Below are 57,671 nucleotides of genomic sequence, written 5' to 3' on the forward strand. Positions count from 1 at the left end.
ATTAAACCAGCTCCTAATGCTATAGCGCTCATAGCAAATCCAATTGGATTAGCTTTCAAAGCAGTGTTAAATCCTATTAATCCTATTCTTGCAAAATCAAATGCTTTTTTTAATTTCAGTTTAGCTATAGCTAATGCCTTTGTGAACCAGATGTATCCCTTTGTTATACCAGTTGCTATTGTAAGCGTGTTAGAAACTGCGCCAACAATAATATTTACACCCGCACATGCAATACGAAGACCAATTAACCCAATAACTGCCATTGCAACCATTTTTACCAGTTCAGGATTTTCTTGAATAAAATGACCAAATTCAACCACTAGCGGCTGTAATTCATTTAAAAGCTCTGTAAATGCAGGTAATAAGGCATCATTTATCGATAAACTAATATTAGTTAACGCATTGTTAAAAAGCTGTAATTTATTAGCCGTTGTATTTGAACTCGAATCATATTTTTTTTGCATCGAACCAGCATATTGTGCTGCATCACCAACTCGGTTAAAGTTAGTTTTTAACAAGTCCATATTGCTAAGTAATGGAGATATAGATTCAACACTTTCCTTACCGAATAACATAGTTAGCGCTGTTGCGCGTTTATCTGCTGACATATTTCCCAAAGATTCAAGCACCTTCATAATCGTTCCTTCGGCATCTTTTTGCATGCCTTTGGCTATTCGTGTTGATGTGAATCCCAATCGTTGTAATACTTTTTGTTGTTCTGCTGTAGCTGCCTTACCTGATGTTAACGTCAGCATAAAGTTTTTAAGGCCAGTTGCTGCCTGTTCTGTATTTGTACCTGTTGCAATAATGGTTGAACTTAATGCCGCTAATTTATCAGCACCAACACCAGATTGTGCTGCAAGAGTACCAATTCGTGAAACAACTTCAGAAATATCTTTTGCGTTTACATTTTGTGTATTGCTTAATAGATTGATTTTATCTGATAAGCTAACTACCTCTTTTTGTGTCAATTTTAAAGACGTTCGCCATGTAGCCATTGTACTACCAGCTTCCTCAGCAGATGTCTCAAACGCGATCCCCATTTTTATGGCATCTTGAGCAAACTGTATTAATTCATCCCTTAGAATATTTGCACGACTTCCCTGTGCAACAATAGAAGCAATATCTTTAGACGCAATTGGTAAACGTAATGACATTTCGCGAATATCTTGCCCCATTTCTTTAAATTGTTCTGGCGTATCAAAGTTAATAACTTCTCTAATATTTTCCATTTTTTCTTCAAATGCCATGGCATCCATCATTCCTTTGACAAACATCGAAGAAAAAGGAAGATCAGTAACAGCATTCTTTAAAGTAAGTTTCCCAAAATCTGATTTACTTAAGTTTTCGCGAAATTCTTTGAATTTATTATTCATTTTATTTAAATTTGGTGACAGTTTATCAACACCTATCACTAATTTTTTTGAGTCAAAGTCTGCCATTATGATTTCCTACTGCTTTCTATGCGGTTTGCTTGTTCGACTAATTCAAATACTTCCGATAGTGAACGTTCTTCTAAGATGTGAAATGGTGACAATTGCCAGTACTTGGCTATATCAAAACAAAGGTTTACAAGATATTCGATTGTGATTATTCCGGTGTCACTTCTCCCTCCACGGTAGTCACTTCCTTCGCCTTTGGGCCTAAGAACATCATGATTTCACCGGTAATCATTAAAAAATCGTAAGGTGTAAGTTGTTCGACGGAGCTGGGTGTAACGTTACCTAGTGTAACGATATACTCAGCAATTTTTTTAGGATCCCCAATCATATTACTATCAAATGGAAAGCCTAATTTTTTAATATCCTTAACAGTTGGTTCGTTAAGTTCAAGTACATGTAATTCGTTGCCATGAGCCATAATAGGCTGTGATAATTTGATTTCTTTCATTATTGATAAAATCCTTCTTGACCATGAAATTCCAATTCTGCTGTACCTTCTTCTGCGTTGTGATTTACTTCACCTTCAATCCATGCGTTTGACAGTACATAAACTTTTCCGTTGGCTAGTTCTGCTGTAACTGTCATTGAATCACTTGAAACTAACATGTCTATAGGAAAATCACCTGGCACTTTAAATGTTCCTTTAATGTAGGGAGCACGAAATGTTTCTTTATAATGAACACTATTATCTAACCCTAAAATACTTTCTTTAACGTTAGTATTCATTGGGACTTCTATGCCGCCGGTTAATGACAATTGAAAAGAATCAACTTTGATGTAAGTTGTTCCTGAAATACGTCGTTGTGTCATTATTTTTTCTCCTCTGGATATTGCAATCTAAACTGTGCTAACACAGCAAAAACACGTAATTGATTAACGAGATCGGGTGGAAATAATACATCCAATCGGTTAGGATCATTGATATTTCGCTCAACAATTAAGTTCTTCTTAAACACATCAAAATTTTCAACTAATCCCATTAATTCTAGTTGACGATAAGTTGCGTTAATTTCAGCTTTAGCAACTGCCGGTGTAATAATTGCCTGCCCAGTACCAAATCGAGTACCATCGTTTGCTAGTTTATGTCGTGGATATTTCGATGTAATCACACTGCGTAATTTACGTAACACATATGCAAGCGTATGCAATGTTTCACTATCGAGATAGCTATTATCAGCAATACCATAACTGTTACGTTGATATGTAGTGATATCTCGTTGAATTAATAAATTACCACTTGAAACATATGCCGTAGCAATACCGTGACTTAGCAATGATTGTTGCTCAGTTAGTGTAAACTGATTACTATCAGAAGCTGGTAATGCACCATTTAACATTCCAGATTGAGTTGGACGTGCAGGATCATTACGAATAAAAACAGCATTACGAGCAGTGCGCATTGCAATTAATTCATCAAGTCCTGTTTGAACCCTTGATTCATAGCCTGCAACGGTAATATGTTGATAATTCAATTTATCACCAAATTCGACTAATTCTGTCAAATTACCTTTTTTAGCGGTATAAGCATGTCCATACAATTGGCGCGCATAGCTCCAACGTCCTGTAGTGTCATCCATCTCATGATTAAATGTAGCTAAAGACGATAGGTCATTAAATGGGAATGCTATAAAATCAAGTAATTTGTCACCCATAGCTGCAATAACGGGGGTTAAATTAGGGGTACCTGTTCCTCCGCTCATTTGATTGATAACAATATTTAAACCATAAGGAGTATCTTCTCCTCCGACTGTACCATAATAGTTAAAACATAGAGGAATATCATTGCCACTCAACCCTTTATTTTTAGCTGTTAGCGTAATTGTGCTATTATTTAAGACTGCGGTGACAGGTAAATCAAGGTGAGTATTAATCGCATTATGCAATCCATTTGCTACGGTTTCTGCACTATCAGAGACGGTTACTTGTGATTGAATTTTACTATTACCGATATAGAGACTTAATGTTCCTGTTTCTTCTGCAGTACCTGATATTTGAATAGTACCAGTCGCATTCGATCCAGCTGTAGGTTCATCTACCGCGATAACAAAAAGCTCGCCAAAATTATCAATATTACGATAGGATTCTACCATTCTTGATAATTGACTGCCTCGCCCTGCAAGTTTTTTAGCCTGATCTGCAGATGGCATAATAATTAACTTATTACGTTCAATGCTACTATCAGCTAACGGATAAGCAATAATTAGTGAAGCACCGTTATCTTGAATAGTATTGGCCGCAGATGAATCTACTTCCGCATAAAATAAAGGAACCTTTATATTGCTAGGAAAATTGTTAAAACTAATTGTCATTTTTAGCTACCTTTTTTTCTTGTTTCACTTTGATGTTTGTAACTTCTTCAACATCATTATTTGTCAATCGTCTAGCCCAGTACTGGTTATACTCAACATTACGACCGTCTACTGGTAAATAATCCCCATTATTGGGGTCATATACCTGTTTATTATTGACTGGTTTAATTATCATTATTATCCTCATAGATATTGTTATTTAAAAAACTTATTGTTACTCCTGAGTCTTGTTCATTAGCTGTGCCCGAAATGGTATCAAAATTGCCGATATTTAACGGGTTATATAATGGAGGTTTGGTAATACCGGGATTATTTGGATCAAATTGCCAATCAGGAATGGGGATTGGATTATCAGCAACTTTTAAATCAAAATATTGCCGAGTATCTTCAAATCCAATTTCACGCACCGAACTGAAATTAAATTGATAACAAATTCTATCTTTATCTAAATCGAGTAATTTCCCACCATCATATTGAATTGGATAATGAGATGGAGTTAGTTCAAGACCAAGTAAAACTTGCCAAAGATCAACTTTGATATTCTCAACAAGATCATATACTTCTTGTTTCCCTTGCTCTCCTATCAACTTTAATACAACAATAACTCCAAAACCCTCTATTACATTTTGCCAATAATCTGTTTTTGACTTATTGTTCTGCGCTTTATCATCTAGTGGAACAACGTAAGCAGCTGGTAGTTCTGAAAATGTCGTATCTTTAATAGATGAGAATTTAGCAATCCAACTAACTCGCCCTTCAAAACTTAGGCAAAAATGGCGTAATGTATGGACGACATGAGATAATTTCATTGTTTAACCTACATAATTTAAGGTGTTTTTAAAATGCTTTTATTTGCTATATGGTGATTGTTTATTTAATTCTTCAATCATAAAGTTTGCACTTGAAGTACCATTGGCAAAATCGCACCAGCCTTTACCACATTACTATTTAGCCTTATGAGACAACAAACTTGAGCCACCGATAATTCAACAATAACTTATCAGCTAACATCTCCACATCGTTTCTTTAATTATTTGTTAGTTTGATCCAATGGGCATTTTTGAAGTTAGATCCACGTATATACTTACTTTTTTGAGCTAATAGAAGATAGTTATATAAATTAGCTGAGTAAGTTTTAATTTTATCGCCGTAATACTCAAGTAAAGCGCTATTTATTCATCAGTAACTTGTTTAATAGCCCTTTTATCTGCATTACACTTCTCAATGACATTTAATAAATGCTCGTTATATCGGAGGCTATCACCAAAAGTCATGGGATTAGGTGGTAAATTTGGTAAACAGTCACTTAATAGATTGGCTGGTATAGGTCGATTCACGTATACCTTTCGCTCGGTTGAACAAGCTTGCAGAAACAGACATAGGCACAAACTGCTTAGCACAATCATTATCTTTGAGTTGCTCATTAATTTGCTCCTGCCGTTTCAGTGATTGATTTTCTAGTTCACGTTTTGATAATTCGTTATCTGCGATGATTTGGTTGTTTCTAGATATGGTTTGCTCTAGCTGGTTAATTTGATTAGTTAGCTCAGCATTAGCGTTTTTTAATCGTTTTTTCTCTTCAAAATTGTTATAACAGAAATAAATAGCAAAAGTGATAATGATTAATGATATGCTCAATATCTTTTCATTATTCATAGTAAACCGCTCCTATAAATAGTTTTACCACCTTGCTTAACGGCTGTTAATACTATTTGCCTGTTATTGTTAGGACTAAATCCTATGTGTACCCATTGATTATGCTCTTGGATAAGTTTGTCGAATTGAACACCAGCATCAATCAATCTTTGACATATTTCTTTAGGGGTACCATATGATGAACGAAAATCAACTGCTAAACCCTTAGTATGAGCGCTTGTTGATACTCCTCCTACTCTTGCATTTAATGCAGGACAGCGATATCCAGAGGTGATAATAATGGGTTTATCTAATGCTTTTCTAACAAGTTCTAGCTTTATGGCTGTTAACTGCACATTTGGCATCAAATTTTGGGGTACTGAATTATCAATTTTTAAACGACTAGCAGTTAATGAGCGTGTAAATTCTTCTAGCGTGAAATGTTCAGTTAATTTCATTAATCATCTCCTTTGGCTTTTCTTATTAATTGTTCTTCTAATGCCTTGATTAACGCTGCACCTGACCATCCAGCTAAGCCAGCTATACCTCCTGCTAACTCAAAGTCCCAATTAAAATAACTTGCGGCTAATACAACAAGCGTTCCAGCAAATATCGATATAAATATTTGCGCAAACAGCACCCCAATATTAAATTTATTTCCATTTAGGAACTGATAGCAATAACTTGATAGAGAACCAAGCAAAGTAACAAAAAATAAATACACAACAACAGTCCAATTGACGTTGTTAGGGTCTTTTATCGGCATATTTAAATCTTCTTATTAATTATGAGTGGCAGCATACTAGCTGAATGTGAGTTATGGGTGAGTCTAGCATTGCTATCGATTCAGTGATGAGCAAATAGTCAAAATATTGATATAAAAAAAATAGTAAACAAAAATAAATTGAAATAGCTACAACAGAAATAAAATCACATTGAGTATTTCATCAAATGAGGTTGGCAAAAAAAAGAATTAAGCTAGTAGCTAGCGTGTTGATTATTATTTTTCTAGAAAAAACAGAATAATATAGATATAAAAAAACCCAACTAATTAGCTGGGTTTAACTATATGCGTTCTAAACCGCATTTTTACCTTATTATATATGCGCATTTGCGCAAAGTCAAGCGGTTAAGCAACTTTTTTAAAATATTGATAAATATTTCCTCTTATAAACATCTCGGCTTGATTCAATAAATTAATGATATCGTGTGGACGCTTCCCAATTGCTTTTGCCTGCGAGTTACACGAAACACCTCGCAGATAATATGCGGTCAATACAATCCATTGAGAATAATTGTCATTTTTTAAAATCAGTACCGCATTATCAACAATTTCAGCTTCATCTTCTGTTAAATATTGGCGATAATCAACATCTGTTGGTGCTCCCAAAAAAACAGTCGATTTTGAAGGATATTCAGTTCCAATTCTTTTCAATATACGCGTATTTTTCCAGGCAGTTAAAATATCTTTAGTTTCTCTCATTACTCTCTCCCTACTTTGCCAATCTTCGTTCACTTTTGCCGTTGTTTTGTAATTCATTTCAGTATTAATCCCTTCGATTTGCTTACTTTGTTCAGAATATTTCTTTTATTGACTTGCTTTACAGATTTATATTTATTTTTTGCTACATTTGTTGTTAATCCTAATACACAACCTATTACTATTTTGTTGAACATCTAATAGAGTCGCTATTAACAAAGGCTAATTAGCTTTAATACAAGTTCTGTTTTTTTTTAACATCTCTTTAATGTTAGCGATATGCTCCATACTCTTTGCAGAAACCTGATCATCTTTAAACTCAAGCATTGCGATCGTGTTTTCTGGTTTTGGCAAATAGCAATTAGCTTTTTCTGGTGTTAATAAACCAATGAAAACAGCACGATTAATTGCATCATCACGTTTTGTTTTATCGCTACCAAGTGATACAAACACCTCTACATTTTTGCCATTCATCATTGATGAGTTAACTAAACGTCCATAAGCTTCGATAAAAGTTCTTCTTGCTCCAATTTTGTCGCCATTACGATAAACAAGTTCAGCTTGTGCCCATGCCTTTGCTATTTCCTTAGTCCAAACCAAAGTATTAGTTTCATCACTAGCAAGTATTGCTATTGCCCATGCCTCATCGGGTGATAAATGGTTATTAGGACCACCCATTAAATTAATTAAATCAGCAGGCTTCGGCATAAATTCACTTTTACGCACCCATACATTGGCTGCTCTGCGCAATGAATCAATTGGGTATTGACTAAGTGTTGACCAATAAATATTGATTTTAGTTGTACTCGCTTGCTGTCCGTAGAGTTCAAGAAGTCCACCAATAATTGCTAAAAAACCATCTGAGATTTTTGCCATAATCAACTCCTCATACTCTCTAAGACAGCTCGATTACGTTCTGCAAGAGTCATAAATCTTGATTGAGAGTGATTCGATTTTTTATAGTTCCCCGCATTACGTAGCCAATTATTAAATGCAGCGTTCCAATCAATATATTTTTTCCCATTAGCCAAGCAATAATCTTTAAACTTAATAAATTCAGTATCCAAATTGACATTTTCATTTAGTGCTATGTTTCGATGATGATCGTTGGGTTTAAAATCATTAGGCAACTCTTGTTTTTGGGGTTGAGGTTTATCCGCAATAATATTTGTAGTATTCTCTGTAATAGTCTTTGTTGTAATCTCTTGAAATAACGAACTCGACTTTGTAGTCCCCCCGGAATCTACGATGTCTACTTCGGGGTGATTACTTTCTTCATTTCGCGGTAAATGATTAATAGATTTGGCGAAATTAGCTAAAACTTCATTGACCTTTTTATTGTCAATTTTGTAAAAAGTTTTATGTTCTAATCGCTTTTCAGTAATTATCAAAACGCCCTTATCTTGTAATTTTTTTATAGCAGTTCTTTGTTCGTTGTGAGATAAACCAGTTTCTTCCTCTAGTTCATCGCGCGTTTTATACACCCCTAAATCAGATATAGCTTTATCTTGCCAATAAAATAATTGAGAAAATAAAACAGCTGCATTAACACCACCTAACGGCTTAGCCATTTTTGGATAATAGGCATTTGGTCTTCCTTTCAATTTCAATATTTCAACTATATTCATTGTTTTACCTCAAAAATATTCAGCAAAATTGCTATCATTTTTATAAATAATTTCAGTCACTATTTGGTAATTTATTAAATCGTGGGTACATGCCTTTAATCTAACAATCGGATAAATTTTATGTTTGTGCTGAATTGATTGTTTTATCACTTGCAAGTGTTGTAAGGTTTCGAACGCATTGACTTTAGTTTTTAATGTGTCCATCCCCCCTTTTGTGTAATCTAATAGTGATTTTTTATCTCCCTTAACTTCCTAAAATATGGATAGCTTTTGCAGCAGTCTCAATTATTATTCTTAAACTTAACGATAATATTTATTATCAATAATAACCAAAGTTATTGAATAAATCAATAACTATTGTTATTTGATGAGTGATAACTTGAGTTATATAATTAAAAAATTAACAACCCCGAGAAAAAAGCATGACTACATTTACAGATAGATTAAATTTGGCATTAAAAGAATCTGGGATGTCTCAGCATCAACTAGCCGAAAAAGTAAAAATTAGCCAACCAGCTATTCAAAAATTGCTTTCAGGAAAATCCAGTACATCACGAAAAATATTAGAAATCGCTAACGCATTAAACGTTGATCCTATATGGCTAACAAAAGGTGTTGGTAAAGCCAAAGTAAACAAAAATAAATCTAATGCGACAGTATTAGGATCTATCGAAGATTGGGATAGTAAAACACCGCTAGATGATGATGAGATTGAAGTGCCATTTTATAAGGATGTACGGCTAGCAGCTGGTGATGGTTTCACTGATGATATTGAGGATTATAACGGATATAAATTACGCTTATCCAAATCCACTATGCGGAAATATGGCATTGATAAAGAATGCACTGTATGTCTAACTGTCTATGGAGACAGTATGGAACCTGTATTTAGAGATGGTTCTACAGTAGCAATCGATCAAGCTGATACATATGTTAGAGATGGCAAAATCTATGCAATCAATCACGATGGATTATTAAGAATAAAAATTTTAGAAAAAGTGCCTGGCAATCAAATAAAAATCAAAAGTTATAACATTGGCTATGATGATGAAATAGTGCCTCAAGATGAAATAACTATTTTAGGCCGTGTTTGGTGGCAATCGTCTATATTGGATTGATAATAAAGATATAACAATAACCGCTTCGGCGGTTTTTTCATACCTAAGACTAGCATTAACCTATCAAGATCCCCTCACCCAACAACCTTTGATAACTTTATTTTAAAGTTGATAACTTTTATTATTGACATAATTAATAACCTAAGTTATCATTATCACATCAAAACCAATCAACTTAACAACAAAGTTAAACAAGACTACGAGTTATTTAACTAGTTAACGAGATTCAAGTAGCTAGCTGGGGCATATGAAAGTACAGCGGTTTTGATTTGATAGTCGAACGGCGCGACTTTAAACTATGCGTCGGGACTGTGGCGGTAACTCAATACAGGCGGTATACAATCAAACTAAATGCCTTTCAGTGAGAGATATCTAGTTTGAAAAGAATTAATGGTGGCCACTTCTCCTCAAGTGGTGACCTAATAATTAGGGAACTTATTGTAATTGCCTGCTTAGATTAATAGCGCTTTAGTGTGCATTTAAATTTTAATAAATACCGGTATAAAGGGTTTCAGACTACTGCGTAACTAAATGTAATATGTCGCTACTATCATCATACACTGAATATACAGTAGCGCATAACCAGACAACAAAAGCTATCACTCTCCAATACGTAACTCCACTATTTTTTAATAGATTAAATATACCAATGAGAACCATAATCGAATTTAAAAAATTAATTGAATAAATAAATGAGATTACGCTAATTCTGAACAATGTTGAAACATGATATGTGTCGAGTATAAAAGTAGTTGCAATGTAAATTACAATTAAAATCACACTAAATAAAACACCGAACACCCAAAAAGTTACTGCTAGGCTTAATTCGCCTTTAACTAATCTCTTAAATATATTCATATCTGTTTCTCGTGTATAAATAAAACACACTATACAACCAAATACGTTATTCACAAAATTTTACTAGCGAGTTTATGAATACTGACAGCTCGGAAAGACGGCGCAATGCTAAATCCTATTTGCCCTCCAAGCGAGGTCTTTTGTCGAGGTGATTATGACTGATAAAGATTTTGTGAATATGAAAATCAAAGATAGATTTCATAAGGATTATGAGTTAACAGACAGCGAAATAAAGTTTGCCCTCTTTTGCACATACTTTGTGATTTTAGGTGGATTATTTGGCTTGTTCTACTGGATGCTACAAATTGCTACGAGGTGAGTTATGCAGTTACATAAATTGGTTGAAAATGGTTACGAAAGCGCTTACTGCAATATGTTAGACAATATTGAAATGCAAGATGCCAAGGAAGAATGGATTGAAAGTCGAGCCGAAGAACTAATTAAAAACTTCAGTAATGAAAATGATTGGCAAATCATCGAACTACTCAAAATCAAACTGGAAAGTAAAAGTATTGATGATGATATTTATAACCAATTTATTGTTGACATCTGTTATTCGCAAGCTCGCTTTGAATATAATAATCAATCATATTAAGAAATTTAATAAAGATTAATTATCCCATATAAAAAAGTTAAAGCTCCTAAATATTATGCTAATAATTCTGTCGTTAAGGAATTAAATTTGCAATATTTAAATATTAAATAGGGTTAATAAAAAGCGTAAAAAAATCGAACCAAAATTACTAACCAGGCAAATTCAGAACGACGATTTTATAGATGACAGACTTTCATATTAGATTCTTTTTTATTTTGTTGTATCAATAGGCTTTACGCCTGAACAATCACTTTCTTTTAAGGTAATCATAAACAAATATTTATTCTCCTCGGTGGAGTATAAATATTGAAAAATTGCGCCTTTTTTTAATAATTGTTTTATTTGATCATTAGTACAACCATCATTTTTTATTTGAGAAAACAGAAAATCACGGAATTTATCAAATTCACTTTTATCTATCTCATTAAAATTAATTTTTTCAACAATATATCTATAAGTTAATGTATTGTTTTCAGCATAAGATGTGGTCAACATAGTAAATTGATCTAGGCGAATTGGAGTGCGTTCATTCAGTGACTGAGAAATCTTAAAGAGTTGGCCACTAATAGACCTTTTATTAAATAGATCAAACTGGTTAACAAAAAAATAGCAAACAACTGAAACAATAATACTTAAGATAATGTTTCGAATTTTTTTAATACTCAATTAATACTCGCTTATAAATTCTAATAATTTTGAAAATGATAATATGGATAAACGAATATTATAGAATTATCAATACCGTTTATAACATTCATTTTATGATATTGATTTAATTTAATTAATGCAATTATTAATTATTAAAATTGTTATGACATAAACACTTTAAATAGTGTGATAGAGTATGTAAAGATATTAAGGATTAAACTTAAAACTCTTTGATTATATATAGCTTTAATGGCGTCCCCTACAGGATTCGAACCTGTGACCTACGGCTTAGAAGGCCGTTGCTCTATCCAGCTGAGCTAAGGAGACATCGATTGGATTTAGTGATTAAACGCTGAGTATTATATAAAGCTATTTTGATCCGTCAATGCTTTTTAATTGATTATCAATCTATATAGACAAAATATCGTCAATTTTGACGTTATCAGCAATAAATTCAATACTAATAATCAGAAAAATGAAAAAATATACATTTATTCGATCTCAAAAACCTCGTTCCTCAACTTTTTTTCAGTTATGTCGATAAATGTGTTTAGTAATTTGAGCTGTAGTTAATTGTTTTTGATATATAAATAATTTATTTTGCGCTAGCTATTTGCGCTTTTAGCATCGCTAACCGGCTTTGGCCTTGTTGCATTTTCTTTTCTGGTGATAATTCATTACGCTGATCTTGCCAAGCTAAATCGTCTTGTGGAAGTTCGAGTAAAAAGCGACTTGGTTCAACATAAACTGTTTCACCAAATTGTTTTCTCTGCCGGCTGAATGAAAAGGTTAGCTCTTTTTGAGCTCGAGTTATGCCTACATAAGCAAGTCGTCTCTCTTCTTCAATATTGTCTTCATCAATACTTGTTTGATGAGGTAATACCCCTTCAGACATACCAACTAAATAAACATAAGGAAATTCGAGGCCTTTTGAAGCATGTAATGTCATTAACTGTACTTGATCTAACTCTTCTTCAGTTTCATTTCGCTCTAACATATCACGTAACGTAAATCTTGCTACTGCTTGTTCTAGCGTTAATGCTTCGTCTATTTCATCACCCTGTAACATTTCATTCAGCCAGCTAACTAACTGTTCAACATTACGCATTCGCATCTGCCCGGCTGTTGGTGAGGTAGACGTTTCATAGATCCAACTTTCGTAGTGAATCCCATGTAATAATTCATGAATCGCGGCCATTGGTTCGGAATGTGATTTTTCTATCAGAGAATCAAACCAATGGATAAAAGCATGTAGGGTTTCCATCCTTTTGCCTGATAATAATTCGGTTAGCCCCATATCATGACTTGCATGATATAAGCTTACACCACGTTGATTTGCCCATTCACCCAGTTTTTGGATAGTTGCCGGCCCTATTTCTCGTTTTGGTGTATTAATAATGCGGATAAAAGCATTATCATCATCAGGGTTGGTTAATAGGCGAAGGTATGCCATTAAGTCTTTAATTTCAATGCGAGCAAAGAAAGATGTTCCACCAGAAATTCGGTAAGGTATTCGATACTGCATTAGCATTTTTTCAATTAAGCGAGACTGGTGATTTCCGCGATATAAAATAGCATATTCACCGTATTGGCTATTATTAGCAAAACGATGACCAATTAAGTCATTAACAACTTTTTCCGCTTCGTGTTCTTCATTGTCGGCGGAGATCACTTTTAAATGTTCACCATAACTGAGTTCTGAAAATAATTTTTTTTCAAAGATATGCGGATTGTTTTCAATTAAGATGTTAGCAACTTTTAGAATTCTTCCTGATGATCGGTAATTTTGTTCTAATTTAATCACTTCTAACTTAGGAAAGTCTTGTTTTAGTAAAATTAAATTTTTAGGACGAGCCCCCCGCCATGAGTAAATCGACTGATCATCATCACCAACAACCGTAAATTTAGCTCGGCTACCTACTAATAATTTGATAAATTCATATTGGCTGGTATTAGTATCTTGATATTCATCAATAAGCAGGTAGCGGATACGGTTTTGCCATTTTTCTCTAACTTCTTCATTTGTTTTTAGTAACAATGTAGGTAGTAAGATTAGATCATCGAAATCTAATATACTGCAAGACTTAAGTTGTTTTTCGTAAAGTTGATAGCAGTGAGCAAATAATTTTTCTTTGTTGGTTTGTGCTCTAGCCATTGCTACTGTCGAATCAACGATATCATTCTTCCAATTTGAGATGGTAGAGCGTAATTGGTTGATGAGATCTTTGTCTCCATCGAACCATTGTTGTGTTAGTTCTTTGAGTAGAGCAATTTGGTCGTGGTCGTCAAATAATGAAAAATTAGATTTTATACCAAGGTGTTTATGTTCTCGTCGAACAATATCTAAGCCTAAAGTATGAAAAGTTGAAATTTTCAGACCTCTTGCCTCTTGCTTACTTAGCGATTGAGCAATACGTTCTTTCATTTCTCGTGCGGCTTTATTAGTAAAAGTCACGGCAACGATATGACGAGGTAAATACTCTTTGACTCGAATTAGATAAGCTATTTTATTAATGATTACCCGAGTTTTGCCCGAACCCGCACCAGCCAATACAAGGCATGGCCCCGAAACATATTCCACAGCTTGTTGTTGACTTGGATTTAAACGCACAGAAGAAAAGCCCTAAGTAAAATTGTTCGTTAGTATATACTGATTTATCAATCATGCGCAATCAGACGCATGACCAATTAAGCTAGACAAAATTCTTTATTGAATGAAAGTTAATGCGTGTTCAACAACTTCAATTCCCGCTCCTGGTTTATGCGCATTTTCGCTAAGGTAACGTCGCCACTGTTTTGCACCTTTTCTACCATTAAATATTCCTAAGGTGTGTCGCATAATGTGATTGAGTTGTCCGCCTTGACTAAGTTGTGTTTCAATATATGGATAAAGAGTTTGTATTGCGACAATAGGATCGATAATTGGCGTATCATCTCCAAAAATTTGCTGATCAATCTGAGTTAATAGCAGTGGATTTTGGTAAGCTTCTCGCCCAACCATGACACCATCAACATAGTTTAGATGATGTTTGATTTCTTCAATGGTTTTAATCCCACCATTTATGGCAATAGTTAACTGCGGATAGTCACGCTTTAGCTGGTAAACTCGCTCATAATCAAGTGGTGGTACTTCTCGATTCTCTTTTGGGCTTAGCCCCGAAAGCCATGCTTTGCGAGCATGAACAATAAATGTATCGGTATATGGCATCACTTTTTCAATAAATTCACATAAAAATGAATAACTATCTTGGTTATCAATACCTATGCGTGTTTTTACCGTGACAGGTATATTTACCTCTTTTTGCATGGCATCAATACAATTTGCGACTAAATCAGCTTTTCCCATTAAACAAGCACCAAACATACCATTTTGAACGCGATCTGATGGGCAACCTACATTAAGGTTAATTTCATTATATCCTCGTTCCTCTGCCAACTTGGCGCATTTAGCCAGTGCTATAGGATCACTTCCACCTAATTGTAAACTTACTGGCTGTTCCTGTTCATTAAAAGCGAGATAGTCTCCTTTACCATATAAAATTGCGCCAGTGGTTACCATTTCGGTATAAAGTAATGTTTGTTTAGTTAATATTCGATGAAAATATCGACAATGTTTGTCAGTCCAATCCAGCATTGGAGCTATAGAAAATTTATTTAAGGTTGATTTCATTGATATACCGGTGTTTAAAACTGTCTTTGTTGGTTATATTAAAATATTATTATACTTGGAACAACTTCATCTACATTCTTTAAACCTTCATTGTAATACACTTTAGCCTTAATCAGGCATTGAGCAGCTAATTTTAAGATGTGTGAAGTCTTTTTTAATATCATTCCCAGTGGTACTAATTTCCCATTTAATTGTCTTACTCAAATGCACGTTAGAGCTAGTCTTATCGTTATTTCAGGGGTTTACCTTAGAATGATGTGATTAATATAAAAGTTAACCATGTACAATTCTTAAACAAATTTACTTCGACATAGGTAAAGAACGTGTTATTCTTACTTGCATTTTTTTAAATATAATAATTGGTAGTGATAGGAATGGAAATGTTAACAGATAATACAGATACTATTTTAATTAAATCAACAGAATTGTTAAAAAGCCAATTGAGATTTATTGGGACTATGCAACAAATCTTTGGCGTAGTCAATATTGTTATAGGTGCAATTAGCTGTTTAGGTATAATTACAGCTATTGTTGGTATTCCAGTAATAATCAACGGAGTTAAACTTTTTCAATCCGGTAGTGCATTTAGTCTAGCAGCAGCCCTCGGTAGAGGAGAAGACTTTACTGAAGCTATCAGAAATTTACATGGGTATTGGAAATATGTATTAATTGGAATTATATGTGCAGTTATTCTTTTCTTTATCTACCTTTTAATCATCTTTTCAATCATTGCTTCTATAGCTAATCACTAATAATTTCCACAGTAATAATTGATCGAATTAAATAAATAAAAACCTCGCAGAATGACGAGGTTTTTTTGAAAATTTTATTCCGATTATTACTCTTCAGGGGCTTGTGGCGGACGTGAACTATTCGGTTGATCATCATCAGATTTTATATTAATTGGGTCTGAAATACCCTGTTGGTTCATCTCTTCTAAAGATAAAGAACCTTCTAAAGACGAAGTTTTAATATCAGTAACTATACCCATCTCATTAAAGTAAATAGCATAATTAATTTGGCTTAATTTTCCATGTTGAGGTTGTTGGCGGAAAACATAGTACCAAACATTACCACCAAAGGCTGAAGTTAACATTGGCGAGCCCATAATAAATACGACCTGATCTTTGGATTGACCAACTTGTAATAATTCAATCGCTTCTGGAGAGATATAATTACCTTGATTTATATCAGGTCTATAAACTAAACGGTCAACAAGTGAACAACCAGTTATCGATATACTAGTCACAATTGCAAGCGGAATAAGTTTGAAAAACGACATCTAAATTAATCCATTCAAATATATAATGTCGCTTATTATCGCTGATATTTTGACTAAGCGCTAGATAAAATAAAAAAAACTTTAGGTAATAGGATATAAAATGTTTGCTTATATTGATGATAATTAACAACTGTTAATATTTTACTTTTTATCTCGAATGTTAATGCTCTATAATAAAAAACTATTCTCAACAAATGACAGGTAAAAAATGAAATTAGATACAATTGAGCAAAAAGCAAGTTATGCAATTGGACTTCAAATTGGCCAACAGCTAAAAGAATCTGGCTTACATAATTTAGAGTTAAATGCATTGAAACTTGCTATGGAAGATGTGCTAAGCGGTAATCAACCGGCTTTACCTTTACAAGAATTGCATGATGCCCTTCGTCATGTTCATGAAGAAGCAGCTAAAGAAAAAGCTAAACAAGCTGAAAAAATTGCCCAAGCAGGTAAAGACTTTTTAGCTGAGAATCTAAAAAAAGATGGCATCAAATCGACTGAATCTGGTTTACAATACGAAATTATTAAACAAGGTGATGGTGCATTCCCTAAAGCAACTGACCGTGTTCGAGTCCATTATACTGGGCAGTTAATTGATGGTACGGTATTCGATAGCTCAGTTGAAAGAGGACAGCCAGCTGAATTCCCTGTCAATGGTGTGATTCGCGGTTGGGTTGAAGCATTACAATTAATGCCAGAAGGTTCAAAATGGCGTTTATATATTCCTCAAGAGTTAGCCTATGGTTCGCAAGGGGCTGGCGCTTCAATTCCTCCTTATAGTGCATTAATTTTCGATGTAGAATTATTAAAAGTACTATAAGTTTATATGGGCGCATTCGCGTCCCTATTATCAAGTTCAATCGCAAATCAATTGCTTTATTTGATCTCTCAATATTTCGCAATAAAAAGTGGATATACTAAGAAAGTATTATCTATAATGTAAAACAACGCTTTTTGACTAAAGTGTAAATCATCAATAATAGGCAAAAATGCCCCCTTCAAATCAATCCTCTTAAAAATATGGTTAAAAGTGCCGTCTTATGGCATCCGTTATTACTATTTAGTTTCAACGTAGTCTCAATAAAGCATGAAATGTATATCATTTTGTTTAAGTATATAAGTTGAAAGTTTTCCGCTATAATAATTTGTTATAAATATCTGATAAAAAAGTTAAGGAAAGTTATATGGCTACAAGTATGATTCGTATCGCTATTGCTGGCGCTGGTGGAAAAATGGGGCGACAGCTTATTCAATCTGTGTCACAAATAGAAGGGGTTACATTAGGTGCAGCATTTGAAAGAGAAGGATCATCATTGATCGGTAGCGATGCTGGTGAACTTGCCGGAATTGGGGCCTGTGGAATTAAAGTGACTGATAATCTACTACAGGCAAAAGACCAATTTGATGTATTAATCGATTTTACTCGTCCTGAAGGCACACTGGCTCATTTAGCTTTTTGTACAGACAATAAAAAAATGATGATTATCGGTACAACAGGATTTGATGAAGCAGGCAAAAAAGCGATTGCAACAGCAGCTAAGCAAATTGCTATTGTATTTGCTGCAAATTTCAGCGTTGGCGTGAATTTAGTGCTCAAGTTACTTGAAAAAGCGACTAAAATTATGGGTAGTTATACTGATATCGAAATTATAGAAGCACATCATCGTCACAAAGTTGATGCACCTTCTGGCACCGCACTAGCTATGGGCGAAGCAATTGCTGATACTTTAGGCTGCGATTTAAACGACCGCGCAGTTTATTGCCGAGAAGGACATACCGGTGAAAGACCAAAAGGCGCTATTGGATTTGCAACTATTCGTGCTGGTGATATTGTTGGTGAGCATACGGCTATTTTTGCCGATATTGGCGAAAGAGTCGAAATTAGCCATAAAGCCTCAAGCCGAATGACGTTCGCCAATGGTGCAGTCCGTGCTGCATTATGGCTTGCTGAGCAACCTGAAGGACTTTATGATATGCGCGATGTGCTTAATTTAAACAATCTATAATATTGAGTATGTTAGATGAAATTTGGATGCGACGAGCATTAGAATTAGCAAAACACGCAGAATCACTAGGCGAAATTCCTGTTGGAGCGGTTATTGTTGATGAACATAACCAAATCATTGGTGAAGGTTATAACCAATCAATAATTAATCATAATCCAACTGCTCATGCGGAAATTATGGCAATAGAACAAGCCGGTCAGTATAAAAAGAATTACCGATTAGTAAATACAACTTTATATGTCACCCTTGAACCTTGTATTATGTGTGCGGGGGCAATCATTCATAGTCGCATCAAGCGTGTGGTCTATGGAGCAAGTGATTTTAAAACTGGTGCGGCAGGTTCTTACATTGATATTCTTTCCCGAACAGGAATTAATCATTATGCTCAAATCATTGGTGGCGTATTGGCTGATGAGTGTAGTTCAATGTTAAGCGCTTTTTTTCAGAAGCGCCGCCAACAAAAAAAGCAAAATAAACAATCAATCCTCAAAACAATTGAAGATTAATTTAATATTTAAAAGAAAATTCTTTTAATCATATCTTAATTATTTGATAAAAAATTAATTCTTTTTACCTATGAAAATTGTTAAAATCTGTTCTGATTTTTTAAAAGTACACTGAGCATTATTGATGAAAAAGCACACATTAGAAACGATGATATCGGCTGAAGATATCCAAACACGAGTAAGTAAATTAGGGCAACAAATTAGCCAAGATTATGCTCAAAGTCAAAACGAGCTTATATTAGTTGGTTTGTTAAGAGGTTCGTTTATTTTTATGGCTGATTTAAGCCGTGCTATTACTGTCGGGCATGAAGTTGATTTTATGACGGCTTCGAGTTATGGCAATGCGGTGGTAAGTAATAGAGATGTTAAAATATTAAAAGATTTAGATGAAGATATTCGCGATAAAGATGTGTTAATTGTCGAAGATATTATTGATACAGGTAATACGCTTAGCAAAGTGATGGCAATACTTAAGTTGCGTCATCCGCGTAGTATTGAAATTTGTACATTACTAGACAAACCATCTCGGCGTGAAGTAGCAGTACCTGTTAAATATATTGGATTTTCCATCCCTGATGAGTTTGTGGTTGGTTATGGTATCGATTATGCACAACATTACCGCCACTTACCTTATATTGGACATGTGAAATTACTTGAATCTTAAACATTATCGAGGTGTATGTGTTACGATTTTCTCGCTCATTATGCTTACTTTTAATGGTTACGACAGCATCAACTTATGCAGACATGAAGTTATCCATTAAAGGATTGTCTGGAGAGCTTGAAGAAAATGTTGACGCACGCCTTTCTTTAATTACGCCAGATAAGATTAATAATACGCCAAATTTCAAACGTTATTTTGAGAGTGAAACTCAAAAAGCACTACGTGCTTTAGGTTATTATTCCCCTACTTTTGAATATGATGAAACCGATCCTAAAGTATTATCGGTAAAAATAACTCCTGGACAACCTGTCAGAATAAAACAATTAAATATCAATCTGAATGGTGAAGGGAAACAAGATAAAGATTTTCAAGAATTAATGGCGACACAATTACCTAAAATTGGTGATGTGTTAAACCATGGCTCTTATGAGAATTTCAAGAAAGGATTACAAAGTATATCGTTAAAAAAAGGGTACTTTGACGCAGATATGCCTACTCATCAATTGGCGATAGCTCAATTTGATCATCAAGCTTTTTGGAATATAGACTTTAATACAGGTAAGCGTTACAAATTTAGCAAAGTCAATTTTCCTAATGCAAAAATCCGTCAGGATTATCTTCAAAATATTGTACCGTTTAAAGAAGGTGATGAATACTCTGCTGAAGATTTATCTTTATTAAATCGCCGTCTTAGTTCAACTAACTGGTTTAATTCTGTTGTGGTTACACCAGATTTCCCTCATCTTACAGCAGATAAAGCATTACCCATTGAAGTTGCAACAACACCTAGAAAAAGAAATGCAATGGACTTAGGTTTGGGCTTTTCAACCGATAATGGTGTGCATGGTAAAATTGGTTGGAATAAACCTTGGATTAATAGCCGAGGACAGAGTTTTCAAAGTAGTTTATCCCTCTCATCACCTGAACAAATTATTACGATGAGCTATAAAATCCCTTTGAAAAAAAATCCGATTGAACAATATTACACTATTCAAGGTGGTTATAAAAAAATCGATAATAACGATACTTATTCTCGATCTTATACATTTGGTGTGCTTCGTAATTGGGATAACTTTGAGGGTTGGCAAACAGCATTAGGCTTAAATATGTTGCGGGACAACTTCACTCAAGGTGATGATAGTTACAAAACCAACTTATATTATCCATCAATTAGTATTTCGCGTATTCGTAATGATGGTAAGTTATTGCCTATGTGGGGCGATTCTCAACGTTTTTCAATTGAAGGCGGTGCTGATGCGTTAGGATCTGATATCAATTTAGTGCGTTTTCAAACACAACAAACTTGGATTCGTTCAATAAAACAATCTCATCGATTCATTGCTAGAGGCAATTTCGGCATTATCCAAGCCAGTAATTTTGAGCGAGTTCCGCCCTCTTTCAGATTTTTTGCTGGTGGTGACCGAAGCATCCGCGGGTATAGTTACCAATCCATATCACCTAAAGATAAAAAAGGTAAATTAAAAGGCGCGTCAAAACTGATAACCGGTTCTGCTGAATATCAATACAATGTTACTGGTTCTTGGTGGGGAGCGGCATTTATTGACACTGGTGAAGCGATAGATAAAGTCGATAAAGCTAAGTTTTATACAGGTACAGGCTTAGGTGTTCGATGGGCTTCACCGGTAGGTCCAATTAAGTTCGATTTAGCAACACCTCTAAACAAAAAAGATAAAGGCTCAATACATCTATATATTGGTTTGGGAAGCGAATTATAAAATGGCAAAAAATCCAAATAGAGTAAAAAAAGCTGAAAAAATAAAACGAATCCAAAAGTGGAAAAAACGCAGTATTGTCGTGTTATCCATTTTTGTTTTTCTCATCACCTTTATTATTTTGATGATCTATACCAGTTTAGGAGTAAAACTAACAACTTACGTACTTAATAAGTTTTTACCAGAATTAAAAATTGAACAAATAGATGGCACTTTTCATAATTTACACCTTCAAGGGCTGTCATTGGAACTTCCGGGCATTGATGTTAAAGTAAAAGATGCAAAATTCAAATTGAATGGTTCATGTTTGATTCAAACCAAAATTTGTGTCAAACAGTTTGATGCTGATGGTGTAAGCGTTATTATTGATACTGACAAAATCAATCGTTCACCAGATGAACCTATTCCCGAAAAACGAGAAACAATTAGTACACCACTACCAATTGATCTTAAGCAGACCCATATCACTAATGTCAATGTAAAAGTCAATGATATGCAATTTGGCATGTCAGACTTTACAGGTAAAGCTAGATGGGTGAATGAAAAAATTTATGTTTATCCATCAGTTGCTATGGATTTATCAGCTATCTTTGCCGATACTGATGATAATAAATCAATTACTACTTCAAATGATGATTTACCATTAAATCAAAAAATTAACCAAATATTTAACCAACCTCTAATTACGTCACTACCACAAGTTAATATTCCATTAGATTTTGATGTTACTAGTTTAACCGGTAACAATTGGTTGCTACATATTGGTGGTCAAGATTACCATTTCAACCAGGTTAGTATTAAAACGGATACAATTAATAATCATATTATTGTAAAACAAGTTGAAACTGATGCTATAACACCATATGCCAATGGGCATGCTTTTGTATCAGGGCAGATTACCTTAGGCGATGATTGGCCTATTTTTGCTTTAGTGAAAGTGGATACTGAAAGTAATCATCTTAATGGACAGTTTTCAGGAAAATTATTAGGTCAATTGTCCACTTACACCAATATTAACGGATTGAACCAAATTACTATTGATGGGCAAATTAACTTTATTGAGAAATATTTACCATTAATGGCTAAAATCAATGGTAAACATATTCAATGGCCAATTGAAGGTAAGCCACAATATCAGTTAGATAATTTTAATATCGCATTAGATGGAAATACCGAAAAATATAATATGCTAGCCAAAGGCGATATTAAAGGTGAAGGTTTACCTGGTACCAGTTTCGACGTTGTTGGTAATGGCACAAATCAATCAGCATCCTTTGATCATGCTAATATTAAATTACCTCAAGGTAGCATTAATATTACAGGTTATTTAGATTGGCAAAAAGCTTTAAAATGGGATACTAATATAAAATTAGATGATGTTGATCTTACTAAAGAATTACCTGCCTACCCTATTCGTTTAGCCGGACAATTAAAAACCACAGGGGCATTCGATAAGGACTCATGGCAATTAAATATACCGGATATGCAGTTAAAGGGTAATATAAAACAAGCAAACTTTTCAGCTAATGGTAATTTGTTTGCCGATTCTAACCACTCTATATCAGCCAATAACCTTGAAATGGTTTGGGGTAAAAACCAAATTAACATCAATGGTTCTACAGATAAGGGAAATTTGAATGCGCAACTTAATTTAAGTGCTTTATCATTACTGGCTGATAATCTCAATGGTGCTGTTGTAGGTAATATTAAAATGACAGGAAATAGCGCTTCCCCTGTTATTAATACAAATTTAAATATTAACTCATTAAGTTATGAATCTATTTCGATAGCCAAAGCAAACCTAACTGGCAAAGTTCAATATACCAATCAATTTAGTGGTCAATTGAATCTAGTTGGTCAAAATATCGATATTGCAAGTGAAAGTATCAAAAAAGCTAACATAGAACTTTCAGGTAATGAAGCTCATCACACTTTAACTATCAACCTTGTTGGAAGCCCTATTTCCATGACAACTTCTTTAGCAGGTGAACTTGATAAAGAACATACTATATGGACTGGAAATATACCGCGTAGTTTAATAACATTAGGAGATAAGAGCCGTTGGCAATTAACCAAGCCGATCAGTCTTTCTTATGATATCACTAAAGAAATTCCAACTATTGGCGCTCATTGTTGGCGTGATAATATTTCAAGTATCTGTTTAGATAAATCATTTTCTATTGCGCCAAATAATGAAACATCAATTACATTAAAAGATATTGATCTGGCTAAGTTACCTATTCCAAATGATGGTGAAACTAAAATTGATGGTTTCATAAATGGAAAGGCAAATATTAAATTTGATGACTCAAGCAAAATTCCAAGTATCAAAGCAAATATAACTAGTAATAAAGTTTATGTTAAACAAATGATCACTAATCAAGCTTTGCCGATTCCATTTGATTTCTTCAATATCAATGCAGAATTTAATGAGCAACAAGCTAAGCTAGATTGGCGTTTTAGTTTAAATAAATTAGGAAAGATCACTGGTGATTTATTAATTAAAGATCCTACCGCCAAAAAAGAGTTAAGTGGCCAATTGAATATTGACAATTTGGCATTAGCGATTGTGAATCCGTTATTGAGTAAAGATGAATATGCCAAAGGCGCTATCAATGGTAATATCAAATTCTCTGGCTCATTAATGGACCCAATCTTGAATGGTGGCATCAATTTAAGACATAGTGATATTAAGACTTATCAATTACCAATTGATGTAAAATCCGCTATGGTTGATATTAAATTCAATGGTAAATCATCAACATTAAAAGGTGTATTAGTTACTAAATCTGGAAATATCAATATTAATGGCCAAGCTAGTTGGAATAACTTTGAAAAATGGCAAGCTAATATAACTGTAAATGGTGCCGCTATGGAGGTTACTGTACCGCCAATGATTGTTATGTCTGTCATTCCAGACATTAAGATCGAGGCAACGCAAGATGAACTAACGGTACTTGGTAAAGTTTCAATTCCAAAAGGTAAAATTACGGTTGATTCACTTCCGCCTTCAAGTATTGATGTTTCTCCTGATGAAGTAATGTTGGATAGGAACTATAAACAAATTCAACCACAAAACTTTGGTATGAAAATTAATAGTCATATCGAAATCAATATTGGTGATAACGTCACGGTCGATGCATTTGGATTAAAAGCATCATTAAAAGGGAAATTGATCGCAACACAGACTAATAAAGGGTTAGATTTACATGGTGAAATTCTTATTCCTAATGGTCGATTCCATGCCTATGGACAAGATTTAATTATCCACAAAGGAGTTGTCACTTTTTCAGGACCAACCGATCAAGCTATCTTAGATATAGAAGCAATAAGAAATCCTGACTCAATGGATAATAGCAATATTACAGCAGGAATCCGAGTTAAAGGATCTACAGAAGATCCTAAGATCGAAATATTTTCTGATCCAGCTATGTCACAACAAGAAGCACTTTCTTATTTAATTCGAGGCCAAGGTCTTGATAGCTCCGATCAGAGTGACAACGATATGATGACGGCATTTTTAGTCGGTGTTGGGACAGCAAAAACAGGAAAATTCATCGGTGATATAGGTAATGCTTTTGGAATTAAAAATCTAACTTTAGATACTCAAGGAGCAGGCAATAATTCAAAAGTGGTAGTGAGCGGCTATATTTTACCTAATCTACAATTAAAATACGGTGTAGGTATTTTTGACTCATTAGCAACGTTTACCTTACGATATAGACTTTTACCAAATTTATACGTGGAAGCTGCTTCTGGTCTAGCACAAACTTTAGATCTTATTTATCAATTTGAATTTAATTAATTTCAAACATCTAATTTAGTTTGCCAAAATTGGCAAACTAAATTAAGATTTACTACCAATAAGCATTTCTCGCTTAACCCCAAATCCCTTATGTTTTTTGACATTAAAACCTGCATTGATTAAATTACGTCGAACAAATCCTGCCGCAGTAAAAGTAGCAAAAGAACCTCCTTCATTCGTTAAGTCATAGCACTTTTTAAAAAGCGATTCCGACCACATTTCAGGATTCTTTGCAGGTGAAAAACCATCAAAAAACCAAACATCAATCAAACAATTTTGTTGTTTTAAAAACTTTGGATAGTGAGTGATATCGTCATAGCAAATAACTAAATGAGTATCATCTAAAACAATACTTTGAGACTCGTTTAAAGAATCTCTTAATTGTTTGGCTAGTAAACTCAAAGAATCATTACTGTTGATTATTTTACTATGAACTTTTGACATTTCTTTTTCAGATAAAGGATATTTTTCAACACTAAAAAAATCCAATCTTTTAAGAGGACTATTAGGTTTATTCTCTCTAAATTGTTTGAATATCTGCCAAGCAATTAAAAAACTTAGACCTGTACCAAAACCTGTTTCTGCTATAGTGAAGATTTCGCGCTGATGTTGCAAAAAACGCTCATATAAACTATTTCCTTCAATGAACACATAACGTGTTTCATCGATTGCGCCGTTGGTATTAAAATAGATATCATCAAAATAACGAGAAATTGGGGTTTGATTTTCATCCCAAATGATTGTTGATTCGTGCATAAACATCCTTCAAAGCGATATTTAACAAACTGTATATTCTTATAGATTACGTATATAATACGCCAAGTTAACTTATGAGGTAAATTATGGTTTTTCTTTTTCGCTTAATCATCGTGTTATTTATTGGTATTTTAACTTGTGTACTAGGCGTTATTTTTTGCTTATTCAATCCTCGCAACCCCAAAAATGTGGCTCGATTTGCCCATCTTTTCAGCTTTTTCTTTAAACCAATATTAGGAGTAAAAGTCGATACTCGTAAATACCCAGAAATTGAAAATTTAGGTAGCTGTGTATTTATTGCTAATCACCAAAATAATTATGATATGGTTGTCGCTGCTGATATTGTACAGCCTAAAACAGTTACGGTAGGCAAAAAAAGTCTTGCTTTGATTCCATTCTTTGGTCAACTTTATTACCTTACAGGAAATATTTTGATTGACCGTAACAATAAATCAAAAGCTCGTGATACGATTAATTTGGTCGTTAAAGAAATAAAAAAACGTGGTATATCAATTTGGATGTTTCCTGAAGGAACCCGTAGTAAAGGGCGAGGTTTGTTACCCTTTAAAACAGGCGCATTTAAAGCAGCTATTGCAGCTGGAGTCCCTATTGTGCCAATTTGTGTATCGGATACAAATAACATTAAGCTAAATCGCATCAATAATGGTCATATGATTGTCGAAATGCTCTCGCCTATTGAGACAAAAAATTTACGTAAAGAAGATGCAAGAACTTTGATGGAACAATGTTATCAACAAATGTCAGAAAAAATTGCTCAGATTAATTTAGAAGTAACTAAATTAAATAATAAATATGACTGTTAACGATCGTAATTTTGATGATATTAGCCATAAATTTGCCAAAAATATTTATGGTACAACTAAAGGCAAAATCCGAGAAGCTATTGTTTGGCAAGAACTTGAAAACATATTAGCCAAATATCCTAAACCTATCAACATCCTTGACGCTGGTGGTGGTCAAGGACAAATAGCGTGTAGACTTGCCAAATTAGGACATAATATAACTGTTTGTGATATTTCCAAACAAATGCTGGATTTAGCTAGCCATCAAGCACAACAAGAAAATTTAACCTTAAACTTTATTCATTGTTCAATTCAAAATCTTGATCAGTTTATCGATCAACCTTTTGATCTTGTGATTTGCCATGCTGTATTAGAGTGGGTAGCTGATCCTGTACAGATAATCCAATCTTTAAAAAGACATCTAAAAAAAGAGGGGTATTTATCTTTAATGTTTTATAACTATCATGGACTATTATTTAAAACGGTGACATTAGGTAACTTTGGATATACTCAATCAGGACTTGCTAAACGCAAAAAGAAAACCTTATCGCCTGATTATCCTCGTGATCCAAATCAAGTGTATCAATGGCTAATTGAACAAAGTTTTGAGATTACGAATAAAACAGGAATCCGAGTCTTTCATGACTATTTAACTAATAAGTCAAAAGCAGAAACTCATTTTGATCAGTTATTAGAAATTGAAAAACAATACTGCCAAAGCGAACCTTATATTAACTTAGCTAGATATATTTTAGTTACTGCAAAATTATTAAATTAAGATTTTGAGATAGCGTAGTCCCTTATCAGATGCTTTAAATATAATGGAACAACACAAGCCAAGACCAATAACAGTTTTACCGGTACTTGATGTTAATGAAAAATTCATAGGTATGATTCACATAACTGATATATACCATTAAATCGTATCATTTTTTATCATAAATTCATTAGCAACAAAACTAAGATGTAGAAATGAATACTCGAAAATTTGCCAATAAATCGTTATTATATTATTTTTACTAGTTAAAGGTTGTGATTATGATTGTTGTTACTGGCGGTGCTGGGTTTATTGGAAGTAATATCGTTAAAGGATTAAATGATCTAGGGCACAAAGATATTTTAGTTGTAGATGATTTAACTGATGGTACTAAATTTTCGAATTTAGCTGATTTAGATATTGCTGATTATAAGGATAAAGATGAATTTATAGCAGAAATAATATCTGGCGAAAATCTTGATATTGAAGTTATTTTCCATCAAGGTGCTTGTTCATCCACAACAGAATGGGATGGCAAATTTATGATGGAAAATAATTATAATTATTCCAAGGATTTGCTCCATTATTGTTTAGATTTTGATATTCCTTTTTTATATGCATCCTCAGCTGCCACCTATGGTGGTCGAAGTGATAATTTTATTGAAGAGCGTTCCTATGAAAAACCATTAAATGTTTATGGTTATTCAAAATTCTTATTCGATCAATATATTCGAGAAATCTTGCCACAATCGAACTCACAAATTTGTGGATTTCGTTATTTTAATGTTTATGGTCCACGGGAAAACCATAAAGGTAGCATGGCTAGTGTTGCGTTTCATTTAAATGAACAAATCAATAAAGGGGAAAAACCTAAATTATTTACTGGAAGTGATAATTTTAGACGTGATTTTATTTATGTTGGAGATGTCGTTGAGGTAAACTTATGGTTCTGGAAAAATAATGTTTCAGGCATCTTTAATTGTGGAACTGGACGAGCTGAATCTTTCCAATCAGTAGCTGATGCCGTTTTAAATTATCATCAAAAAGGTGAAATTGATTATATCCCTTTCCCAGATCACCTGAAAGGACGTTACCAAAGCTTTACTCAAGCTGATTTGACTAAATTTAGAAAAACAGGATGTCCAATTGAGTTTAAAACAGTTGCACAAGGTACAACTGAATATATGAAATGGTTAAACGAGCAATAAGAGGAACAACAATGAAAACCCTGATTATTGGTCCATCTTGGGTTGGTGACATGATGATGTCCCAAAGTTTATATCGCACTTTAAAGCATCTAGAGCCAACTATTGAAATTGATGTAATGGCACCTGCTTGGTGCCGTGCTTTATTGAATAAAATGCCTGAAGTCAATCAATCAATTGCTATGCCAATTAATCATGGGGAGTTTGCATTAACTAAACGTTACCAGCTAGGAAAAGAATTACGTCAATACGACCAAGCAATCATTTTACCTAACTCATTTAAATCAGCACTGATTCCTTTCTTTGCTAAAATTCCTAAACGCACTGGCTGGAAGGGTGAGATGCGTTATGGTTTATTAAATGATATGCGCATACTTGATAAAAAAGCTTTTCCATTAATGGTCGAACGTTATGTCGCCCTTGCCTACCCTAAACAAGATATCCATTCAGCAAAAGATATTCCTCAACCAATTTTATGGCCAAAACTGAGTGTTGAAAAGGATGAGGTTGAGCAAGCATTATTAAACTTTAATATTCCTACAGATGTTCCTTTAATTGGATTTTGTCCTGGCGCTGAATTTGGCCCTGCTAAACGTTGGCCTGATTATCACTATGCTGCATTGGCTGATTTGATAGTAAAACAACATGCTAAAATTATTATCTTTGGTTCAGAAAAAGATAAAGCTGTTGGTGAACAGATTATTGCCAAAATGGCGCATGGTGATCAGTGTATTAATCTTGCTGGCCAAACAAAATTAGAACAAGCGATCAACTTGATTGCGGCATGTAAAGCAATTGTCACTAATGATTCAGGCTTAATGCATGTTGCAGCTGCACTTGATAAGCCTTTAGTTGCACTTTATGGACCAAGTAGCCCTGATTTTACTCCCCCATTATCAAATAAAGCAGAAGTCATTAGACTCATTACTGGCTACCACCGAGTTCGTAAAGGTGATAGTGAGCAAGGTTATCATCAAAGTCTAATTGATATAAAACCCGATCATGTTTTTGAAACATTGATGAAACTTATCGTTCGCTGTGAAAAGAGTAATTAATTATGCGTGTATTGGTTGTTAAAACTTCATCAATGGGTGATGTGTTGCATACTTTACCGGCTTTAACCGATGCCGCCAACAATCTACCAAATATTACATTTGATTGGGTAGTTGAAGAAAACTTTTCACAGATTCCAAGTTGGCATTTTGCTGTAGATGAAGTTATCCCAGTTGCAATAAGACGTTGGCGAAAAAACTGGTTTGCTAAAACGGTTCGTGAAGAACGCCACCAATTTATAGAACATTTAAGACGACAACAGTATGATTGCATCATTGATGCTCAAGGTTTAATAAAAAGCGCATTTTTAATTACTCGTAAAGCGCGAGGTATTAAGCATGGCTTAGATCGACAAAGCATCAAAGAACCCATCGCTAGTTGGTTTTATGATGTTAAACATCATGTCCCTAAACAGATGCATGCCATAGAACGTGTTCGGATGCTGTTTGCTAAAAGTCTTAATTATTTGCAACCTGATTCAATCGGTGATTATGCTATTGCTCGTCATTTCTTAACTGCATTACCTGATGATAACCAGAAATATTTAGTATTCCTTCATGCTACTACTCGTGAAGAAAAGCACTGGACAGAAGAAGCATGGCGAGAATTAATTAAATTAATTCAACCAACAGGACTAAGGATTAAACTACCATGGGGCGCTCCTCATGAGCAAGAACGGGCTTTACGCTTAGCACAAGGATTTAATCACGTTGAAGTATTACCAAAGCTTTCTCTTAACGAAATCGCAACGATTATTGCGGGTTCAAAAGCTGTAGTGTCAGTAGATACAGGATTAAGCCATTTAACAGCGGCACTAGATCGTCCTAATATAACTTTATTTGGAAAAACCGATCCAAACCTAATTGGAGGATATGGCAAAAACCAACACAGCATCATTTCAAAAGATAAAACGATGCAATCAATCACATCCAATGAAGTTTATCAAATGTTAACTGCTTTTATTTAAATTGTATTTGAGTTTCAATAAATAGGAAGATAATAATATGAACAAATATCATGAGCTAATTCGTGAAAGATATGCTCAAATTGGCAGTAATGATTTAGGTTATATTGAAGATGCGTTAGGTGCGGTAATGATGGTACTTAATGAAGTAGTCGATAATCAACTAGTACCTCAAGATCTAAGAGAAAAAGCCGCATACGCTGCAGCTAATCTCTTAATAAGTGATTATGATGTTAAATAACGGTCGGAAGATTGATTATAAAACGTGTAGACAGATCATCTGATTCAACATAAATATGACCCTTATGTGTATCGATAATCGATTTTACAATAGCCAAACCAATTCCGGTACCTGAGCTATCTTTGTTATTTCGATGACGCGATTCATCAACTCGATAAAAGCGGTCAAAAAGATGAGGTAAATGACGACTTTCAATCTTTTTACCAGGGTTAGAGATGATAATTTGAATTCGTTTTTGCGTGAGTTGACCCAATTTAATCTTAATTGTTTGATTTTCAGGGGTATAACGAATCGCATTGGAGATGATATTACTTATCGCCCGCCCTAACATCATTTTATCGCCTTGAATATGAGAACAATTACCTTCAAGTTCAAAAGTAATATTTTTCTCATCAGTCAAAGGTTCAAAATATTCACACATTAAACTAATCATCGAATGTAAATCTATATCGATAAGATTAGGTACTAGCTGATGATTATCGGCTTGTGCTAAAAAAAGCATATCCGATATCATCTGAGACATTTTTTCATACTCTTCTAAATTAGAATATAAAATTTCTCGGTACTCTTCTGTAGAGCGCGCATTATTTAAAACAATTTGCGTTTGTGTCGTTAGATTTGTGATTGGTGTTCGCATTTCATGGGCAATATCTGCGGTAAAATTGCGTTGTCGTTCAAAGACATCTTCCATTCGATGAAGCATATTATTAAACGCCTTAACCAAACTCACATATTTTACAGGAACCGAAGCTGTTGAAATACGATAATTTAAGCTTTTCATATTAATTCGTTCAATTTTTTTAATTAAACGATTAATTGGTTTTTGTGTGTAATAAATGGAAATTAACGATCCAATCAATGCTAACACACAAGAAATAGCAATTAGTAAACCTAATCCATTTCTCAATCGATTTATAAATTCAAGCTGTAAATTGCGCGCTACTGCAACTATTGTCGTATATTGACGCCCTTCATCCAGTAGAACTCTGGAAGCACCGATACGATAAGATGATTTATCGATATTCCAAATCGCCGTACTGTTTTCGGTAATCAATCGTTCAAAATCTTCTTGTGATAAAGCAATAGATAAATTAGGACCACGAGTGCGATACACAATTTTTCCTGAATCATCAATGATATAAACAAATAAATGATGATGACCTGTCAAGATGAGTAGTAGATTTTGAAAGAATTCATCTCGATTTTCATCGGGTGAATAATAGGTAAGTTCTCGTTCGATTGAGGTAATAACTGAATTCAATTCCGAAACATTTTGCTGAATTGAAATTTTTTCAAACGTATGTTCAATAAGATAACTGAAACAATAAAGTAGCCCGCAGGTTAGCAGGCATACGATAAGTGGTATACGAAAAGATATGAAGTTACTCTGCTTCATCCAAGACATCTAATTTATATCCCATTCCACGGACTGTATGAATTAATTTAGGTTCAAAATCGGCATCGATTTTGTTCCTCAATCGCCTAATTGCTACATCAATTACATTGGTATCGCTGTCAAAATTCATATCCCATACTTGTGAAGCAATAAGGGATCTTGGTAAAACTTCTCCGGGATAACGTAAAAAATATTCTAGTAATAAAAATTCTTTATTCGTTAAATCAATTCTTTTATCACCTCGGGTTACTGTTCGTTTAGGTAAGTCCATAATTAAATCAGCAATGCTTAATTGATAATTATTGACTTGTGGAACGTTTCGTCTTAATAAGGATTTAATTCTTGCTAACAATTCAGCGAAAGAAAAAGGTTTAACTAAATAGTCGTCTGCGCCTAAATTGAGTCCTTTCACTTTATCTTCAACACTTCCCATTGCAGTAAGTAAAATAATTTGAGTATCTTTCCCTGCTTCACGCAAAGACTGTACAATTTTCCAACCCACAATATCAGGTAGCATTACATCAAGAATAATCAGATCATAATCTTCAGTCATTGCTCGATGATAACCATCGAGTCCGTTATCAGTAAGATCTACAATAAATCCTGATTCAACTAAACCTTGACGAAGATATTCACCGGTTTTTTGTTCATCTTCAACAACTAACAATTTCATATTGAATATTCCTTAATGTTTTATCAGGTTATCGAAATTGCATAATGCAGTTATAGGATATATTAGGAAGTCAAATGACATCATGACATTTCAGTGACTATTTTGTAATTTTGCAGTCATTAAAACGTCTGTTTAGGTTTGCTATAGTAGCACCACAATGATTCATGAGGCTAGACAGTATTGTTTCATTGTTTTATTTCCTTTCATCCATTCCTTGCAATTTAATGCAGCCCTAGTTTATCTAGGGTTTTTTTTTGCTTTTTAAACCACTTAATATGAAATAATTGGAATAAAACAGTTAATTTGGCATAAAATTTATCTTATTTAAACCAGATTAACCGTTTTTGAATATTATTGATATTCCTTTTTACGTAATACAATACCTGTTTCAATATGATCAGTATAAGGAAATTGGTCAAACATAGCAAAATGTTCTATATAATGCGTTTGAGTAAGTCGTTGCAAATTATCTTTTAAAGTATAAGGATTACATGAAATATAGACAATTCGATCATAACTTTGAATGATATTAATCGTTTTATCGTCTAATCCCGCTCGAGGAGGATCTACCAACACAGTTTGACAATGATAATCTTCTAAATTAATACCATTTAATCGATTAAAATCCCTCTCTTTCCTAATGGCAGAAGTAAACTCCTCAGCAGATAATCTCACAATAATTAAATTATCAATATTATTGATTTTGATATTATGTTGTGCTGAATAGACGGAAGCTTTTGCAATCTCAGTTGCTAAGACTTTATTAAAATTTTGAGCCAATGCAATCGAGAAATTACCGTTACCACAATAAAACTCTAGAAGATCACCTTTCGACTCTTTAGTTATCGAAACAGCCCATTCCAACATTTTTATATTGATAGCCGCATTAGGTTGAGTAAAACTGTTTTCAACTTGTCGATATTTAAAAGTCTTATCAAATATTGGTAAAACCTCATCAACATAATCAGCATCAATGGCAATTTTTTGATTACTTGCTCGACCAACCAGATTAGCATTAATCCCTAGTTCAGCTAATTGTTGTTTTAAACGCTCAGCAGCAATTATCCATTCGTCACCTAATTTTTTATGATACAAAAGTGTTATTAATAACTGCCCACTAAGTGTAGAGAAATAATCAATTTGAAAAAGCTTATGACGCAAATTATCGTTATATTGAATTAAAGGTAAAATCGACTGCATTGCCTTGTTAATCAGTTTTGAAGCAATAGGAAAACTATCTATTCTGACTCTTTTCTTCTTATCATACATTATATGATAAAGCTCATCACCATTATGCCAAATTCTAAATTCAGCACGCATTCGATAATGACTAATAGGTGAAGAATAAGTCACTAACTCGGGTAATTGAAAATCAGATAATATCGTTTTTAAATTGATTATTTTATTTTGTAACTGCTGGTTATATTTATCGTTCGAAAAAGATTCTGTCATATTTATAATTCGACCATCAATTTTGATAAAGAGTGAATAGTATTTTATAATTTCTAAAAATCATAATTCTATCATAATCCCCAGCTTATGATAAGCTCATACGCCAGTAGTTGCCTATCAAATAAAGCGTCTGCAATTAAAACAATTTTTACTTTCATATGATATGATTGGTTGCTGATAAAGATTGTAGTTATAGCGATTGCCGTTATAATGTGGGGCAAAATGATAGATTAGAAGAGCACTATGACAACGCAAACTTTCTCTGATTTACAGTTAGATGATATTTTAATTGAAAATCTGCAAGCGCAAAACATTAACGAACCCACAGCAATACAAGCACAAACTATCCCTGTAGCCCTAGACGGTAAAGATGTTTTAGGATCAGCACCCACAGGAACAGGTAAAACATTGGCATTTTTAATTCCAGCGGTACAACATCTGCTTGATTTTCCACGTCGAAAACCTGGACCGCCAAGAATATTAATCTTAACCCCCACTCGAGAATTAGCTATGCAAATAGCTGAACAGGCAAAACTACTAACCAAGTCAACACACTTGAGTATAGCCACGATTACAGGTGGGGTTGCTTATATGAATCATGCCGAAGTTTTCAGCAAAAATCAGGATATAGTCATTGCAACAACCGGACGTCTATTACAATACATTAAAGAAGAAAACTTTGATTGTCGTGCAGTAGAAATACTAATTTTGGATGAAGCCGATCGCATGTTAGATATGGGGTTTGCTCAAGACGTTGAAACCATTTCAGCTGAAACGCGCTGGCGTAAACAAACATTACTATTTTCAGCAACGTTAGAAGGTGAAGGATTACATAGTTTTGCTAATCGAATTCTTAACGAACCTGTTGAAATCAATGCTGATCCTTCTCGAAAAGAACGAAAGAAGATTTTACAATTTTATTATCGTGCTGATGATTTGACACATAAAGTCGCGTTGTTAACTCACTTATTAAAGCAGGAAGAAGTTAAAAAAACTATCGTCTTTGTTCGTAAACGTGAACGCGTACATGAATTGGTTTCACTGCTGCATCAAGCTGGAATTCATAGTTGTTATTTAGAAGGAGAAATGGTTCAAGCCAAACGTAACGAAGCCATCAAACGGATGAATAACAACACGGTCAACGTACTGGTAGCAACTGATGTTGCTGCTAGAGGGATAGATATTGACGATATTACCCATGTTATAAATTTTGATGCACCTAAAACGGCTGATGTCTATTTACATCGAATTGGTCGAACCGCTAGAGCAGGGAAAAAAGGTACAGCAATTATGTTGATTGAGGCGCACGATAATGAGTTATTACAAAAAATTGAACGTTATATTCGTGAGCCTATCAAATTAAGAACAATTGATGAACTACGCCCAAAAACCAAAGCACCTAAACCAGTAACAAAAAAGAAACCTTCGCAAAAAGCTAAACAAAAAAATGTGGTTAAAAAGCGAGAAGAGACGAAAAAGAAAAAGCTAAAACAACGTCACCGAGACATTAAAAATAAGGGAAAACCCAATAAAACGATAACTAAAACCGAATAATAATTTACTTACCATAGGTTAAACTTATGAAATCAATTGCTGATAACAACTTGGCGTATCGGCTCAGATTGATATAATGATTCGCATATCAAGCATCTATAATAAAAGGAAAAATGTTATGACATTAGTCACTCGTAAAGCACCAGATTTTACTTCAGCAGCAGTACTAGGTACTGGCGAAATTGTAAATAATTTTAATTTAGCTGAGCATATTAAAGGTAAATATGCCGTAGTATTTTTCTGGCCTATGGACTTCACTTTTGTATGCCCATCAGAAATTATTGCATTCGATCACCGTTTAGAAGAGTTCAAAAAACGTGGTGTTGAAGTAATTGGTGTCTCAATGGACTCAGAATATGTTCATAATGCATGGCGTAATACACCACAAGATAAAGGTGGTATCGGAGAAGTGAAATTCCCTATCGTTGCCGATATAAAACATAGCATTATGCAATCTTATGGTGTTGAACATCCTGAAGCAGGTGTCGCTCTTCGTGCATCATTTTTTATTGATAAATCAGGCGTTGTTCGTCATGAAACAATTAATGATTTACCAATTGGTCGTAACATTGATGAAATGCTACGTATTGTTGATGCTTTCCAATTCCATGAAGAACATGGTGAAGTTTGCCCTGCACAATGGACAAAAGGAAAACAAGGTATGCAAGCAAATCCAAATGGCGTTGCTAGCTACTTAAAACAACACGCTAATGAAATCTAAGTTGAGAAACATGCTATTATAATTAGCTTAGAAATATTTTTGAAAAACGCAAACCGGAGTACAACTCCGGTTTTTTTATGTTCAAACGCTAACTACAGTCAGATAACGTTCAAATAGTATTTAAGTTATTATCAACGCAATATGTTTATATTAATGCCCGCTAACATTTGAAAATAGGTTAATAATAACCACACCAAATATAATAAAGCCCATACCAATTAATGCTGCTAGATCTAAAGATTGCTTCATAAAAATCCAAGCTATCAAACTGATAATAATAATCCCGATCCCCGACCAAATCGCATAAGCAATACCGACAGGAATTGTTTTTAAGGCCAACGAAAGAACATAAAATGACGCGCTATAACCAACAATAGTAATTATTGAATATAATAAATGCGTAAAACCGTTAGAAAGTTTTAATGAAGAAGTTGCAATCACTTCACAAATAATCGCAATAAAAAGTAATAGATATGAATTCATATTATGACTCATAAGTTAGTTGAAATAAAAAATGAAGACTCGCCATAAATCTTAGTGTGATCTATACAAACTCAGTAAACACACAATTCAGGAAAAAATAGAATAAATGCAGGGGTATGAGGGATCAGAAAAGAGCTATTAAAAAAATACTTATTAAACATATAACGTTTATTATCCACTCAACACCTTGATGTAATATACCACTCCTCAATAATAAAGTAAAAAGTTAAAAGAAAACCGATTACTTTTTAGTATATTACTTTTCGAGTGATGAGTCCCTTAAAGTCATTATCAATTTTCATTGATTTATACATTTGATTCAGAACTTTTTATAAATTACGCTAAACGATTAAATATGTTAATCAGCACGACAATTGCTCACTATTTTTGATAAAATAAAAAATACCCTATTAAAAGATTTCGGTAGTCGATTCAATCTCAAACATTGAAAAAATTGTTCAAGTTCGATTAAATACCGCACTTCAATTAGCATTCAATACTCTTATCTTATCAACATCATCTCAAAAAATATTCAGCTATTAAGTAAACACAAAATGCTTAATAATGAAATAATTAAGCTAACAATGATAAATCCAATTAAAAATTTACCAACTTTATAATAAAACCTATTTGTCTCATTTTCTCGCTTCTTTCTATTGAAACAAAGCAAAAGAATACCTATGAGAAGAATTGGTAAATAGATATACCAAAAATAAAACGGTGCAACTATTAACAGAATTAGAATTACTTGGCCTGTAGTTAGTGAAAACATTTGGAATTTCTATACTTAAATAATTATAACGTGCTATTAAGAATCATAACAAATCTATGATTCAACTTCATAGAAGAGAAATAGTATATGTAACGCCTTAATAAATCAATAATTATTTTCCAAGATGTGGGATAATAGTATTGGATGAATCTGGTGAATGGTGGGTTGTGAGGGGATCGAACCCGCGACCAATTGATTAAGAGTCACATGTATTATTATTTAACGTGTTTTTAATTTATTAATATTCAATTAGTTATGAGGTTAGCCAATTTAAAATATGTATATTTATTCACTATTTTTTGTTATTTTTAACAAAGTTTACGGCACAAATACGGCACACTAATTTTTTGCGATCCACTTCCCACAATTTCACTTCAAGTCACACTCCAAAAAAATATTAGTTTATGATGAATAAAACTAACTAATCTTTCATAACATGATCACAATAAACTATACAAAAACAATTTACATACTAACCGATCCAGACACCGATTCAATTTACGATTGCGACAATGATTCGTACTTGATTTTTCCGTCATGCGATATACACAATGATTGGTGGTGTTTTTATAAAAACGGTAGATTAAACAAAGTCGGAATTTTTGAATCGTATCAAGATGCCGTAGAGCATGTTAAGTTGCAGCTTGACAATTTATTTAGTTAGTTAACTACAGCAAATTGTAAATAATATAGCGAAGTCTACAAATTTTAGTGCAAAATAATAAATTTTAGGATGCACTATGTTATTTCTATCTAGACTATTCAAATCAACAAAACCTCAAACAGTAAATAACTGGCTAGATGAATATATAAAAATTCTCGATGGACGCAATTTAAAACCAAAAACGATCGAAATTAAAACGTATTTAATAAAAGTTATTCGTCAGCAAATTGGAGATAATCCTCTCACACAAATAACTCCACCTGATATCACAAAATTAATTAAAATATATACAGACCAAGATAAGGCTCCATCCGCAAAATGCATGTATCATCTGCTAAAAGACGTGTTTCGTGAGGCGTACGCTCACGGTTGGAATGACAGAAACCCAGCTGAACCAATCAAATGCCCCACAGTTGTGGTCAAACGTTCACGGATGACGTTAGGCGAGTTCAAAAAAATATTGAGTGAGGCGGAAAAAACAGGAAACAAAATAATGCATGACGCTATGACATTAGCATTAGTCACAGGTCAACGTCGTTCAGATATAGCTGAAATGAAAAAATCAAATGTTAAACGAAATTATTTATTAGTTGATCAATACAAAACAGGTGCAAAAATCGCGCTACCGATAAAACTGGAATGTAAAAAAATTGGCACTAGTTTACGAGACATTATTGAATCAGCTGATAATGATTTTTTAGTCAGTCGTAATAATGAAAAAATAAAATTAGACGATATAACGCGTCAATTTTCACGATTACGCGATAGAGTTTTTAATCGTGATTATTGGACGGGAACACCTACCACTTTCCATGAAATTCGCTCACTAGCAGAACGTTTATATAGAGAACAACGAATTGATACAATGACATTATTGGGTCATAAATCTCAGCAAATGACTGATAAATATAATGATAGTCGAGGTCGTGAATATAAAAAACTGAGAATAAATTAAACCTATTTACATGGTAGGTAGCCATTTAGTGTGTTCTGACTGGATTGGTAAATGGGATTTTTCGGCATTTCGTCGTAGTGAGTTGCCGTTCGGTTGGTATTTTATGAACGGAGATAATTATCTGCTTAGTTCGCCACAAGGACAAGCATTAAATAGTTTATCAGCTAATTATAAAAACGATCATCGCATTACGATTAAAACTATTAACGGTCTACAATATATTAACGTGCCAACTGCATTTGCTCCAGATGGACGTGGCTGTTTTATACGTGCTGTGGATGGAACTACTCGGCAAGTAGGTAGCTGGGAGGATGATGCTATACGTAATATTACCGCCCGATTCGGTAATATTCTCGCCTCGAAACTAGATGCGAGCGGTGCGTTTAGGGTTGATGCCGTTGCTAGCCCAGCATATGGCGGGAACTCCAGCGGATGGCATACAGCTGTATCGTTCGATGCGTCGCTAGCAGCACCAACCGCAAATGAGAATAGATCTATAAATATCGGCATGACGCCAGCAATTTATTTGGGAGTTTAAAATGATTAATTATTATTACGATAACACAAACGATTTAAAACCATTTACACATCAATTAGAAGCGAACGATGACACATTACCACCTGATAATGCGTTGCGAATTTCTCCTACATTTAAAGAAGGTTATTGTCCGTGCGAAAAGGGAGGGAAATGGATTCACATTGAAGATAACCGCGGAAAAAATGCGTATAATATTGAAACAAAAGAAACTGTTAAAATTGATTATCTAGGTCCAATAAAAAGCGGTTTTACGTTATTAGAACCATTCGATTTTTGCAAATGGAATGGTAAAAAATGGGTACTTGATGAAGAGCAGAAAAATGCTTTTATCATTAAACTAAACCAATCAAAATTAGCAAATTTGTTATCTGATGCTAATAGTGAGATAGAAATCTTGAATGACAAAATAGAGCTTGAAATAGCAACAGATGATGATAAAAAACTACTTAAAAAATGGAAATTGTATCGTATACAACTAAAATCTATTGATACAAGTAAATTAGATATTGAATTACCAGTTAAGCCCTAAACGGGCTTTTCAGGAAACAAGGCATTAACATCTGACGTATCAACACGAGTTAATAATATGCGATATTTTTTCCATTTTTTAAGTTGCACTTCTTCATCAGCCTCTAGCATGTCTAAATCTATAACATCCTGTAAAATAGCTATTTTTTCGTTAGCCTCGTTGATTAGTGAGATTTTCATAGCTTTATTTTGCGAGACAATTTGTTCGTCAGACAAATGAATAGGGGCAGGTTCAACCAGCTTTAGCTTTCCTTTTACCTCTTTTAAAGCCTTGCCTTCTTCATTCGCTTTAATAGCCATTTCTGCGTATTCTTCGTTCGTATATGTCATGATTAGTACCCCCTTACAGTCCATCTAACAAGGGATTGACATGTGTACGAAGAAAATGATGCGAGCCGAAATGATGCTTCATATAATTCAGCATACGCAAAGTCAACTCTAGCCCAACCACCAGCGTTAATTCTATCAACCGTAACACCATAATTTCTTGTTCTCATCGGTTTAATCAAGTTAACCAAAGTTTCACAAATTGCATTAATACGCCCTGTTGTTACATTAATAACGCTAGACTGCTCAATAAACCCATCCGAATAAACTCGATACCAGCTGTCGCCATTTTGATATGATTCAGTAACATGAGCTCTGTTATTCAGCTCTGTTAATTTAGATTGAATATCTGAAACATCTGTGATGACTGATTTACCGTTTACACTAATTGAAGCAGCATCAATACTGCTACCTACCATGTAAATAGGTGCTCCGTTAACCTCTTTTTTGATGGCAGGAATAGAACCAATATCATCAGCCGTTGGTTTATTGTTAGGTGAGTAAACACACTGACCATTTTCAGTTAAATTTTTAACATCTAATGAGCCATCAATAGACTGATTATCTACACCAGATTTTTTTATGAAAACTGAAGTATCAATTGATGAAACAGCATTTTTAGCGTCATCTGCTGATTTTTTAGCAGATTGCTCAGAGGTTTTAGCTGCATCTGCTGAAAATTTGGTTGCAATAGCATTATCTGCTGATTGCTGGGCTGAATTTTTTGCATTTGTTGCTGACTGATTAGCTAAATCAGCTGAGTTTTTCGCATTATCTGCACTGTTTTTTGCTGCTGTGGCACTATTGGTCGCTGACGAACTTGCATTTTTAGCTATATCAGCATTTTTTTCTGATTGTTCGGCGTAGCCCTTACTCTGTTCTAACAGTTTAATAAGTTCATTCGAAATTGCATATTGGGATTTTATTGTAACTTGATTACCGTCTGGAGCGGTTAGAGTAACCTCATCTTCACTCGTCAATATCGTTTGCCAAGAATCAAGTTGAATTTGATAATAATTCAACATCTCAGATATTCTTAAGGCTAGTGCTTCAATAGAAACTTTTGGTGATGTAGGGATTTCGTACTTAACCCCTACTTTATTTGCTCCGCAATACTCCTTAGCTAATGTTAACTGCGTATCAGATTGAATGGATGCAATCTCATAAATTTCTATTGCATTTGATAGCTGTAAAATCAACATTTGCCCAGCGCAAATACCAATCAATGGGTTTGCCCACCTTGTATTAACGCCAGTTACTATTTTACTTTTATGCTCAATATTGATAGAGCCTTCTTTGTACCAAGACATATGTTTCCTTAAATTTTTATAAAAACCATAGTTTTAATGTGTTTTTTTAAATTAAATTTTAGACAAAAATAATGTTAGCTTTCCGGGGTACGTGTTTATTCCTGGTTCCCCGTCAACTCCGATACCAGGCGGGGTATTCTTTTCATTAATAAATGCATATTTGATACGAATGGATTGTCCACGCAACAGGGTATGTTCAAAAATACCCTGTTCTATATCAAGAAAATATTTTTTACTACCATTATAATAAACCCCGCACACACTTAATTTTAAAGATATAATGCCATTCACATAAACAGCTATATCAATTGAACCACCGTACGATGTTATAATTATTGGCATTGACGTGATTCTTCTGTCATAATCACATGGAGGTATATATATCTCAGTGCCCCTAACTACATTAACAGTCCTTAAAACATCCCCTTCTAACTGATCGACTCGTAATTTATTTATTTTACAAGTATCATTAATGACTACATTGTTAAGTTCGCCCGATGTCGCTATTATTTTCCCAGAAATATTGGCATTAACTGCATTCAATACCCCCGGATTTTTTAACAATTGCCAACCTGACACTCCATACTTATAATTATCAGACTGAATAACATTACCAATTTTTGCGTCAGTAATAGTCCCATTACCAATAACTGCATCATTAATGACAACTTGATTCCCATGTGTCGTAAAAACTGGTTGAGGATTCCCATTTGCCGCATTCATAATCGAAAACCGATCTTGTAAGAAAATAACATTAGATTGCATACCAGTTTCAGTATTTTCAACCCCCATTGTCATACCAGCGACATACTGTTGACCTTTGTCATCCACTTCTACTTTCATCGTTCGATGAGCTGAGATTTTCCCATTGAGATTATTTACCGTTTCACTAACATCTGAAATAGATGTTGTAACATCACCAACTTTAGTTTTAATAGCTTCAATTGATTTAGCTGTGGCAGCATTTTGTTCTGCTGTCGTTTGTTTTAGTTCTGATAAATTACTACTAACATTTCCATAGTTAGAGCGAAGCTCCTTCAAAGCGATTGCCGTCGCCTCTTTTTCAGTTAATAAAACAGAATTCGTTTCGCTGATTTCTGCTGCCAAGTTGCCATTTTCAATTCTACGGCGTCGTGTCTCAGTATCATTTGCCAACGCATTTTCGATAATTGATTTAGCATTCTCAATTGAACTAACAGCCGTGTTATCTACCGAATCTACAAGCGAATTCCATGCGTCTGTCTCTTTTATTTCGTCCATAATATGGTCGGTCAAATCATTAGTATTTGTGCTAGAAATACCTCGCACCCACTCTGTCCAATCACTAACATTGCCAATTTTGTCAACAATTCGAGCGCGATAGAAAAACATCTGACCAATTTTTAATCCAGTTTGTGAATAATTACAGCTAGGATAAGTCACATTTGTTAGTAGCAACGCGTTGTTTTCATCTTCATTAATTGAATATTGAATTTCTGTATGACTGGCATCACCGCTATTGTTGGGAAGCGACCATCTTAAATCTATTCCAAATACAACATTGTCACTCGCCTCAAATCCGATTGGTTTATCAGGCTTGCCAATCTTTCCCTTTATATATGTTGATTTAGAATATCCCCATGGAGATGAAGCGTTAATTGCGTTTACAGCCCGCACCCGAACTTCATAAATGCCAGAGTAAATACCTTCAACACTGAAATTTGAGCCGTTCGTATTTCCAACATTAATCCAAGCGGAATTGTCTTTACGCCATTGAGCGACATAATTTGTTGCGCCATCTACTGAATCCCAGTTTACATTCAACGATGCTACAGACAGCCCTTGAGACACATAACTGCTCTCCGAAACAATAATGTTTTTTGGAGCAGTAACGGAGCTTGGAGGGGTTACAGTTATTGGTTTAGGTTCAATTCTCACACCCTCATCAATATATTTGAATTTTTCAGGATCGTGTTGAACTGCTGTTATTGTAAATTGAGCATTGCTATTAGAAGATACAGAGGTTACTCTAAAATATTGAATAGCGATATTGTCGCTATCTATGCACCAAACTGCGCCAGCAACTGGCTCTATTTTATAATTCGAAGTAACTGTAATAGTTTTTTTATCGTCGCTAATAGATTTTATAGTTCTACTTTGGGCGGTACCGTCTGGTAAATTGATAACCAAGCGATCACCAACATCATATTCTACCTCCCTATCTAATGTTATTTTTCGCCCAGCAACTGAATGAATGCGCCCCCCATTCTCTTTGCCTGACCGAGCGGGGTCGGCTACCCCAATAATACGAGCGGGTAATGGGATATAACCATCTAAGCCAACAGTAAAGGCGACAACACCGTCTTTTGCATTGGATAATAGTGCCCAACGCCCACGCCTTTGCGCCTCGGCTTGAGAAGTACACCCAATTGCGGTTAACTTCATGACGTTAACATCGTATCGACGCATTAAGTTTAAATCCCACACGGGTTCAACATCATCATTGAAGTGGTTATCAGGGTTTGAATATGCAACTAAGCAAGATGTATAACGATTTTTATAAGAGCCACCTGAATAAGTGAAGTCGCCAATAACATTTGACGGGTGATAGATGAAATCAGGCTCATCTTGAGGCATGTCTGCGGTTAAACATATCTGATCGTTACCCCAATAGATGATACCCCGAAAAGAGGCGATTAAGTCTTTTAGTACTGTATAAGCGTCTTCTTGGCTTTGAATGTATTCATTGCAGGCAAACCTTGGCTCTTTACCGCCTCGTCCATCAGACACCATCTCGTCACAGTACTGTGCTAGTTGATAAATTGCCCATTTATCTATCATAGTAGCATCAATTCTTAGCCCCATTCCCGCTATCTCATCTTGCATTAAATAGTGAGCAAGCCAAGCTGGGTTGTTTGTATATGCCATTTTAAAGGAGCCTGTCCATGTGCCAGAATAAGTTCGCGATACTGGATCGTAATTGTCGGGAACAGGAACAATTTTACCCTTTAAGAAACAGCTTATTTTAGGCACTGAACCATTAAATTGGCTTGCATCTAGTTCTATATAAAGTAATGCTGTATTGGGATAACGGATTTTACTGTCAATCACTTCTGCATAAGAAGATACCCCAAAGGCGTTAATTAATTTGCTCGACTTAGAATCGGGTGTTAATCGTCTAACACGAATTGTCCATCCGTCTATCGCGTTAGGTAAATCAATGCGATGATCTCTTTGATACTCAGATGTGGTTTTACCATCAAATTTCCCATTTACGACTGTTTCAAAAGTGCTTCCATCGGTTGATAAATCAATAGCATAATGGGTTACAGTTCCGACGGAATCGCCATTATCCTTATATTCCACTTGCGTAGGTAAGTTTAATTTAATCCGTACTGCATCGAGGTCTAAGTTAGAAAAAGACCTAACCCAAGGTTTATTTTCTTTAACAATATAATTAGCTCTTAGTTCATTGCTAATTTCGGGTATCCCTTGAATATAATCTTGAGTTTGCGATCCGTTACGAAACTCCCATTTTACACCATCAAAATTTTGAGAGCCGTCTTGATTTGCCAAAGGCGTGTTATCAATAAAAATATTTTGAGGTGTTAAATCGCCTTGAATTTCGCCCTCGCTTAACGCAAGTAAAACCTTAAGCTTAGCTGTAGAAAGCAAATTATCAGGTTGTTCATATGGCTTGTGTTGTTTCTTACTACCGCCCTTTTGACCTTCTATTAATTGCATAATTCACCTATTGTTGATCTTCTGAATAAACACCCGCATTAATTACTGCCCCGCCAATCTCTCGTTCTCCCAATAGTACAGAGACTGGGTGACCAACTGCATCTGTATTAACGGGACCACCAAACCCATAATTTGGTTTGTTTTCCGCGCTTGACGATGTTCCTGCGTTGAATTTAGGTTGCGGGGTAAGTAATTGAACAACTCCGCCAAGCATCATACTGATGCCAAGCCCTGTTAAAATGGATGTTGCGCTAACCGTAGTAGCAGCCATAGCTGCCCCCCATGCTGCTAGTGATGCTCCTGCTGTGAAAAATGCCGCAACCAACGCAATAGCACCGATAACAATTTGGAGCATCCCCCCGCTTTTAGAACCTTGAGCCACTGGCATGATCATGTAGTTTTTGCCTTTTGCATTAATATCGAACTCATCAATACCAATGTTTTTACCATCCACGAAAAATGCAAACTTAATGCCTTTCATGTGCGCAGAATTCATATATTTTTCAAAACCCTTTTTCGTTGCACACAATGCCCGTAAAAGTTCTTTAATATTTTGTACATCGTATTGGTGATTTTTACCAAATTGTCTAGCCATAGCGCCTTTAAATGTTATATTACTGAGCATTAAATAAATCCTTATGTCTTACTATGCGAACTGTTCTATCTCGAAAATATTTACCGTAAGGAGTGCGTGAGGATAATTGACCGTATAAGTGATGCAGAATGAGGTTATCACCTACATAAATAGCGGCATGATTAGTCACTGATGCGCCAATTCGCATCATGATCACGTCCCCTGTTTTCATTTCTTCTAAACTGACCTCAATAAATCCTTCAGCTTGCCAGTTATCGTCGTATAGTTTTTCTTTGCCACTTTCCCACCACTCACGATCAACTGAATAATTTTTTAAATTAATTCCATGTTCACGCTTGTGATAATCCATAATTAAAGCCCAGCAATCAGCGTAGCCAATCAACCATGGACGCCCTGTATAATCTCGATTGATTCTTGGTGAAATAGTGCAAAAATCACCGTCTGGATAAGACATAATCCCCCATTCAATGCCTGAATGATCACACTGGATACGGTCAAATTCAGAAGGGACTAGTATGGGAGTATCAGGGTGGGAATGAACGACCATAATAATTTCCCCCTGTTTTTCAGCGTCCAACTGTTCATCAGGCGATATTAAAAAGTGTTCGGTTGGATTATCGGACATATTTTTACAAGGAATGTATTTTTGAGTTTTACCTGTATCAACAATGAAACCGCAAGCCTCATTTGGGTATTCACTTTCAACATGTTTTTTAATTGAATCTAATAATTTTTGTCGCATATTATTTGCCCTGTAGATTTGCTGCAGGGAATCCACCAAAAGGAAGTGGGTCGCTACCATGGCGAGCCTTGCAGTCCTTCAAAAGCCCACCGCACTCGTCCTTGGCTGGGTCATCGGTTGCAAAGCCATCTTTAGTGAAATAGTTATTACCCGCATAATCACAGCCTGTTCCGCTGCGGTACCAGCCACGCATACACCAAGTACAAACGGTGGTGATTTGCCGTGTAGGAAGTTGTAAATTTTGGATGTCAAAAGGTGAACACAGTTCAAATTCAACCATTTTTTTTGTTTCTGGTTTTTTGCTATTAATAAAAAATAATTGCACGCGTTCTTGAGTTGGGTCAGCGGTTGGATTGCCATTTACCCAGTTTGAGGCGTCAAGATATTTAGCCATCGTTGTATGAATTCTGACTTTGGCTTGGACTAAATCATCATAATCAAGACATAGTCTTGTCACTCTGTTATCGATATTTCCAACTGATAGTTTCGGCGTTGGTTGAGAGCCGACACTGCTTAACTCAATGTCTTTTAGTTCATAGGGATAGGGTAGATACTCTTTCCCTTGCCATTTAATTGATGGTAAGTTATCAGCGACAAATGACGCCCACCCTTCTGCGGAAATGTTATGCGCATGAAATCGGAATATTTCATCAAGCCCAAACTTAGTTCCGTCAAGTTCAACAAGCTGTATAAGCTCATTACCCTCAAGTGTTTGCAGGTCTTGTGTAATTGGCATTTATTTTCTCCATAAATGAAAAAACCACCCGAAGGTGGTTTATTAAATGAATTGATATAATTTATGGGGCGTAGGATTCTATGAATCTAAATGAAATTGAAACAACTTTACCGCCAACGAAATCAGATTTTATAGACTTGTTCTCAACTCGGTATAATTTTTCCTCACCGTAAGGGTTTTTCCATTTAAATGAGTTGATAACATGAGACCTTAGAAAATTTCTCACATCTCCAATCTGTTCGATTTGCCCTGTATAAGTAAGCTCCCATGCCTCACTAGCGTTATTTATTCCGTTCGTAGAAAGTTGAGTATAACCATCTCCAAAACTCGCTTCATTAACATTTAATGAGTCGGTGCCAATTGGAGTGCCCATCGTTTTCCACTTGAATACATCAGTCATTTTTTACTCCTTATCGAGACCGTATTAAGTTATAGACATCTCCACCAGGTGATACAAGCTTCTGAATGGTTTCATTAACTTGCTTTTGAATAATTGCTGTCATTTGCCCCTCAATTTGTCCAGAATCTAAATTTTCTTTAGATGTTTCAGTGTTATTTGAAGCCATGTTTACTGCAACATTTGTTGTTACGTTTATCCCGCCTGATGATTTAGATTGACGCATAACGGCAATGGGTGCAGGTCTTGCATTCACGTACCCTCCATCCGCATAACCTTTTTGGGCGCTCTCCATAAGCTCATAAAGATTATTGACGCCAATACGCTTTGTTGCTTCTTTAGTAAAAACGAATTCACCTTTATGGACAATGCCCGCAGGCTCATACTTATTGCCTCGTCCAGTAAAACCAACGCGACTAATAAGCTCCTCAACACTACCGCCAGTTGCGTAGCCTCGCATGTAACCACCTGTATAGGCTTGCTGAAGCCCTCCAGTGGCTTTACCTGCTCCGCCACCTCCTCCGCCACCCCCCATCCAACCCATTGCAGATTGAATAGCCTTCGCGACTAACATTTTGTTAATAATTTCTATGATGTTAGTCAGAATTGATTTAGTGAGTGATTTGAAGTTCATTTTGCCTGTCGTAACAAATTCAGTCATTGCGCTGGAAACTGAGCTTAATGCCTGTTGCGAGAAGTCACGAAACGCACTGAATACATTTTTGGCGGATTCAGCATATTCTTCTAAACCAACTTTTAAGCCAGTAATCCAATCGCCTTGATTGATGTCTTCCTGCTGCCAACTCTGCTGTAATGCCTGTTTGGCTTTGTTATACTCCTCGGTGACTTTTGCTATTTCATTCGGGTTTGTAGTCCCCTTTAAAGCGATGTCACGTTGAGCGTCCAGTTCTGACATTTCATTGTATCGATTGGTGTTCTTAGAAGTCATACCAAACGTAGCTTGAGTAGCTTTTGCTTTAGCTGATAAATTGGTCGCATACTCTTGCATTTTAAGAAGCGCTTTAGTTGCTTTTTCGTATTGAGCAATTTCATCGCCTAAAGCAGCATTTTTAGCATATTGAGCAAGCAAGGCGTCCTTATGAGCAAGAACATATTTTTCTTGGGCTGATAGTTTGGATTTATTACCAGTGCTTTCTAAGACTTGAATTTGCGCTTGTAAATCGAAGTATTTTTTACGTTCTGCCGTGATGGTATTAACAGATAAGCTTTGCTCCCGCAGTGCTTGTAATTGGTTCTTAAGACTGATTTCTTGCTGTTGTGAAGTATGCAATAAGTTGGTTGCCGAGCTTCCTCTTTCTGCGTTGTTTGCTCTAATCTTAGCTTCAGCTTTTCTTCTCTTTTCATCAGTTACATAATTGTCATCATCTGGTTTATATATTTTGTTGGCTTCATCAGCCTTTTTATTCATCTCCGCAATTTCAGCTTCTGTGCGCTCACTGCGTGTCATTATCATTTGTGAGTATTGATAGAAAGGGCTTTTTTTAGGGTCTGCCCCACCTGTTGGGTCATTAGCGAATAGCCTTAGAAACTTTAATTTTAATGTTGCGTCATCAGCTTCTTTTGCTATTTCCTTTAGTCCGTTAATAAATGATTCGAACTTATTATTGTTACTTCCTGTCGTTAGATATAGTTGACTAACTTTTTCTATTAGTTGAGTGATTTTTTCTTCTGTTTTGATTGAATCAGTTTCAGCCTTAATATCTGAAAGTTCAACCAATAAATCTTGAGCCTGCTCTTTTGATATACCAAAGTATTCAGCATAAGCTTCAATTTTCCCTTCAATTCCACTAACTGCATGAAGAGTTGCCAAGTCTGTCGATTTAAACATTGCATTTAAATCTTGACCACTTTCTTTGATTTGCTGAATTCGCTGTAAAACAGAATCTAAACGAGATTCCCCATTAGTTGCCTGAATAATGCGATGTTCTGTCCAATAAGATTCCATCTCCTTAAAACTATTTTGAACCTTTGTTTTGACGCTTGACATTGTTGTTTGGGCATCTTTTTCGGTATTTTTTAGCAATGCCTTAACTAATGACGGGCTTTTCTTTAAAAGCTGTGTCATTTCGTCAGATAAAAAGGTTAGCCCAGTGCTTTTATCTGTAGTTAGTGCTTTATTTAACCTCTCCTGAGCCGCCGCTAATTTATCGGTAGCGCTTTCAGATTCAAACAACTTAGGTATCATACTTCCCAAGAAGCCAACTAACGCTGAAATGCCTATGTTAACGGGATTAAGAGACGTTAATAGCGTACTAAAAGTATTGCCAATACCATTCTTCATGATCATTGACATACCAAGCGAGTTCATACCTGAGAAATTACCTCGCATAAGTTGCATTTGCATCTTAGCGGCTTGATTTGTTGCTAGTCGTGAGCTTTGACTAAATGTACGGGTTGACGTATTTACTTGGTTTAATTTTTTAATGTAAACATCAGCGGCCGAACTAACACCAAGCTGAGCGGCTCGATATTTCAACAACTGCTCTTTTGTCATGTTTTGAGTTGCGAGCTGTTCTTTTAGTTTATTAAGAAAGTCTGCTTTTGCTTTAGTTGCTATTGTTTCAGCGGTCGTAACTTCCTTTTGTTTGACTGAAATATCGGATAGCAATTGAGAATAATTATTTATATCAATTCGACCGTTTTTATAGCTTTTGTTGAGACTGTTTCTCACTCGCTCCAATTCTTTCGAAGCTGTGTTGACATTTCTCAAGCTATCAATCTGATTCCTATAGGAAATATATAATTTATCGCTTAATTCCGAAAGTTGCTTTCTGGTTGAAATTAGTTTTCTTTCCGCTTCGGCGCTAGCTCTAGCCGCTTTCGCTCCTTTAACTGCGTTTTGATAAACTCTATTAAAGTCTTTTAGCTCTTCAGCGGTTATGTTTGGTACTCGCTTTTTTGCTTCTGCTAATTCGTCAGTGGCAGATACAACTTTCTTAGTGCTTCTGCTGAAGTCGTCCAGCTTTCTATTTGCCTCTTCGACGCTTTGCACATCAATTTTCAGTTTCAGCGATGTAATTTCTTCCGCCATAAATTTCTCCAGATATCAAAATTTCTCAAATGAGAGAGATAAAAAATAAATCTTATATTTATATTGAAAAATACTTATAAATCTTATATAATACTTATGTTAAAATTGATTAGAAAAGCAAAATGAATAAAATTATCTATCAAATCAAGGCATTGAAGCAGTTGCGGAAAATACCTAACAATAATCTAATTCGTAATAAGATTGATGGTTTAGCTGATATGCCAAATTGTATTAATGTAAAAGCATTGACTGACCATAAATATCAATACAGGTTAAGAGTTGGTAATTATCGAGTGTTTTTTAATTTTGATGGCTATATTCATATTGTTTCTATTGAAGAGGTGAAAAAACGAGATGACCGAACTTACTAATATACAATTTATTAATAACGAACAAGGGCAACCGCAATTTGTGGTTTTACCATACAATCAATATTTAGAGTTATCTAAATCCAAGACAATTGACATTGAATCTGGTGTACCAAGCGATGTCGTTAACATGGTTTTTGATAATAACTATTCGCCAGCTCAAGCGTGGCGTGAATATTTGGATTTATCTCAAGTTGAAGTGGCAAATAGAATCGGTATTAGCCAGTCAGCATATTCTCAATATGAAAAAAGCCAAAAGTTAAGAAAAACAACGCGGATTAAAATTGCTGAAGCACTACATATTAAGCCTGAACTTTTAGATTTTTAACTCTTCGCTAATGACTTCATAATATGACAAAATTTGTTAACAAAGAATAAAAGAAACCCGAACTAGGCGGGTTGTGATCTTGGTTAGATTTTATCTAATAATAATTTATTGATTAATGATAATTTGATATCTTAACCATTTATTGCGTATAAATAATAATACTATTAATCAATGCGTTAATATATATGATCGATATTCAATTGATTTTTGGTTTAAGGCTTAGATTAACATTCAAGCATTTTTTATCTTCGTAAATAATTAAAATTTACTCCATTATTCTTTCGCATATCAATTCTGTTTTCTCTTTATTGTTGTTAGTTTCGTCAACTTCATCTCTGCTTTCATATATTGTTTTTATTTTAAATTTATCAGAAGATATATATTCAATAGAATTATTGTTTTTAGTGGTTATGCCAAAAGCTGACTTAGATATCGATGATTCCCCGCTAAAATAATTTAGATTAAATGGATTAACTTTTTTTTCACTCTCTACCCAAAGCTGATTATCTTTAGTATAAAACCTTACTAGGGTTTTATTTGTCGCTTTTCCATGAGAAGCATCAAAGTCCTGAAAAAGACCATTTTCCCATTTTGCGTTGTATCTAGCAAATGTACACCCCCAATCCCCAATAAGCATATCTTCAGTGACTTTTTTCTCACCACAGCCAAATAAAGCTATACTAACTAGAGTCATTAATATTAATTTTTTCATACCATTCTCCTTAATTTTTCGTTAATAGTATGTTATTTAAAAGGTTGAGGCAATAAAAACCACCCTTAGGTGGTTATTTTGATTTATTCATTAATTTCAGCGCTTCCCCTTCCATGATTTGCAGATCATTAAAAATGCGTTCATTTTCAGGGATGTTATTAACTTTCATTACCCACGGGATACAGTTGTAATCAAGCCCTGTAACTCCTGCCATGCTAGTACGCCATTGAGTACACATTGCCTTGAATAATCTAAAAGCATCTAAATTATCTTGCCATATTTCTACATACTCTCCTTCGTAGTCCGCTTCTGATAAACCAAAAGCCGCCAATTCATCCTTTGACGGCTCAGGGGTATATAAAGCAATGGCAAGGTCAATTAGTTTTTTTCGCGTTGACCTAACATCTCTTTGTAATATGTAGACATAATAGCTCGAATTGCTGCTGGGTAGTTATTTAACAAGATATTCATATTTTCTTTATTAAACTCCTCATTTAAGTTCCAGCCCGATACCAATTTCATCACAAAATCAATCTCTGGCTTGTTTTGTAGTTCATTTTCCAGCTCAATAAGCGTATCTTTAATATAGTGTTTAAATGTTAGCTCGATTTCTCCGTCTTCCTGTCCTGCACGAGGGATTAAAACTTTGCATTTGAAAGTTGGGTCTGCGACTAATTTAAATTTTGCCATTATGTTAATCCTTATTTATCTTTATAAAATGTGATAGCTGGTGATTCAACAGTCGTATGAACTTTTACAACTTCAATATCGTTGATTGCTGTCTCTGGGGTTGGATCAAATGATATTCTTACCGCGTCATATCGGGTTTCTTTAGCCTTAGGGACATACATCTTCATCGCTACAGCATCATTTGATTGGTCTAATTCTTGTAGCACAGAATAAACAGGTAAAGAACTATCATGACCGACGGTATATATTTTACTTTTAGCTGATTTGATAGTAGGTAATTGTTTTTCTTTGTCATCTTCAAGAAATTGAATTTGGACGTATTGCTGATCGCCTCCTTCGGTAGAAACCTCTTTAATTTGAGGTAAGCGCTCCCAAGCTGTGATTTTAGTGACTGTCCCCGCTCCTTCTCCCGCTGGGAACATGTTTACATTGACAGTATTAATATTGCCTAGCGTAACTTCTGCTCCATTAACACGAGATATTCTAGCCACGATATAATCAAGTTTAGCCCAACCTGATGTAATCATAACTTCATCACCTACCACTAACCCATGGTTAGTTTTCAAGGTGACAATAGCTTCTTTGGTATTAGTAATGACGTCAAACGTTAAAGTGTCACCTTTTGATTTTTGCACGTAAACACGCGCACCGTTAGGTAAAGCAAATGCCATAGTATAAAACTCCTAAATATGATTAAATTAATGTGTCAGCACGATAATTCATGCTAACAGGTATTGTGTACGTGGTTTTATCCGTAATAGCAGGATAAACGCTTGGTACTGAATTGATGTAAAGTGAAAAGTTACCCTTGGTTAACTCTGTATTGAGTTTGAAATGCGTAATAATCGCTTCTGATATCTGCTGAGAGTGTGATTTACCAGTGTTAATTGGAGCTACTACGCTAACTTGATAAACTCCTTTGTAAATCCGTGAATTACCGCCCAAATCAAAGCTGGTTGTGATTGCTGGCAATATGTTGGATTTCAAGTATATTTCGTCATTGGGTGTTGCTTCAATGTTTTCATAAATGATTGGTAAACCTAGCTGGTTGGCAATGATATCTAAATGCGATTCTAGCAATTCTGAAATTGTCGAAATCAATTATTAACCTCCTTTTGTGGCGTTTTCAAAATGAACTTGAGCATTTAGTGCGGCGACCCTGACAATGCCGTTAGGCGCTTGTTTAGAGTGTCCAAATTCTAATCTCACGCTATAAGGTAGGTTGTTAGTAAAGTAGATTGATTGAACGCCGTAAGTATACCGCCCAATTTGCTCGATACCATCTTTTAATGTTTCCACTCCAGACGGATCAATTCTATCCAATTCACCAGATGCGGGGACATTAAAGGTAACTTGCCAGTTGCCACGAAACCGCCCACCAGAATAATTTGCTCTTTTTTTGATATCCATTGAATCGTGAACTTTCAGACCTTTTTTTAATCTTCCGTTTCTAGTTAGATTGTCAGGATCATCTCGCAAAGATGAATTATAGTCAGAAACGGCAGTGTTATATGCTACAGCGGTTTGATTAATCGCCCACAATTCAGGCTGTCCTACTGGTGACATTCTGATAATATCTTGCAGAATTTCAATACAGCCCTTTTTAACGACAAGCTCATTGTTAGCCTTAGCCTTATCAACAAATGCATTGATCGATTGCAGAAAATCATTTCCATTTGACATGCTATGCCTTCCTTAGTTGAGCTTTGTAACAAATTAAAACATCAGCAGGTTTTACAGGATTAGGCTGTTTAATCAGATATTTTTCACCGTCAATAATTACAATATCATTGATTTTTAGCTCGACATTAGCAGAAAAAACCATTTGAATATCGCCTGATTGAATGACAGTGCCGTCAATCTCAATAGGGTTATAATTGGTTTTTATGCCTGTTGCGCTGAAAGTCTGATTTTCTGTGACAACCTCTTTACCATTTACAATAGAAACCTTACCTTTTCTCAAGACTAGATATTCCATACCATATTTTGAAATAAGCCTTGTTGCCGTTTCTTTTGAGCGAAGATAAAAAGACATACTACCCCCTGCATATTTTGACGATATTGCTGGAGTAACAAAGTCCATTTAACAGTCTGTTGATGAAAGGGATTTTAGGTAAATCATATTTACCACCAGATTCATAAGTTACACTTAAAGCCCCCGCTATTGACTCACTTAATACCTCTTTACCACCATTAACAACAGGTAGCAAATCAATATCATTGGAATGAATTGCTAGGTAGCATTGTGCATCAATGATTTGTTGGGGTATTGCGTCACATGGAATTTTGCGAGAATCTTTGACAATATCTTTACGTGGCCATGATAATGGTTGACTTTCATTAGAGGGTTTCCCTTTCCAATTAATAGTCTCCAAATAATCCATAGCCTTGTTAAGCAAGATAATAATCTTTTCATCTTCATCTGGTAGAGATAACCCTCTATTTATTGCAAAATTCCTACAATCATCGACAGATGCGTAACTGTTAAACTCAATTGAGTTAATATCAGTATTAAGCATATTTTCACCTATTTAACTTTCCATCCCTCTTGCTCCCAACACTTAATCATATCAGGGTGAACTTCGGCTTCTTTAGGTTCAGAGTCAGGATTTAACATTGTGACAGTTTTTTTCTGTTTTTCCTTTTCTTTGCGCGAAGCTTCTTCTGCTTGTCGGCGTTCTTTTTCAAGACGATCTTGCTCAGCTTTTTGTTTAGCTAATTCTTGTTGTTTTAGCTCGTTTTCGATACGTATCTGCTCTAAACGCTCCTGTTCGGCTTTCGCTTCTGCATCTGCCTTTTCTTGTGCATCCTTAGCCTCTTGCTCTTGCTTCTGCTTTTCCATTTCACTTTCAATTTGTGATTCATCATTTTCTTTTAACTCATCTGGGTTTGATGGGTTAAGTTCTTGTTGCCCTTCTAAATCAACTTTTTTTTCTTTTTTATTATTAACTACAGGTTTTTTAGCCATTTGTTTCTCCTAAATGGGGCGTAAAGCCCCTGTTATTAACCCAAAATAATCGCCGCATGACGAGGAGCTACTTCCTTCACGCCCCATGCGAGACCAATTTCGTAACGAACTTGACGATATTGACGATATAAGGCAACTTGGAAGGTGATACCTGAAACAGGATCAGTGATATTAATCACATCATCGGCTGTATCACCTCCTTCTGGCATTGCAGGAGTACGACAAGCTAATAAAATCGCATTGCGATCAAACGCCATGTTGGCAACGTAATTACCGCCAACGGTAATCGCCGTGTTGTCAGCTAAATCTTGACGCAAACCAGGTTCGGCAATAGTAATGGTAGTTGCTGTTGCAGCGGCTACAACGTATTTATTCATATCACCAGCGAATGTCACAATATCACCGGCTTTGAATACACCTGTACCTGTATCGATTGTGATAATGCGATCACCCTCTTTTTTCTCACCATTAACTAAGTACCCCGTAGCGCCACTTGAAGCAACACGCTTAACCCCTGCGGATGTATGAAGATTAAAGCCCTCAACTCGTCCGATAACGCCTTCACGAAGTAGAGATTCGGAACCTGCTTCATTTACTTTAAATAATACCGATTGCTTGCCACGAACATTAGCGACCGCATCAGATCCTAATACCATTTGCAAACTTGATGTTGGAGCCCCGTTCTCTTCAAGAATTTTACGAGCATTTGCAAAATCGGTTAAATCCTCTTTAATTCCAAATGGTGTAACGCCTGCTACGCCTGTTGCTCGTGAAGCACCATAAAACAACCCACCCAAATCCGACTCAACTTCATTGCACAACGCACGAA

The 57,671-nt window shown here is 34.9% G+C and carries 62 protein-coding genes, 1 tRNA gene and 1 pseudogene (2 of these 64 cut by a window edge); 24 read left to right on the forward strand and 40 right to left on the reverse strand.

What is annotated here, in order from left to right; translation table 11 throughout:
* The 12 genes from J3U18_RS07380 to J3U18_RS07435 form a co-directional block, all read right to left on the reverse strand.
* On the reverse strand, positions 1-1,442 hold the 5' portion of the coding sequence (locus J3U18_RS07380; protein ID WP_267353426.1) for a phage tail tape measure protein. It extends 847 nt beyond the left edge of the window; the window shows 1,442 of its 2,289 coding nt (coding positions 1-1,442); it begins with the start codon at positions 1,440-1,442; its stop codon lies off the left edge, out of view.
* 148 nt (positions 1,443-1,590) lie between these two features.
* Positions 1,591-1,890: a phage tail assembly protein gene (locus J3U18_RS07385; protein ID WP_267353428.1), complete on the reverse strand. Its 300-nt coding sequence runs from the start codon at positions 1,888-1,890 to the stop codon at positions 1,591-1,593.
* Positions 1,890-2,252 carry a phage tail tube protein gene (locus J3U18_RS07390; RefSeq protein ID WP_065563248.1) on the reverse strand — a complete coding sequence of 121 codons (363 nt, stop codon included), beginning with the start codon at positions 2,250-2,252 and terminating at the stop codon, positions 1,890-1,892. Before J3U18_RS07390 ends, J3U18_RS07385 begins: the two co-directional genes overlap by 1 nt.
* The gene (locus J3U18_RS07395; RefSeq protein ID WP_267353430.1) at positions 2,252-3,751 is read right to left on the reverse strand and encodes a phage tail sheath subtilisin-like domain-containing protein; all 1,500 of its coding nucleotides are present in this window, start codon (positions 3,749-3,751) and stop codon (positions 2,252-2,254) included. Before J3U18_RS07395 ends, J3U18_RS07390 begins: the two co-directional genes overlap by 1 nt.
* Entirely contained in the window at positions 3,741-3,926 is a 186-nt protein-coding gene (locus J3U18_RS07400) for a DUF2635 domain-containing protein (protein WP_220226173.1), read from the reverse strand. Before J3U18_RS07400 ends, J3U18_RS07395 begins: the two co-directional genes overlap by 11 nt.
* The gene (locus tag J3U18_RS07405; protein ID WP_267353432.1) at positions 3,916-4,560 is read right to left on the reverse strand and encodes a hypothetical protein; all 645 of its coding nucleotides are present in this window, start codon (positions 4,558-4,560) and stop codon (positions 3,916-3,918) included. Before J3U18_RS07405 ends, J3U18_RS07400 begins: the two co-directional genes overlap by 11 nt.
* 493 nt (positions 4,561-5,053) lie before the next feature.
* A complete protein-coding gene (locus J3U18_RS07410) occupies positions 5,054-5,407 on the reverse strand; it encodes a hypothetical protein (protein ID WP_267353434.1) in 354 nt (117 codons plus the stop codon).
* On the reverse strand, positions 5,404-5,844 hold the full coding sequence (locus J3U18_RS07415) for a D-Ala-D-Ala carboxypeptidase family metallohydrolase (RefSeq protein WP_267331484.1): 441 nt from the start codon (positions 5,842-5,844) through the stop codon (positions 5,404-5,406). Before J3U18_RS07415 ends, J3U18_RS07410 begins: the two co-directional genes overlap by 4 nt.
* Entirely contained in the window at positions 5,844-6,152 is a 309-nt protein-coding gene (locus J3U18_RS07420) for a phage holin family protein (protein WP_065563242.1), read from the reverse strand. The genes J3U18_RS07415 and J3U18_RS07420 overlap by 1 nt, the downstream gene beginning before the upstream one ends.
* Before the next feature lie 363 nt (positions 6,153-6,515).
* Positions 6,516-6,926: an antiterminator Q family protein gene (locus J3U18_RS07425; RefSeq protein WP_267331483.1), complete on the reverse strand. Its 411-nt coding sequence runs from the start codon at positions 6,924-6,926 to the stop codon at positions 6,516-6,518.
* 162 nt (positions 6,927-7,088) lie between these two features.
* Positions 7,089-7,742, reverse strand: coding sequence for a hypothetical protein (locus J3U18_RS07430; RefSeq protein ID WP_267353436.1), 654 nt, complete (start codon positions 7,740-7,742; stop codon positions 7,089-7,091).
* 2 nt (positions 7,743-7,744) lie between these two features.
* Positions 7,745-8,494: a hypothetical protein gene (locus J3U18_RS07435; protein ID WP_267353437.1), complete on the reverse strand. Its 750-nt coding sequence runs from the start codon at positions 8,492-8,494 to the stop codon at positions 7,745-7,747.
* Between the two features lie 422 nt (positions 8,495-8,916).
* Between J3U18_RS07435 and J3U18_RS07440 the strand changes: the two genes are divergently transcribed.
* The 3 genes from J3U18_RS07440 (at position 8,917) to J3U18_RS07450 (ending at position 11,065) form a co-directional block, all read left to right on the forward strand.
* Positions 8,917-9,612, forward strand: a complete 696-nt coding sequence (locus tag J3U18_RS07440; RefSeq protein ID WP_267353438.1) for an XRE family transcriptional regulator — start codon at positions 8,917-8,919, stop codon at positions 9,610-9,612.
* A 1,012-nt stretch (positions 9,613-10,624) separates the two neighbouring features.
* Positions 10,625-10,789 (forward strand): hypothetical protein, encoded by a 165-nt coding sequence (locus J3U18_RS07445; RefSeq protein ID WP_176701537.1) that lies wholly within the window; start codon positions 10,625-10,627, stop codon positions 10,787-10,789.
* Between the two features lie 3 nt (positions 10,790-10,792).
* Positions 10,793-11,065 (forward strand): hypothetical protein, encoded by a 273-nt coding sequence (locus J3U18_RS07450; RefSeq protein ID WP_065563236.1) that lies wholly within the window; start codon positions 10,793-10,795, stop codon positions 11,063-11,065.
* Positions 11,066-11,275: 210 nt separating this feature from the next.
* On the opposite strand, the gene J3U18_RS07455 is transcribed toward J3U18_RS07450, so the two are convergent.
* From J3U18_RS07455 to dusA, 4 genes are all read right to left on the reverse strand, one after another.
* Complete coding sequence (locus J3U18_RS07455; RefSeq protein ID WP_065563235.1) at positions 11,276-11,731, reverse strand: hypothetical protein; 456 nt, start codon at positions 11,729-11,731, stop codon at positions 11,276-11,278.
* Between the two features lie 232 nt (positions 11,732-11,963).
* A tRNA-Arg gene (locus J3U18_RS07460) sits at positions 11,964-12,040 on the reverse strand.
* A 268-nt stretch (positions 12,041-12,308) separates the two neighbouring features.
* Positions 12,309-14,324 (reverse strand): DNA helicase Rep, encoded by a 2,016-nt coding sequence (gene rep / locus J3U18_RS07465; protein WP_065734450.1) that lies wholly within the window; start codon positions 14,322-14,324, stop codon positions 12,309-12,311.
* 96 nt (positions 14,325-14,420) lie between these two features.
* The gene (dusA, locus tag J3U18_RS07470) at positions 14,421-15,383 is read right to left on the reverse strand and encodes a tRNA dihydrouridine(20/20a) synthase DusA (protein WP_065563233.1); all 963 of its coding nucleotides are present in this window, start codon (positions 15,381-15,383) and stop codon (positions 14,421-14,423) included.
* Between the two features lie 380 nt (positions 15,384-15,763).
* On the opposite strand from dusA, the gene J3U18_RS07475 reads away from it, so the two are divergent.
* Entirely contained in the window at positions 15,764-16,135 is a 372-nt protein-coding gene (locus tag J3U18_RS07475) for a DUF5362 family protein (RefSeq protein WP_065563232.1), read from the forward strand.
* A gap of 86 nt (positions 16,136-16,221) precedes the next feature.
* On the opposite strand, the gene bamE is transcribed toward J3U18_RS07475, so the two are convergent.
* Positions 16,222-16,665 (reverse strand): outer membrane protein assembly factor BamE, encoded by a 444-nt coding sequence (gene bamE, locus J3U18_RS07480; RefSeq protein WP_065563231.1) that lies wholly within the window; start codon positions 16,663-16,665, stop codon positions 16,222-16,224.
* A gap of 208 nt (positions 16,666-16,873) precedes the next feature.
* Between bamE and J3U18_RS07485 the strand changes: the two genes are divergently transcribed.
* From J3U18_RS07485 to J3U18_RS07510, 6 genes are all read left to right on the forward strand, one after another.
* Complete coding sequence (locus J3U18_RS07485) at positions 16,874-17,485, forward strand: FKBP-type peptidyl-prolyl cis-trans isomerase (RefSeq protein WP_220224823.1); 612 nt, start codon at positions 16,874-16,876, stop codon at positions 17,483-17,485.
* A gap of 364 nt (positions 17,486-17,849) precedes the next feature.
* Positions 17,850-18,671, forward strand: a complete 822-nt coding sequence (gene dapB, locus J3U18_RS07490; protein WP_267353440.1) for a 4-hydroxy-tetrahydrodipicolinate reductase — start codon at positions 17,850-17,852, stop codon at positions 18,669-18,671.
* Between the two features lie 8 nt (positions 18,672-18,679).
* Positions 18,680-19,177: a tRNA adenosine(34) deaminase TadA gene (gene tadA / locus J3U18_RS07495; protein ID WP_065563228.1), complete on the forward strand. Its 498-nt coding sequence runs from the start codon at positions 18,680-18,682 to the stop codon at positions 19,175-19,177.
* 124 nt (positions 19,178-19,301) lie between these two features.
* Positions 19,302-19,841 carry a hypoxanthine phosphoribosyltransferase gene (gene hpt / locus J3U18_RS07500; RefSeq protein WP_065563227.1) on the forward strand — a complete coding sequence of 180 codons (540 nt, stop codon included), beginning with the start codon at positions 19,302-19,304 and terminating at the stop codon, positions 19,839-19,841.
* 17 nt (positions 19,842-19,858) lie between these two features.
* Positions 19,859-21,577, forward strand: coding sequence for an autotransporter assembly complex family protein (locus tag J3U18_RS07505; RefSeq protein WP_324169791.1), 1,719 nt, complete (start codon positions 19,859-19,861; stop codon positions 21,575-21,577).
* Position 21,578: 1 nt separating this feature from the next.
* Positions 21,579-25,379 carry a translocation/assembly module TamB domain-containing protein gene (locus tag J3U18_RS07510; RefSeq protein WP_267353442.1) on the forward strand — a complete coding sequence of 1,267 codons (3,801 nt, stop codon included), beginning with the start codon at positions 21,579-21,581 and terminating at the stop codon, positions 25,377-25,379.
* A gap of 42 nt (positions 25,380-25,421) precedes the next feature.
* Here the strand turns inward: J3U18_RS07510 and mnmD are convergent, their stop codons facing one another.
* A complete protein-coding gene (gene mnmD, locus J3U18_RS07515) occupies positions 25,422-26,135 on the reverse strand; it encodes a tRNA (5-methylaminomethyl-2-thiouridine)(34)-methyltransferase MnmD (RefSeq protein ID WP_220224826.1) in 714 nt (237 codons plus the stop codon).
* Between the two features lie 86 nt (positions 26,136-26,221).
* Between mnmD and J3U18_RS07520 the strand changes: the two genes are divergently transcribed.
* From J3U18_RS07520 to J3U18_RS07545, 7 genes and pseudogenes are all read left to right on the forward strand, one after another.
* Positions 26,222-26,959: a 1-acylglycerol-3-phosphate O-acyltransferase gene (locus J3U18_RS07520; RefSeq protein ID WP_267353443.1), complete on the forward strand. Its 738-nt coding sequence runs from the start codon at positions 26,222-26,224 to the stop codon at positions 26,957-26,959.
* On the forward strand, positions 26,949-27,716 hold the full coding sequence (gene cmoM, locus J3U18_RS07525; protein ID WP_267338444.1) for a tRNA uridine 5-oxyacetic acid(34) methyltransferase CmoM: 768 nt from the start codon (positions 26,949-26,951) through the stop codon (positions 27,714-27,716). The genes J3U18_RS07520 and cmoM overlap by 11 nt, the downstream gene beginning before the upstream one ends.
* A 31-nt stretch (positions 27,717-27,747) precedes the next feature.
* A pseudogene (locus J3U18_RS11920) lies at positions 27,748-27,858 on the forward strand (CBS domain-containing protein); the annotation flags it as partial.
* A gap of 118 nt (positions 27,859-27,976) precedes the next feature.
* Positions 27,977-28,903, forward strand: a complete 927-nt coding sequence (rfaD, locus tag J3U18_RS07530) for an ADP-glyceromanno-heptose 6-epimerase (protein WP_267353444.1) — start codon at positions 27,977-27,979, stop codon at positions 28,901-28,903.
* Positions 28,904-28,914: 11 nt separating this feature from the next.
* A complete protein-coding gene (gene rfaF, locus J3U18_RS07535; RefSeq protein WP_267353446.1) occupies positions 28,915-29,955 on the forward strand; it encodes an ADP-heptose--LPS heptosyltransferase RfaF in 1,041 nt (346 codons plus the stop codon).
* A gap of 2 nt (positions 29,956-29,957) precedes the next feature.
* Complete coding sequence (gene rfaC, locus J3U18_RS07540; protein ID WP_267353448.1) at positions 29,958-30,920, forward strand: lipopolysaccharide heptosyltransferase RfaC; 963 nt, start codon at positions 29,958-29,960, stop codon at positions 30,918-30,920.
* A gap of 37 nt (positions 30,921-30,957) precedes the next feature.
* Positions 30,958-31,158 carry a YaeP family protein gene (locus J3U18_RS07545; RefSeq protein WP_065734473.1) on the forward strand — a complete coding sequence of 67 codons (201 nt, stop codon included), beginning with the start codon at positions 30,958-30,960 and terminating at the stop codon, positions 31,156-31,158.
* Here J3U18_RS07545 and J3U18_RS07550 read toward each other — a convergent pair.
* The 3 genes from J3U18_RS07550 to trmA form a co-directional block, all read right to left on the reverse strand.
* A complete protein-coding gene (locus J3U18_RS07550; RefSeq protein ID WP_081299540.1) occupies positions 31,151-32,563 on the reverse strand; it encodes a heavy metal sensor histidine kinase in 1,413 nt (470 codons plus the stop codon). The genes J3U18_RS07545 and J3U18_RS07550 overlap by 8 nt on opposite strands.
* Positions 32,541-33,227 (reverse strand): heavy metal response regulator transcription factor, encoded by a 687-nt coding sequence (locus tag J3U18_RS07555; RefSeq protein WP_065563213.1) that lies wholly within the window; start codon positions 33,225-33,227, stop codon positions 32,541-32,543. The genes J3U18_RS07550 and J3U18_RS07555 overlap by 23 nt, the downstream gene beginning before the upstream one ends.
* Before the next feature lie 351 nt (positions 33,228-33,578).
* The gene (gene trmA / locus J3U18_RS07560; protein ID WP_267353450.1) at positions 33,579-34,679 is read right to left on the reverse strand and encodes a tRNA (uridine(54)-C5)-methyltransferase TrmA; all 1,101 of its coding nucleotides are present in this window, start codon (positions 34,677-34,679) and stop codon (positions 33,579-33,581) included.
* A gap of 243 nt (positions 34,680-34,922) precedes the next feature.
* On the opposite strand from trmA, the gene srmB reads away from it, so the two are divergent.
* Together srmB and J3U18_RS07570 are read left to right on the forward strand one after the other, a co-directional pair.
* Positions 34,923-36,233 carry an ATP-dependent RNA helicase SrmB gene (gene srmB, locus J3U18_RS07565; protein ID WP_267353452.1) on the forward strand — a complete coding sequence of 437 codons (1,311 nt, stop codon included), beginning with the start codon at positions 34,923-34,925 and terminating at the stop codon, positions 36,231-36,233.
* A 118-nt stretch (positions 36,234-36,351) separates the two neighbouring features.
* Positions 36,352-36,954: a peroxiredoxin C gene (locus J3U18_RS07570; protein WP_065563210.1), complete on the forward strand. Its 603-nt coding sequence runs from the start codon at positions 36,352-36,354 to the stop codon at positions 36,952-36,954.
* 150 nt (positions 36,955-37,104) lie between these two features.
* Here J3U18_RS07570 and J3U18_RS07575 read toward each other — a convergent pair whose 3' ends face one another.
* On the reverse strand, positions 37,105-37,437 hold the full coding sequence (locus J3U18_RS07575; protein ID WP_267353454.1) for a DMT family transporter: 333 nt from the start codon (positions 37,435-37,437) through the stop codon (positions 37,105-37,107).
* 1,512 nt (positions 37,438-38,949) lie between these two features.
* Between J3U18_RS07575 and J3U18_RS07580 the strand changes: the two genes are divergently transcribed.
* Genes J3U18_RS07580 through J3U18_RS07590 form a run of 3 tightly spaced genes read left to right on the forward strand, consistent with a single transcriptional unit; the run spans position 38,950 to position 40,895 of the window.
* Positions 38,950-39,828 (forward strand): tyrosine-type recombinase/integrase, encoded by an 879-nt coding sequence (locus J3U18_RS07580; RefSeq protein ID WP_267353455.1) that lies wholly within the window; start codon positions 38,950-38,952, stop codon positions 39,826-39,828.
* 10 nt (positions 39,829-39,838) lie between these two features.
* Positions 39,839-40,366, forward strand: coding sequence for a hypothetical protein (locus J3U18_RS07585; RefSeq protein WP_267353456.1), 528 nt, complete (start codon positions 39,839-39,841; stop codon positions 40,364-40,366).
* Between the two features lies 1 nt (position 40,367).
* On the forward strand, positions 40,368-40,895 hold the full coding sequence (locus J3U18_RS07590) for a tail fiber assembly protein (protein WP_267353457.1): 528 nt from the start codon (positions 40,368-40,370) through the stop codon (positions 40,893-40,895).
* Here the strand turns inward: J3U18_RS07590 and J3U18_RS07595 are convergent.
* The 8 genes from J3U18_RS07595 to J3U18_RS07630 form a co-directional block, all read right to left on the reverse strand.
* Positions 40,892-41,224, reverse strand: a complete 333-nt coding sequence (locus tag J3U18_RS07595; RefSeq protein WP_267353459.1) for a tail fiber assembly protein — start codon at positions 41,222-41,224, stop codon at positions 40,892-40,894. The two genes, J3U18_RS07590 and J3U18_RS07595, sit on opposite strands and share 4 nt — an antisense overlap.
* 2 nt (positions 41,225-41,226) lie before the next feature.
* A complete protein-coding gene (locus tag J3U18_RS07600; RefSeq protein WP_267353461.1) occupies positions 41,227-42,531 on the reverse strand; it encodes a hypothetical protein in 1,305 nt (434 codons plus the stop codon).
* Between the two features lie 51 nt (positions 42,532-42,582).
* Positions 42,583-46,254, reverse strand: coding sequence for a host specificity protein J (locus J3U18_RS07605; RefSeq protein ID WP_267353462.1), 3,672 nt, complete (start codon positions 46,252-46,254; stop codon positions 42,583-42,585).
* A gap of 7 nt (positions 46,255-46,261) precedes the next feature.
* Positions 46,262-46,879: a tail assembly protein gene (locus J3U18_RS07610; RefSeq protein ID WP_267353464.1), complete on the reverse strand. Its 618-nt coding sequence runs from the start codon at positions 46,877-46,879 to the stop codon at positions 46,262-46,264.
* A complete protein-coding gene (locus J3U18_RS07615) occupies positions 46,869-47,591 on the reverse strand; it encodes a C40 family peptidase (RefSeq protein WP_267353466.1) in 723 nt (240 codons plus the stop codon). Before J3U18_RS07615 ends, J3U18_RS07610 begins: the two co-directional genes overlap by 11 nt.
* 1 nt (position 47,592) lies before the next feature.
* Positions 47,593-48,327 carry a phage minor tail protein L gene (locus J3U18_RS07620; protein ID WP_267353468.1) on the reverse strand — a complete coding sequence of 245 codons (735 nt, stop codon included), beginning with the start codon at positions 48,325-48,327 and terminating at the stop codon, positions 47,593-47,595.
* A 61-nt stretch (positions 48,328-48,388) separates the two neighbouring features.
* On the reverse strand, positions 48,389-48,727 hold the full coding sequence (locus J3U18_RS07625; RefSeq protein ID WP_267353470.1) for a phage tail protein: 339 nt from the start codon (positions 48,725-48,727) through the stop codon (positions 48,389-48,391).
* A gap of 10 nt (positions 48,728-48,737) precedes the next feature.
* A complete protein-coding gene (locus J3U18_RS07630; RefSeq protein ID WP_267353472.1) occupies positions 48,738-51,416 on the reverse strand; it encodes a phage tail tape measure protein in 2,679 nt (892 codons plus the stop codon).
* A gap of 482 nt (positions 51,417-51,898) precedes the next feature.
* Between J3U18_RS07630 and J3U18_RS07635 the strand changes: the two genes are divergently transcribed.
* Positions 51,899-52,147 carry a type II toxin-antitoxin system RelE family toxin gene (locus J3U18_RS07635; RefSeq protein ID WP_267353474.1) on the forward strand — a complete coding sequence of 83 codons (249 nt, stop codon included), beginning with the start codon at positions 51,899-51,901 and terminating at the stop codon, positions 52,145-52,147.
* Positions 52,131-52,472 (forward strand): helix-turn-helix domain-containing protein, encoded by a 342-nt coding sequence (locus J3U18_RS07640; protein ID WP_267353476.1) that lies wholly within the window; start codon positions 52,131-52,133, stop codon positions 52,470-52,472. The genes J3U18_RS07635 and J3U18_RS07640 overlap by 17 nt, the downstream gene beginning before the upstream one ends.
* A 265-nt stretch (positions 52,473-52,737) precedes the next feature.
* On the opposite strand, the gene J3U18_RS07645 is transcribed toward J3U18_RS07640, so the two are convergent.
* The 10 genes from J3U18_RS07645 to J3U18_RS07690 form a co-directional block, all read right to left on the reverse strand.
* On the reverse strand, positions 52,738-53,184 hold the full coding sequence (locus J3U18_RS07645) for a hypothetical protein (RefSeq protein ID WP_267353478.1): 447 nt from the start codon (positions 53,182-53,184) through the stop codon (positions 52,738-52,740).
* 73 nt (positions 53,185-53,257) lie between these two features.
* A complete protein-coding gene (locus J3U18_RS07650) occupies positions 53,258-53,515 on the reverse strand; it encodes a DUF1799 domain-containing protein (protein ID WP_267353480.1) in 258 nt (85 codons plus the stop codon).
* Between the two features lie 47 nt (positions 53,516-53,562).
* Entirely contained in the window at positions 53,563-53,874 is a 312-nt protein-coding gene (locus J3U18_RS07655) for a phage tail assembly chaperone (protein WP_267353481.1), read from the reverse strand.
* An 11-nt stretch (positions 53,875-53,885) separates the two neighbouring features.
* Complete coding sequence (locus J3U18_RS07660; RefSeq protein ID WP_267353482.1) at positions 53,886-54,545, reverse strand: phage tail protein; 660 nt, start codon at positions 54,543-54,545, stop codon at positions 53,886-53,888.
* A gap of 22 nt (positions 54,546-54,567) precedes the next feature.
* Entirely contained in the window at positions 54,568-54,975 is a 408-nt protein-coding gene (locus J3U18_RS07665; protein WP_267353483.1) for a DUF4128 domain-containing protein, read from the reverse strand.
* Positions 54,976-54,978: 3 nt separating this feature from the next.
* Positions 54,979-55,557 carry a hypothetical protein gene (locus tag J3U18_RS07670; protein ID WP_267353485.1) on the reverse strand — a complete coding sequence of 193 codons (579 nt, stop codon included), beginning with the start codon at positions 55,555-55,557 and terminating at the stop codon, positions 54,979-54,981.
* 1 nt (position 55,558) lies between these two features.
* Entirely contained in the window at positions 55,559-55,909 is a 351-nt protein-coding gene (locus J3U18_RS07675) for a hypothetical protein (protein ID WP_267353486.1), read from the reverse strand.
* A gap of 1 nt (position 55,910) precedes the next feature.
* A complete protein-coding gene (locus J3U18_RS07680) occupies positions 55,911-56,393 on the reverse strand; it encodes a DnaT-like ssDNA-binding protein (protein WP_267353488.1) in 483 nt (160 codons plus the stop codon).
* A gap of 8 nt (positions 56,394-56,401) precedes the next feature.
* Positions 56,402-56,842 carry a hypothetical protein gene (locus J3U18_RS07685; protein WP_267353490.1) on the reverse strand — a complete coding sequence of 147 codons (441 nt, stop codon included), beginning with the start codon at positions 56,840-56,842 and terminating at the stop codon, positions 56,402-56,404.
* Between the two features lie 35 nt (positions 56,843-56,877).
* Positions 56,878-57,671, reverse strand: the 3' portion of a protein-coding gene (locus tag J3U18_RS07690) for a P22 phage major capsid protein family protein (RefSeq protein WP_267353492.1). Its footprint extends 343 nt past the window's final position; only the last 794 of its 1,137 coding nucleotides appear in the window; its start codon lies off the right edge, out of view — the gene reads right to left on this strand; its stop codon occupies positions 56,878-56,880.

Origin of the sequence: Gilliamella sp. B3482 (assembly GCF_026536805.1) — a bacterium.
In the GTDB taxonomy this organism is placed as follows: Bacteria; Pseudomonadota; Gammaproteobacteria; order Enterobacterales; family Orbaceae; genus Gilliamella; species Gilliamella apicola_E.

Excerpts from the sequence above, each read along its gene's own strand:
- J3U18_RS07385 (WP_267353428.1), bottom strand. The coding sequence starts at position 1,890 with ATGAAAGAAATCAAATTATCACAGCCTATTATGGCTCATGGCAACGAA.
- J3U18_RS07390 (WP_065563248.1), bottom strand. The coding sequence starts at position 2,252 with ATGACACAACGACGTATTTCAGGAACAACTTACATCAAAGTTGATTCT.
- J3U18_RS07395 (WP_267353430.1), bottom strand. The coding sequence starts at position 3,751 with ATGACAATTAGTTTTAACAATTTTCCTAGCAATATAAAGGTTCCTTTA.
- J3U18_RS07400 (WP_220226173.1), bottom strand. The coding sequence starts at position 3,926 with ATGATAATTAAACCAGTCAATAATAAACAGGTATATGACCCCAATAAT.
- J3U18_RS07405 (WP_267353432.1), bottom strand. The coding sequence starts at position 4,560 with ATGAAATTATCTCATGTCGTCCATACATTACGCCATTTTTGCCTAAGT.
- J3U18_RS07410 (WP_267353434.1), bottom strand. The coding sequence starts at position 5,407 with ATGAATAATGAAAAGATATTGAGCATATCATTAATCATTATCACTTTT.
- J3U18_RS07415 (WP_267331484.1), bottom strand. The coding sequence starts at position 5,844 with ATGAAATTAACTGAACATTTCACGCTAGAAGAATTTACACGCTCATTA.
- J3U18_RS07420 (WP_065563242.1), bottom strand. The coding sequence starts at position 6,152 with ATGCCGATAAAAGACCCTAACAACGTCAATTGGACTGTTGTTGTGTAT.
- J3U18_RS07425 (WP_267331483.1), bottom strand. The coding sequence starts at position 6,926 with ATGAATTACAAAACAACGGCAAAAGTGAACGAAGATTGGCAAAGTAGG.
- J3U18_RS07430 (WP_267353436.1), bottom strand. The coding sequence starts at position 7,742 with ATGGCAAAAATCTCAGATGGTTTTTTAGCAATTATTGGTGGACTTCTT.
- J3U18_RS07435 (WP_267353437.1), bottom strand. The coding sequence starts at position 8,494 with ATGAATATAGTTGAAATATTGAAATTGAAAGGAAGACCAAATGCCTAT.
- J3U18_RS07440 (WP_267353438.1), top strand. The coding sequence starts at position 8,917 with ATGACTACATTTACAGATAGATTAAATTTGGCATTAAAAGAATCTGGG.
- J3U18_RS07445 (WP_176701537.1), top strand. The coding sequence starts at position 10,625 with ATGACTGATAAAGATTTTGTGAATATGAAAATCAAAGATAGATTTCAT.
- J3U18_RS07450 (WP_065563236.1), top strand. The coding sequence starts at position 10,793 with ATGCAGTTACATAAATTGGTTGAAAATGGTTACGAAAGCGCTTACTGC.
- dusA (WP_065563233.1), bottom strand. The coding sequence starts at position 15,383 with ATGAAATCAACCTTAAATAAATTTTCTATAGCTCCAATGCTGGATTGG.
- J3U18_RS07475 (WP_065563232.1), top strand. The coding sequence starts at position 15,764 with ATGTTAACAGATAATACAGATACTATTTTAATTAAATCAACAGAATTG.
- bamE (WP_065563231.1), bottom strand. The coding sequence starts at position 16,665 with ATGTCGTTTTTCAAACTTATTCCGCTTGCAATTGTGACTAGTATATCG.
- J3U18_RS07485 (WP_220224823.1), top strand. The coding sequence starts at position 16,874 with ATGAAATTAGATACAATTGAGCAAAAAGCAAGTTATGCAATTGGACTT.
- dapB (WP_267353440.1), top strand. The coding sequence starts at position 17,850 with ATGGCTACAAGTATGATTCGTATCGCTATTGCTGGCGCTGGTGGAAAA.
- tadA (WP_065563228.1), top strand. The coding sequence starts at position 18,680 with ATGTTAGATGAAATTTGGATGCGACGAGCATTAGAATTAGCAAAACAC.
- hpt (WP_065563227.1), top strand. The coding sequence starts at position 19,302 with ATGAAAAAGCACACATTAGAAACGATGATATCGGCTGAAGATATCCAA.
- J3U18_RS07510 (WP_267353442.1), top strand. The coding sequence starts at position 21,579 with ATGGCAAAAAATCCAAATAGAGTAAAAAAAGCTGAAAAAATAAAACGA.
- mnmD (WP_220224826.1), bottom strand. The coding sequence starts at position 26,135 with ATGCACGAATCAACAATCATTTGGGATGAAAATCAAACCCCAATTTCT.
- J3U18_RS07520 (WP_267353443.1), top strand. The coding sequence starts at position 26,222 with ATGGTTTTTCTTTTTCGCTTAATCATCGTGTTATTTATTGGTATTTTA.
- cmoM (WP_267338444.1), top strand. The coding sequence starts at position 26,949 with ATGACTGTTAACGATCGTAATTTTGATGATATTAGCCATAAATTTGCC.
- rfaD (WP_267353444.1), top strand. The coding sequence starts at position 27,977 with ATGATTGTTGTTACTGGCGGTGCTGGGTTTATTGGAAGTAATATCGTT.
- rfaF (WP_267353446.1), top strand. The coding sequence starts at position 28,915 with ATGAAAACCCTGATTATTGGTCCATCTTGGGTTGGTGACATGATGATG.
- rfaC (WP_267353448.1), top strand. The coding sequence starts at position 29,958 with ATGCGTGTATTGGTTGTTAAAACTTCATCAATGGGTGATGTGTTGCAT.
- J3U18_RS07545 (WP_065734473.1), top strand. The coding sequence starts at position 30,958 with ATGAACAAATATCATGAGCTAATTCGTGAAAGATATGCTCAAATTGGC.
- J3U18_RS07550 (WP_081299540.1), bottom strand. The coding sequence starts at position 32,563 with ATGTCTTGGATGAAGCAGAGTAACTTCATATCTTTTCGTATACCACTT.
- J3U18_RS07555 (WP_065563213.1), bottom strand. The coding sequence starts at position 33,227 with ATGAAATTGTTAGTTGTTGAAGATGAACAAAAAACCGGTGAATATCTT.
- trmA (WP_267353450.1), bottom strand. The coding sequence starts at position 34,679 with ATGACAGAATCTTTTTCGAACGATAAATATAACCAGCAGTTACAAAAT.
- srmB (WP_267353452.1), top strand. The coding sequence starts at position 34,923 with ATGACAACGCAAACTTTCTCTGATTTACAGTTAGATGATATTTTAATT.
- J3U18_RS07570 (WP_065563210.1), top strand. The coding sequence starts at position 36,352 with ATGACATTAGTCACTCGTAAAGCACCAGATTTTACTTCAGCAGCAGTA.
- J3U18_RS07575 (WP_267353454.1), bottom strand. The coding sequence starts at position 37,437 with ATGAATTCATATCTATTACTTTTTATTGCGATTATTTGTGAAGTGATT.
- J3U18_RS07580 (WP_267353455.1), top strand. The coding sequence starts at position 38,950 with ATGTTATTTCTATCTAGACTATTCAAATCAACAAAACCTCAAACAGTA.
- J3U18_RS07585 (WP_267353456.1), top strand. The coding sequence starts at position 39,839 with ATGGTAGGTAGCCATTTAGTGTGTTCTGACTGGATTGGTAAATGGGAT.
- J3U18_RS07590 (WP_267353457.1), top strand. The coding sequence starts at position 40,368 with ATGATTAATTATTATTACGATAACACAAACGATTTAAAACCATTTACA.
- J3U18_RS07595 (WP_267353459.1), bottom strand. The coding sequence starts at position 41,224 with ATGACATATACGAACGAAGAATACGCAGAAATGGCTATTAAAGCGAAT.
- J3U18_RS07600 (WP_267353461.1), bottom strand. The coding sequence starts at position 42,531 with ATGTCTTGGTACAAAGAAGGCTCTATCAATATTGAGCATAAAAGTAAA.
- J3U18_RS07605 (WP_267353462.1), bottom strand. The coding sequence starts at position 46,254 with ATGCAATTAATAGAAGGTCAAAAGGGCGGTAGTAAGAAACAACACAAG.
- J3U18_RS07610 (WP_267353464.1), bottom strand. The coding sequence starts at position 46,879 with ATGCTCAGTAATATAACATTTAAAGGCGCTATGGCTAGACAATTTGGT.
- J3U18_RS07615 (WP_267353466.1), bottom strand. The coding sequence starts at position 47,591 with ATGCGACAAAAATTATTAGATTCAATTAAAAAACATGTTGAAAGTGAA.
- J3U18_RS07620 (WP_267353468.1), bottom strand. The coding sequence starts at position 48,327 with ATGCCAATTACACAAGACCTGCAAACACTTGAGGGTAATGAGCTTATA.
- J3U18_RS07625 (WP_267353470.1), bottom strand. The coding sequence starts at position 48,727 with ATGACTGATGTATTCAAGTGGAAAACGATGGGCACTCCAATTGGCACC.
- J3U18_RS07635 (WP_267353474.1), top strand. The coding sequence starts at position 51,899 with ATGAATAAAATTATCTATCAAATCAAGGCATTGAAGCAGTTGCGGAAA.
- J3U18_RS07640 (WP_267353476.1), top strand. The coding sequence starts at position 52,131 with ATGACCGAACTTACTAATATACAATTTATTAATAACGAACAAGGGCAA.
- J3U18_RS07645 (WP_267353478.1), bottom strand. The coding sequence starts at position 53,184 with ATGAAAAAATTAATATTAATGACTCTAGTTAGTATAGCTTTATTTGGC.
- J3U18_RS07655 (WP_267353481.1), bottom strand. The coding sequence starts at position 53,874 with ATGGCAAAATTTAAATTAGTCGCAGACCCAACTTTCAAATGCAAAGTT.
- J3U18_RS07660 (WP_267353482.1), bottom strand. The coding sequence starts at position 54,545 with ATGGCATTTGCTTTACCTAACGGTGCGCGTGTTTACGTGCAAAAATCA.
- J3U18_RS07670 (WP_267353485.1), bottom strand. The coding sequence starts at position 55,557 with ATGTCAAATGGAAATGATTTTCTGCAATCGATCAATGCATTTGTTGAT.
- J3U18_RS07675 (WP_267353486.1), bottom strand. The coding sequence starts at position 55,909 with ATGTCTTTTTATCTTCGCTCAAAAGAAACGGCAACAAGGCTTATTTCA.
- J3U18_RS07680 (WP_267353488.1), bottom strand. The coding sequence starts at position 56,393 with ATGCTTAATACTGATATTAACTCAATTGAGTTTAACAGTTACGCATCT.
- J3U18_RS07685 (WP_267353490.1), bottom strand. The coding sequence starts at position 56,842 with ATGGCTAAAAAACCTGTAGTTAATAATAAAAAAGAAAAAAAAGTTGAT.